Consider the following 57,671-nt stretch of genomic DNA (forward strand, 5'->3'; position numbering starts at 1 on the left):
CAGGAGCTTCCGGCGTTTTGGGAGGAAGCCTTGCCAAAAGTTTTATCGAAGCCGGAGCAAGAGTAGTGGCTTTGGGAAGAAATCAGGAAACACTTGATTCTCGTGTAAAGGAACTTACAGATTCGGGTGGTGATGCATTTGCCGTTGAAGCTAATGTAATGAACATCGAAAGCCTCGAAAATGCATCAAAGAAAATCATAGAAAAGTATCGTAAAATAGACATTTTGCTGAATATTGCCGGAGGAAACATTCCTTCAGCAACATTGTCTCCAGAGCAGTCATTTTTCGATATGAATATTGCAGGATGGGATGAGGTAACCGATCTTAACATAAACGGAACGGTTTATCCAAGCTATGTTTTTGGAAAAGTGATGGCGGAACAGGGCAGCGGAAGTATTGTCAATATTTCCTCAATGGCAGCTTATTCGGCAATTACAAGAGTGGCAGGTTATTCGGCGGCGAAATCAGCAATCACCAATTTTACACAATGGCTGGCTTCTGATTTGGCTCTAAAATTCGGAGATAAAATCCGTGTCAATGCCGTTGCTCCTGGATTTTTCATAGGAGATCAGAACCGTGCCATTTTACTGAATCCTGATGGATCTTTAACAGACAGAAGCAAAAAAGTAATGGCCAAGACACCAATGCAAAGATTCGGAGAGGTGGAAGAACTCAATGGAACAGTACAGTTTCTCTGTTCGGATGCCGCAAGTTTCATTACTGGTGCTTTAATCCCTGTAGATGGTGGTTTCAGTGCTTTCAGCGGGGTTTAAAATTGAATATTATTTTCTTTATATACTGAGCAAGGCCTTAATGATTTTCTCATAATTAAGGTCTTGTTTTTAAAGATTTTTCACAAAAGTCAAAATCAATTTAAATTTAAAAATGACTCATTTCACAAGCAAAATAGAAGTTTTCGGAGAATCATTTTTGCTGGAATCGGCAAAGGCGGAGAATCTCTATTTTGGCTATGCGAAAGAGATGCCGATTATCGATTATCACAACCATCTGGAGCCTCAGGTCATTTCAGATAATCAGAATTTCCGTTCTCCGACAGCGATTTGGCTGGATGGCGACCATTATAAGTGGCGTGCGATGCGAAATTTCGGAATTGATGAGCGATTCATTTCCGGACAGGCAACCCACGAGGAAAAATTCCAAAAATGGGCAGAAACGGTTCCTTACACGCTTCGGAATCCCTTGTTTCACTGGACACATCTGGAGCTCAAAAATTCTTTCTGGATTAAGGAATATTTGTCTGGCAAAAATGCGGCCGAAATTTACAGCTCGATGCAGGATACTTTACAGCAACCCGGATTTACACCACAGAATCTGCTCAAAAATTATAAAGTGGAAGCTCTTTGTACAACAGATGACCCGGCTGACAATCTGGATTATCATAAAGGATTAAAAGCAAGTAACTTTACTACAACGGTTTTACCAAGCTTTCGTCCGGATATTTACATCAACATTATTGATTCCGAATCTTATATTCTCAATATTAAAAAACTTGAAAAAGCTTCAGGAATCAATATTAATTCAGTTTCAGATTTACTAAACGCGCTTGAATCCCGAATCAATTACTTTGATGAGATTGGCGCAAAAGTTTCGGACCACGGCTTCGAATATTTTCCGGACACGACCCGGTGGAATTCGGATTTAGAAAAAGAATTTTCAGAATTTCTAAAAGGTAACCAACTTACATTTTCCAATCCGGATGCGCTTTGCGGATTTCTTTTGAAAGAGCTCTGTAAAATGTATTCTGATAAAGGCTGGGTTCAGCAGTTTCACGTTGGAGCAACCAGAAATAACAATTCCCTGATGCTGAAAAATATCGGAGCAAATACAGGTTTTGATGCAATTGGAGAACAATATTTTGCACAAAGAATGAGCATTCTTTTTGACGAGCTCAATTCCGAAGGTAAGCTTGCAAAAACAATTATTTATAATCTGAATCCGGTTTATAATGAAGTTCTGGCATCTCTTGCAGGCAATTTCAACGAATCAGGAATCAAGTCGAAAGTACAGTTCGGCGCCGCCTGGTGGTTTCTGGACCAGCTGGATGGGATGCAGAAGCAGATGAACACGCTTTCCAATATTGGACTGATAAGCACATTTGTCGGAATGCTGACCGATTCCAGAAGTTTTTTGTCATTCTCGAGACACGAATATTTCAGACGATTGCTTTGTAATATGTTCGGAAACGAGATGGAAAAAGGTCTTATTCCCGATGACGAAAAATGGGTTGGAAAAATCATTCAGGATATCTGTTATTATAACGCGAAAAACTATTTCAATTTTTAAGAATGGCTCAGGAAACTTCAAATAAAATTTTATGTTTCGGCGAATTGCTTTTGCATTTTGCTCCGGATTCTGAAGGAACTTGGCTGAAAAATCAAGCTCTCAAAATTTACGTTGGCGGAGCTGAGTATAATGTTGCTTCTGCACTTTCGAGATGGGGAAATCAGGTTTCTTTATATTCTGCATTGCCGGAAAATTATCTCGGCAATCAGTTGGAATTAAAATTAAATGATGAAAAAATAAAAGTTCTTGCAGAGAAGTCAAATGGCAGGATGGGAACTTTTTACCTTCCTTTTGATGGCGATATGCAGAATGCGAAAGTCATTTACGACCGTTTCCCGTCAGTTTTCACAGAATCGGATTTTTCAGGTTTTTCTGATGACGAAGTCTTTAAGGATGTAACCTGGCTTCATATCAGTACAATTACGCCTGCTTTGAGCGAGAACGCTTTCCGGAAATGTCTTGATTTGATGAAGAAAGCCAATGCCCGAAATATCAAAGTTTCTCTGGATTTGAATTACCGTGCATCGCTTTGGCAGCATCAGAATCCTTACGATAAAATCTCTCAATTAATGCCATTTGTTAAGGTTTTAATGGGAAATATCTGGTCGATTCAGGAATTCTTAAATATCCCAATCGAATACGAATTGAATGGAAATTTTAATGATGAGAACCTTCTAAAACAAGCTGAAAAATCAGCTTCAGAAATTCAGAAACAATATCCTAATGTAGAATTGATTGTCAACACATTCCGATTCACAAAAGGTGATGAGGTCAATTATTTTGCGACTATATATTCTGAAGATAAATTATTCATTTCAGAGCAATATTGTTCGGATAAGATTTTGGAAAGAGTCGGCAGCGGCGATTCCTTTATGGCAGCTTTGATTCACGGAAGCATAAAAGGAAATTCAATCCAAAAAATCCTGGATGATGCTGTAAAAGTGGCTTTCAAAAAACTTTTTGTACAAGGCGATACCATCAACGAAACGATTAATATCGAAAATTTATGAGTTTAAAAATCATACAAAAAATAAAAGACCAGAAAATTGTTCCGTTGTTCTACAACGAATCTTTTGAGGTTTCAAAAAGTACTATAAAAGCGCTTTATGACGGTGGAATCCGAATCATAGAATATACTAACCGTGGCGATCAGGCATTGGAAAATTTTACCAGGCTTAAAGAAATTTCTTCTACAGAATTTCCCGGACTTTTATTAGGAATCGGAACTGTTAAAAATACCGAAGAAATGGACGATTATGCCAATGCAAAAGCTGATTTCATTATTACACCGGTTATTAGCAGGAAGCTTATCAAACATTCGGTAAAGAAAGATGTGCTGCTGATTCCGGGCTGTTTTACGCCGTCTGATGTTAATTTAGCTTTTCAGAGCGAACTTAATTTAGTTAAAATATTTCCGGCTGATGCGTTAGGTAAAAATTATATTAAATCCATCCAACCCGTTTTTCCGGGAATGAATTTTATGCCAACCGGCGGAGTAAATGCTAATGTTGAAGATATCAAAGAATGGCTCAAAGGCGGAGCAATGGGCGTTGGATTGGGCAGTTCCTTGGTAAAATCAGATTTAAACGAAGAACAACTTACCGAAAAGGTGAAAAATTTATTACAACAACTTAATCAAAACTAATGCTGGCTCCTAAAAACCGAAATATCAGATGGTTTATGCTGTCTCTGGTCTTTCTCGCAACGACCATCAATTATCTCGACCGTCAGGTAATGGGCTTGCTAAAACCTGTTCTGGAAAAGGAATTCAGCTGGGACGAGAAGGATTACAGCTACATTGTGATGGCTTTTACGACGACTTATGCTGTCGGTTATCTCGCAATGGGAAGATTCATAGATAGAGTAGGAACTAAAATTGGTTATGCAGTTTCTTTGATAGTCTGGAGTTTAGCGTCTATCGGGCACGGTTTTGTGAAAAGTACAGTCGGATTTTTAATTGCGAGAAGTACTTTGGGAATTAGTGAAGCGGGAAATTTTCCGGCAGCCATAAAATCTGTCGCCGAATGGTTTCCGAAAAAAGAAAGAGCCTTAGCAACCGGAATTTTCAATTCGGGTGCAACAGTTGGAGCCATTTTAGCACCGCTTCTTGTTCCTTTTATTTTAGGGCATTATGGCTGGAGAGAAACTTTTGTCTGGATTGGCGCATTGGGTTTATTATGGATTGTTTTGTGGTGGAGATTTTACAATATTCCGGAAAAAACTAAAAATCTAAGTCAGGAAGAACTTCAATACATCAAAAGTGATCAGGCTGGACAAACGGAAGAACAGTCCAAAGTTCCGCTTTCGGAATTATTAAAATATAAAGTAACCTGGGCTTTTGCCATCGGAAAAATCCTTACCGACCCGATTTGGTATTTCTTTATGTTCTGGCTTCCGGCTTATTTCGCAGACGTTTTTAAAATGGATTTGACGAAACCTTCATTACCATTGATTTTAATCTATGGAGGAACAACAATAGGCAGTATTGGCGGCGGTTATTTGTCTTCTGCTTTAATCAAGAAGGGCTGGGAAATCAGCAGAGCCCGGAATTTTACAATGCTATTGTTTGCATTGCTGGTAGTTCCGGTGATATTTTCAAAATACCTGGATAATATGTGGATGATAACGGTTGTAATTGCATTTGCAACAGCTGCACATCAAGGTTGGGGAGCGAATCTGATGACAAGCGTGGGCGACAAGCTTCCCAATAATTATGTGAGTTCGGTCATTGGTTTTGGCGGAATGCTGGGGTCAGCTGCCGGAATTCTTTTTCCTCTTTTCATCGGAATTATTTTGGATACATTCAAAAAAGCGGGAAATATCAATGGTGGTTACAATATCATATTTTTCATAGCTGGTGTTTCTTACATTGCAGCTTGGGGAATTATTTGGTTGATTAATAGAAATACGACCGTCAATTCTGTCTCAGAAAAGAAAATTTAAAAAAATGAACTTCAAGTTTTCCATATTAACCTTCTGTCTTTTCCTAAGCGGATTTTCCTTTGCTCAAAAAGGAGGAAAGAACAAGCTTTGGTACGACAAACCCGCCAAACAGTGGGTAGAAGCGTTACCGGTTGGAAACGGAAGATTAGCATCGATGGTTTTTGGCGGCCCTTCTCAGGAAAAACTTCAGCTGAACGAAGCGACTTTTTGGTCAGGTGGACCTTCAAGAAACGATAATCCGGATGGACCAAAAGTGTTGGATTCTATCCGATATTATTTATTTAATGGGAATTACAAAAGAGCTCAGATTCTTGCGGATAAAGGATTGACAGCGAAAAGCCTTCACGGTTCGGCCTATCAGAATATTGGTGATTTTACGCTTGATTTTAGTAATGTTAATGATGTTAAAAATTATTACAGGGAATTAGATATTGAAAAAGCAATCACAACCACGACATTTACTTCCAACGGAATTAATTTCAAAAGGGAAGTGTTCGCTTCAATTCCTGATAATGTTATTGTAATTAAATTAAGTTCGGACAAAAAAAATGCACTGAATTTCACAGCCAATTTCAACAGCGAACTCAAAAAAACCAGCAAAGCCATTGATTCAAAAACTTTGCAAATGGACGGATTGTCTTCAACTTTAGACGGCGTTCAACGTCAGGTTAAATTCAATGCCATCGCAAAAATTATCAACAAAAGTGGCAAAACAGAAGTTTCAGAAAACGGGATTTCGGTAAGCAATGCCGATGAAGTTACAATTCTGATTTCCATTGCAACTAACTTTACAGATTACAAAACGTTAAATACAGACGAAGTTTCAAAAAGCAGAAAATACATCGAAGCATCAGAACAGAAAAGTTTCAATACGTTGCTGAAAAATCATCTGGCTTCGTATCAAGAATATTTCAAAAGAGTCGATTTCGACTTAGGAACTTCCGAAGCAGCAAAACAACCAACCGACATTCGGATTAAAAATTTCGCAACCCATTACGACCCGGAATTGATTTCGTTATATTACCAATTCGGGCGCTATCTCCTGATTTCGTCCTCACAACCAGGAGGTCAGCCAGCCAATCTCCAGGGAATCTGGAATAATTCCAACAAACCCGCCTGGGACAGCAAATATACCATCAATATCAACACGGAAATGAATTACTGGCCGGCGGAAAAAACCAACCTTTCCGAGATGCACGAACCGCTGATTCAGATGATAAAAGATTTGAGTGAATCCGGAAAAGAAACTGCGAAAGTAATGTACAACAGTCGTGGCTGGGTTGCCCATCACAATACGGATATCTGGAGAATCACAGGAGTCATAGATTTTGCCAACGCAGGAATGTGGCCGATGGGCGGAGCCTGGCTTTCCCAGCATCTTTGGGAAAAATATCTGTACACCGGCGACAAAAATTATCTTAAATCCATCTATCCGATTCTGAAATCTGCCGCTCAGTTTTACGAAGATTTTTTAATTGAAGAACCAACGCATAAATGGCTGGTCATAAGTCCTTCAATGTCTCCTGAGAATATTCCGGACGGACATCAGGGAAGTGCTTTGGCAGCAGGAAATACGATGGATAATCAGCTGATGTTTGACCTTTTTACGAAGACAAAAAAAGCGGCAGAAATTCTTAATATAGACTCAGATAAAATCCCGGTTTGGAACAATATCATTTCAAAATTACCACCGATGAAAATCGGAAGATATGGTCAATTGCAGGAATGGGCAGAAGACTGGGACAATCCGAAAGATAATCACAGGCACGTTTCGCATCTCTACGGATTGTTTCCGTCCAACCAAATCAATCCTTTTACGACACCTGAATTGTTGGATGCCTCCAAAACCGTTTTACTTCATCGTGGCGACGTTTCCACAGGCTGGAGTATGGGCTGGAAAGTCAATCTTTGGGCAAAATTATTAGACGGAAATCACGCCAACAAATTAATCAGAGACCAATTAACGCTGGTAGAAAAAGACGGCTGGGGCAGCAAAGGCGGAACTTACCCCAATCTTTTCGACGCACATCCGCCGTTTCAGATTGATGGAAATTTTGGCTGCACTTCAGGAATTACCGAAATGCTTTTGCAAACCCAAAACGGTTTCATCGATATTCTTCCCTCACTTCCCGACGAGTGGAAAAACGGAAAAATTTCAGGTCTTAAAACCTATGGCGATTTTGAAATCAGCATCATTTGGGAAAATAATAAAGTGAAGGAAATCACCATAAAATCAAATTTGGGTGGAAACTGCAGAATCAGAATTCCGAACGAAATGGAATTAAAAGGAAATGTAAAATTGAAAAAAGCAGAAGGCAATAATCCGAATCCTTTTTTTGAAACCCCTGAAATTAAGCAACCAATGATTTCCAGTGAAGCTAAATTAAATCCTATAGAAATAAAAAAATCGGTAATGTACGATTTCCCGACTGAAGCAGGAAAAACATACAAACTGAAAATGAAAAGCTGATTAATAGGAACGGGCTTTAGCCCGTTTAACAAATGAATCAAACAATTGGCTTTAGCCAAAATTTAAATGTGAATCAAAGTCCCGAGGGGACGATTTAAACGAGAATAGGATGAAATCCTATAAAATGAACCCGGAGGGTTTAATAACAATAGCCACAGGTGAAACCTGTGGGACAATGTGAAAATAAACCACGAACCCTGAAAGGGTTCAACAAAAAATTAAATAAAAAATTATATATGAAAAAGATAACAATGAAATCCAATTTCCTAAAAAACAAGACCAGCATTTTTGCAGCAGCAGCTTTACTGTCGATGACCGGCATCTCAGCCCAGACATTCACCGATTTTCAATATAAAGGAAACGACAAATTATACAACGACAATCCTCTGAATCCGGACGAATTCTATTCACCGATTCTTCAGGGCTGTTATCCCGATCCAAGCATCACCAAAAAAGGAGATGATTATTATCTGGTAAACTCTTCTTTCTCAATGTTTCCGGGTGTTCCGATTTTTACCTCTAAAGATTTGGTGAATTGGAAGCAGGTTGGGCACGTTCTAGACAGACCTTCACAGCTGAAAGTTGAAAAAGGTGGTGTTTCTCAGGGAATTTATGCACCGGATATCAAATACAACAAGTACAACGACACATTTTATATGATTACAACCCAAATCGCAGGCGGAGTCGGTAATATGGTCGTGAAAACCAAAGATCCATCAAAAGGCTGGAGTGAAGTCCAGAAATTGAATTTTGACGGTATTGATCCTGCCATTTTCTTTGATGATGACGGAAAAGCGTACATCGTTCACAACGACGCTCCACCAAAAGGAACCGAGCAATATCAAGGTCATCGCGTCATCAAAATGTGGGATTACGATTTGGAAAAAGATCAGGTTGTCGCAGGTTCAGACAGGATTATTGTAAACGGCGGCGTTGATCTTTCTCAAAAACCAATTTGGATTGAAGGTCCACATTTATACAAATACAAAGGAAAATATTACCTGATGTGTGCGGAAGGCGGAACCGGAGGCAACCACAGCGAAGTGATTTTTATGGCAGATTCTCCGAAAGGACCATTTGTTCCCGCTAAAAACAATCCAATTCTTACGCAAAGATATTTTCCTAGAGACAGAAAAGAAAAAGTAGATTGGGCAGGTCACGCTGATTTGGTGGAAGGACCGAACGGACAATGGTACGGCGTATTTTTAGCCATTCGCCCGAATGTCAATAATCGTGTCAACAAAGGTCGTGAAACCTTCATTCTTCCGGTTGACTGGAGCGGAACATATCCTGTTTTCCAAAATGGCCTGGTTCCGATGAAACCGAAATTGAAAATGCCACAAGGTGTTCAGAATCAAACCGGACAAACCGGATTCTTCCCGAACGGAAATTTTACCTATAACGATAAATTAACCGATAAAAACCTTGATTTCCGTTGGATTGCAATGCGTGGTCCCCGCGAAAATTTCATTACAGCTACAAAGACGGGTGTTAAAGTAAACCCGATGGAAACGAATATCAAAGCTTTGGCTCCAGTTTCGTCATTATTCCACAGATTACAGCACGAAGATTTTGAAACATCCGTGACACTTGATTTTAAGCCGAAATCAGAAAAAGAATTGGCTGGAATTACGCTCTACCAAAGCGAAACATTCAATTACGTTTTCGGCATTACGAAGAAAGACAAAGACTTCTATATCGTTTTAGAAAGAACCGAAAAAGGAAGTTCGAAACTCATTGCCAGCGAGAAAATTTCATTAGGTAAGACTATCAGATTCCAGGCTGTTGGCGAGAAAGATAACATTAGCTTCAATTATTCTTTGGACGGCAAAAATTTCAAAAATCTTGGCGGTCCGGTTTCAGGAGATATCCTTTCAACGGATGTTGCAGGCGGTTTCACAGGAAGTTTAATCGGTCTTTATAGCACGTCTTCAAACGATATTGTACCGAATTAATTTAATCATTCTAAACCTTCAAGGTTTCAAAAACCTTGAAGGTTTTGTAACGTAAAAGTAGTAATATCAATAGAAAATCAATAGGAACGGGCTTTAGCCCGTTTTCAAAGAAAACAATCAATCGGCTTTAGCCCAAATTTACAATAATATAAGCTTGATTTGATAAGCCAATTTGAAATAAACAGTTAGTATTAGCAATGTCACACTGAGCTTGTCGAAGTGTTTTTTAAGATTACTTAAAATCAACCAAACCAAAATATCAAAACCGTGAAAATTAATAAATCATTTTATATAGTTTCTTTTTTGGGATTTATCGGGCTGAATCACCTTTCAGCCCAGGTAAATCACTCTGAAAAGGCGACAACCCGATTTACCAACCCAATCATTTGGGCAGATGCCCCGGATTTATCAATCACCAGAAACGGCGACGATTTTTACCTGATAAGCACTACAATGCATCTTATGCCAGGCGCTCCGGTAATGCATTCCAAAGATTTGGTCCATTGGGAAATGTCGAGCTATGTTTTTGATACACTAAATGATAATTCAAAATACGATTTGATTGACGGAAGCGTTTACGGGCGCGGACAATGGGCATCGTCCATCCGTTATCACAAAGGAAAATATTACGTTCTGTTCTCTCCGAATGACGAGCCTTTCAAATCCTATTTTTATGTTACCGACAATCCTGAAAAAGGCAATTGGAAGCTTATCACGAGAACCAGGCATTTTCACGACGCGTCTTTACTTTTTGATGATGATGACAGAGTTTACGTTTTTACTTCCAACAAAGTTTTTGAGCTGAGCCCGGATTTTAAAACCATTATCGGGAATCAGGACGGAACGGAAGTTTTTCAAAAAGATGCTTCGGAAACCGGACTTTTGGAAGGTAACCAAATCATTAAAAAAGACGGAAAATATTATATGATGATGATTTCCTGGCCAAGAGGAGGAAAACGTCGTCAGGAAGTCTACAGAGCTGATAAAGTAACTGGACCTTATGAGAAAAAAGTTATTCTTGAAGACAATTTTCTTGGATTTTCATACGCCGGACAAGGTGCTTTAATCGATGATAAAAATGGTAATTGGTATTCGCTGATTTTCCAGGATAGAAATGGTGTAGGCCGTGTCCCGATTTTGCTTCCGGTAAAATGGGAAAACGACTGGCCGGTTTTGGGCGACAACGGAAAAGTGCCTGTGACAGGTGAAGTCCCGCTTTCGCCATTTAAACCAAAAAATCATCTGGTGGAAAGCGACGAATTCTCCGACAAAAAAATGAAAATCCAGTGGCAATGGAATCATAATCCTGTCAACACAGCTTGGTCTTTATCCGACAGAAAAGGCTTTTTAAGGTTAAAAACCAATAGAGTCGTTGCTAATCTGTACCTCGCTCCGAATACGTTGACCCAAAGAATGGAAGGCCCGAAATCCAGTGGTATTGTTGCTCTGGATGTCAAAGAGATGAAAGACGGTGATGTTACAGGATTTAGCGCATTCAATGGCGATTCCGGGATTCTGTCTGTGGTAATGGAAAATGGTAAAAAGTTTATTATCTTTTCAACGAATGAAGTCAGTTTAGATAATAAAACTAAGGCGGTTACAGGTGTTAAAAAAGAAGAAAAAAAGAGAATCCCATTAAACTCGGACAAAGTTTATTTTAAAATTGATGCCGATTTCAACCTTGGAAAAGATTTGGCCGATTTTTATTACAGCACCGACCAAAAGAACTGGACCGAAATGGCGAAAGATTACAAAATGATTTTCGATTACCGGAGATTTTTTATGGGTTCCAAGTTTGCGATTTTCAATTATGCAACGAAAAATCTGGGAGGTTTTGTAGATGTTGATTTTTTTAGATATACAAATTCTTCAACCATAAAATAAATTCTTTAATGAATATTTAATTAAATCTTGCAGGAATAATTTTTTTATCTAAATTAATAAGTGTAAAAAATACAATAAAAATAATGAACAAATCCATCATATTAGCAGTAAGCTTTGTGCTGTCAGGCACTTTTGTTTCGGCACAAACACTTGATAAACAGGCTCCACAAGGTTTTGATGTTGAAAACCCAACGATTTCCCACGGAAAAATTGATACGATTCAATATGCTTCAAAAACGGTTGGAACTACAAGGAAAGCATTGGTTTACGTACCGCCGGGATTCAAAAAAGGGGAAAAATATCCTGTTCTCTATCTTCTTCACGGCATTGGCGGCGATGAAAAAGAATGGTTTAACCAAGGAAAACCTAATGTTATTCTGGACAACCTCTACGCACAGGGAAAGCTGCAACCGATGATTGTCGTTTTGCCGAACGGCCGTGCAATGAAAGATGACAGGGCAACAGGAAATATTATGGCTCCGGATAAAGTAGAAGCTTTCGCAACTTTTGAAAAAGATTTGCTGAATGACCTGATTCCGTTTGTAGAAAAAAAATATCCTGTCAAAAAAGACCGTGAAAACCGGGCTTTAGCGGGTTTGTCGATGGGAGGCGGACAAACACAGAATTTTGCTTTCGGCAACATCGATAAATTTGCGTGGCTGGGCGCATTTTCTTCAGCACCCAACACGAAAGAACCGACTCAGCTTTTACCCAATCCACAGGAAGCATTGAAAATGAAACTTATATTTATTTCCTGCGGCGATGCGGACGGATTGATGCCTTTCAGCAAAAGAACCAGCGATTATCTGAAAAAAAATAAAATCCCGCATATTTTTTACATCGAACCGGGCGGTCACGATTTCAAGGTTTGGAAAAATGATTTATACATCTTTTCACAGCTCTTATTTAAGCCTGTCGATAAAACTAAATTTGATGGATTTACTGTTTTAGGAACACCCGCTGCAACCAATATCAGGAATGCACAATACCCTCAAATTCTTCCCGACGGAAGAGTAATGTTCAAGGTAAAAGCGCCGGAAGCGCAAAAAGTTCAAATCGATTTAGGAAAAAAATATGACCTGAAAAAAGACGCAGATGGCTTCTGGACGGGCACAACCGAGCCTCAAAGCGGAAGTTTCCATTATTATTCTTTGCTGATTGATGGTGTTGCAGTTGCAGACCCGTCCAGCGAAACATTCTACGGGATGGGAAGATATGCCAGCGGAATCGATATTCCTTTTGATGGCGATGATTTCTATGCATTAAAAGATGTTCCGCACGGCGATATCCGCGTCAAAAATTTCTATTCCAAAGTGACCAATTCTTGGAGAAGAGTTTTCATTTACACACCGCCAGGTTACGACCAAAATGCATCCGAAACATTTCCAGCTTTATACATTCTCCACGGTGGTGGCGAAGATGAAAGCGGTTGGGCGAATCAGGGCAAAACCAATCTGATTTTGGATAACCTGATTGCGGAAGGGAAAGCTAAAAAGATGGTTATCATTATGCCGGATGCCAATATCGGACAAGGCGGACTCCGAAATTTTGGCGAGCGTAATCTTCAGATGTTTGAAAAAGAGCTGAAAGAATCCATCATTCCTTTTGCTGAGACTAATTACAGAATTAAGAAAGGTAAAGAAAACCGTGCATTGGCCGGACTTTCTATGGGCGGGATTTATACATTGTATGCCGGAATTCAGAATTCAGATATGTTCTCAAGCTTGGGTGTTTTCAGTTCAGGATATATGTTGCCAATGCTTCAGGACGTTGCCGACAAACAATACAAATTTTTAAATGAAAATAAATCTGCCTTTTCATCCAATGTCAAAAATTTCTGGATTTCAATGGGTGGAAAAGACGATATCGCTTACGAAAACGGTCAGAAAATGCTGAAAGAATTAGACAAAATCGGAATTAAATATTCTTACAGAGATTATCCTGGCGGTCACAGCTGGCCGGTTTGGAGAGACAGTTTGCATCAGTTTGCACAGGAGCTTTTTAAATAAACATTAAATATAAAAATACAGATTTGTCTTATTTGCTTAATAAAAATAAACTTGTTTGTTCTTGAAAAAGCATAAAGTATTCTTAGAATGATTTGCTAAAATTCTTGTCTGATAAAAATAAAATATAATAAAACAGGTCGCTCTTACAGAGCTTTTAATTCTGAAAATATTGTTTTCTATTAACGGTTCGCTCCAAAGGAGCTGTATTTAGTCCCAGCGGGACTTTCTGATAGTAGAAAAAACAAAGTAAAAAAAACAAAGCTCCGGAGGAGCGACCTGTTGATTTATACTATTAATATTTATAAAGAAAATTGATAAATCAGGCTTAATTTCTTAATGTTCTAATCCAAAATCAATCCACCAATGAATTTCAAAAGAATAAAAATCAAAACACTTATTATCACGGTCGTTATTGTATCGGGAAATATCACGGCGCAATCTTATCTGAAGACAGATTCAGGATTGAAGTTTTCTAATGATAATATGAATGTTGAAGTAAAATTGTATGGAGAAAATACGATTAGAATTATTAAATATCCCGTCGGAAAATCATTTGTCAAAAATAGTTTATCGGTCATTAGACAGGAACAGAAAACCAGATTTTCAGTTTCAGAAAACAATCATATTATTTCATTAAAAACAAATGATTTAAATATTTTCATTGATGCTAAAAATGGTAAAATCACTTACAATTCATCCTCAGGAAAAGAACTTTTAAAGGAAATAGGAAGCGATTTCAAACCTTTTAATGATGCCGGAAACCCGACTTATTCAGTGACACAGTCTTTTCAGCTGGAAAAAGAAGAACCCATCTATGGTTTAGGAATTTTACAAAACGGTAAAATGTCACAGCGAAATACGGATGTGAAAATGATTCAGAATAACACCTGGGATTTTGTACCGTTTTTTCAGTCTGTAAAAGGTTATGGCGTTTTTTGGGATAACTATTCTCCGACGCAATTTACTGATAAGCCCGACAAAACAACATTCTCATCGGAAGTTGGGGAGGGTGTTGATTATTATTTTATCTACGGAAAAAATGCGGATGGTGTAGTTGCCGGAATGCGAAATCTTACGGGAAAAGTGCCGATGATACCTTTATGGACTTACGGTTTTTGGCAGAGCAAAGAACGCTATAAAAGTCAGGATGAACTTTTGGAGGTTGTTAAAAAATACCGTGATTTGAAAGTTCCTTTAGACGGAATTATCCAGGATTGGCAATATTGGGGCAACAATTATCAGTGGAATGCGATGGATTTCATCAGCCCTGATTTTCCCGATGCCAAAAAAATGATACAGGACATTCACGATATGAATGCGCATCTTTCCGTTTCCATTTGGTCGTCTTTTGGACCGATGACCAATCAGTACCGTGAAATGGATAAAAAAGGAATGCTGTTTAATTTCGCAACCTGGCCGGAATCTGGCCTTGAAGTTTGGCCTCCCGATATGAATTATCCTTCCGGAGTCCGTGTTTACGATGCCTTCAATCCCGAAGCCAGAAATATTTACTGGAAATATCTCAACAGAGGCGTTTTCAGTCTTGGTGTAGATTCTTGGTGGATGGATTCTACGGAACCGGATCATCTCAGCCAAAAACCGGAAGATTTGGACACCCAAACGTACCTCGGCTCATTCCGGAAAGTGAGAAATGCGTATCCGCTGATGACAGTTGGTGGCGTTTACGACCATCAGCGTGACACTACGAGTGATAAAAGGGTTTTTATTTTGACGCGTTCGGCTTTTGCAGGACAGCAAAGATACGCAGCTAATACGTGGTCGGGAGATGTCAACTCTTCGTGGGAATCTTTGCGCAATCAGGTTCCGGCAGGTTTAAATTTCAGCCTCACAGGAAATCCGAATTTCAACTCTGATATCGGCGGTTTCTTTGCTGGTGTTTATAAAAGAAACGGAGGCGCCAACAATTCGATGTTTCAGGAATTGTATGTTCGCTGGTTGCAATACGGCACTTTCACGCCAATGATGCGTTCCCACGGAACCGATATTCCGAGGGAAATTTATCAGTTTGGACAAAAAGGAGATGTGGTTTATGATATTATCGAGAAATTCATCAGGTTGCGTTACAATATGTTGCCGTATATTTATTCGACTTCGTGGGATGTTTCTAAAAATAATTCAAGTTTTTTGAGGGCACTTTCGATGGATTTTTCATCAGACCAAAAAACCTGGGATATTAACAATGAATATCTTTTTGGTAAATCATTCTTAGTAGTACCAATTCTCAATCCTCAATACACACCTGAAAAATTCATTAAAACCGATGAAAATGAAGGCTGGAATAAAACCGATGCTACCAAAAAAGAAAATTCGCTTTCCAATATAGATTTTACACAAAATAAAACAGTTAAAGTTTACCTTCCCGCAGGTGCAGACTGGTTTGATTTCTGGACGGATGAAAAACACAAAGGCGGTCAGGAAATTGAAAAATCCGTTAACCTTCAAAGCATTCCGTTGTATGTGAAAGCGGGAAGTATCATTCCGTTTGGTCCTTATGTACAATACGCAACCGAGAAAAAATGGGATAATCTTACCATAAAAATTTATCCGGGAGCAGATTCAGACTTTGTTTTATACGAAGATGAATTTGATAATTACAATTACGAAAAAGGAAATTATACCGAAATCCCTTTTCATTGGAATGATAAATCAAAGACCTTAACGATAGATTCCCGAAAAGGAAATTTTAAAGGAATGATTGATAAACGAAACTTTGTAGTAATTCTTCCTGATGGACAGCAGCAATCGTTGAGTTATTCAGGAAAGAAAGTGAATGTCAATTTTAAATAATCTTAAAATATTAATTATGAAATTTTTAAGTTTAATAACGGTTTTAGGATTTTTTCAGATTTCCTTCGCTCAAAATCCGATTATCCAAACCAAGTACACTGCAGACCCTGCACCAATGGTTTATAAGGATACGGTTTATCTTTACACAAGCCACGATGAAGACGATGCCTTCGGATTCAAAATGAAAGACTGGTTACTATACACGTCCACCGATATGGTCAATTGGACAGACCACGGTGTAGTGGCTTCGCTCAAGGATTTTAAATGGGTAAATACCGACAACGGTGCCTGGGCGCCACAGGTTGTTGAAAGAAAAGGAAAATTCTATATGTATTGTCCAATGCCTAACAATATGGGTATTGGGGTATTGGTGGCGGACAGTCCGTATGGTCCTTTCACCGATCCTATCGGCAAGCCTTTGATCAAAAATTCTCTGGATGACATCGATCCCACAGTTTTAATTGATGACGACGGGCAGGCTTATCTGTACTGGGGAAATCCGAATCTTTGGTATGCTAAACTCAACGAAGATATGATATCTCTTGCCGGACCAATTACCAAAGACCCTTCGTTTGCGAAGGTTAAAGACCAGCCAGATCCTTTCAAATATCAGGAGGGACCTTGGGCGTGGAAAAGAAACGGAATTTACTATATGGCTTACGCTTCTAAATGTTGTCCGGAAGGGATTGGTTATGCAATGGCAAAATCGCCTACAGGTCCCTGGAATTATGGAGGCGTGATAATGGATGGCGACCAGAGATCCAGCGGAAATCATCCCGGTATCATAGATTTCAAAGGTAAATCTTATGTTTTCGGATTCAACCATATGCTAAGGATGCAGACGATGAGCAAACATTACGAACGCCGGTCTGTTAGTGTCACAGAAATTACCTACAATGCAGATGGAACCATTCAGAAGCTTCCTTTCTGGACTACGGATGGTGCAAAAAGAGTAGGTACTCTGGACCCTTATAAAAAAGTGGAAGCAGAAACGATGGCTTACAGCGAAGGTCTGAAAACAGAAATGGTAACAGAATGGGAACGCAATCAACCCTATAACAGAGGTAAAAAAATCACAGACCGTGTCATTGTTACCTCTATTAACAATGGTGATTATATTAAAATCCAGGGGGTAGATTTTTCCAAAGGCGTAAAATCTTTGGATGTGAATGTCGCTTCTCTCTATGGCGGAAAAATAGAAGTGCGTTCAGATGCTCTTAATGGGCCATTGCTGGGAGTTGTTAACGTTACAGGAAAAGGTGAGGGCGACTTATATAAAACCATTAATACACCTCTGAAAAGTACAAAGGGAATCCACGATTTATATTTTGTTTTTAAGGGAGAAAAAGACCTTTTCTATTTTGATTGGTGGAAATTTAATTAAATCCAAATTTTTAATAATGTTGAAGACGAAAATACTTTTAATTGCTGTAACATTTTTGCTGTCGGGAAATATTTCCAAGGCGCAGTCAACCGTTTGGTTAGACCAGTTGGATTTAAGCGTAGCAACACAGGGACACGGAAAACCCGGCATCAATACTTCGGTGGACGGAAAACCTTTGACGATTGCCGGCGATGTTTTCAAAAGAGGTTTCGGAACGCACGCTGAAAGTTCTTTGTTGATTAAATTAAACGGCAAAGCAAAAAGCTTTTCCGCAATGGTAGGAATGGATGATGAAATCAAAGGTCAAAATCCCGCTGCCGAATTTGAAATTTATGGCGACAATAAAAAGCTTTGGTCAAGCGGAATAATGAAATTAGGCGACAAAGCAAAACCTGTTTCCGTTTCGCTGGAAGGTGTAAAACAATTAGAATTAGTCGTAACAGATGGCGGAAACGGACCGTATTATGACCACGCCGATTGGGCAGATGCCAAATTTGAAACAGCAGACGGTGCAAAACTGATAACATTTAATCCGATTTCATCAGTACCTTATATTCTGACACCAAAACCTGCGGCAACTCCAAAAATTAATTCAGCAGGCGTTTATGGCGTTCGTCCCGGCTCACCTTTTTTGTTCAGGGTTGCAGCAACAGGTGAAAGGCCAATGACTTTTACGGCAAAAAATCTTCCGAAAGGTTTAACAATAGATTCACAAACCGGAATCATCACCGGAAAAATAGATACGAAAGGAACCTATGAAGTCCTTTTATCAGCTAAAAATGCTAAAGGCTCAGTTTCAAAAAAATTAAAAATCGAAAGCGGCGATAAAATAGCTTTGACACCAACAATGGGATGGAACAGCTGGAACTGTTTCGGACACGAAGTTTCTGCCGATAAAGTAAAACGAGCTGCCGATGCTTTGGTTAAAACAGGATTGGTAAACCACGGCTGGAATTATATCAACATCGATGATTCGTGGCAATTTAACAGAGACGGAAAAGACCCGTCTTTCAAAGGGAAAATGCGTGATGAAAATGGTTATATTCTGACCAATTCCAAATTTCCGGATATGAAGGAATTAACCGATTACTTTCATTCAAAAGGTTTGAAAGCAGGAATCTATTCTTCTCCCGGACCCTGGACCTGTGGTGGTTGTGCAGGAAGCTACGGTTACGAAAAGCAGGATGCCGAAAGCTACGCCAAATGGGGAATCGATTATCTGAAATACGACTGGTGCAGCTACGGAGGCGTGATTGACGGTTTGCCTGATAACGACCCGAATAAAGTTTCTTCACTCAATTTTCAGGGTGGAGGAGATTTGGATAAAGGCGTGAAACCATTTAAACTGATGGGCGATTTATTAAAAAATCAGCCTCGTGATATTGTGTATAATCTTTGTCAATACGGAATGGGCGATGTCTGGAAATGGGGAAATGATGCCGATGCGCAATCCTGGCGAACAACCAATGACATCACCGATACCTGGGCAAGTGTTAAAAATATTGCTTTGGCTCAGGATAAAGCCGCTCCTTATGCAAAACCCGGCAACTGGAATGACCCGGATATGTTGGTAGTAGGCGTTGTAGGTTGGGGAAATCCGCACCAGAGCCGATTGAAACCGGATGAGCAATATTTACATATCAGTCTTTGGAGCATTTTTTCTGCGCCGTTGCTGATTGGCTGTGATCTTGAGAAACTGGATGATTTTACTTTAAATCTTTTAACGAATGATGAAGTTATTGCTGTAAATCAGGATGCTCTGGGAAAACAGGGCGTTTGTCTGCAGACCATTGGCGAATTGAAAATTTATGTAAAAGACCTTGAAGACGGCGGAAAAGCGGTGGCTTTTGCCAATTTTGGAAGGGAAAAAGTGAATATGTCTTACAAAGATTTCAGGCAGCTCGGGATTTCCGATCGTCAAACCGTAAGAGATATCTGGAGACAGAAGGATATTGCCAAAATCAATACATCAAATCAGGCATTATCACTGGATATTCCGGCGCACGGTGTGGCTTATTATAAATTCATTTCATCAAAATAATTTAAATATGATTCAATTTAAATCAAAATATATCGCCCTATCATTTTTGCTGGCAGGAATTTATATTTCTGCCCAAAATCCTGTAATCCAGACTCATTTTACACCGGATCCTGCACCGATGGTGTACAAAAACAAGATGTATGTCTATACCGGAGACGATATTCCCGGCTATGATTTTTATTATATGACGAAATGGAGAGTGTACTCGTCGGATGATATGGTCAACTGGACCGACCACGGTTCTCCGTTGTCACTGGAATCTTTCAGTTGGGCTCGTGACAGAGCTTGGGCGGCACAATGTATTGAACGTAACGGCAAATTCTATTGGTACATCTGCGTTCAGACCGTTGATAACAATATGGCGATTGGCGTTGCGGTATCCGACAGTCCGACAGGTCCTTTTAAAGATGCACTCGGAAAACCATTGGTAACGACGGGAACCTGGGATAATATCGACCCGACGGTTTTTATTGATGATGACGGACAGGCGTATCTTTATTGGGGAAACAGTAAATTATTTTATGTGAAGCTCAACAAAGATATGGTTTCCTATGGTGGAAAAATCACCGAAATTCCGCAGTCGGTGGAAGCTTTTGGAGGATTGAGACGTCCCGGAAGAAGCGATGAGGTTTTGCAGAAACAGGAACAGTTTAAAGATGTTTTTGTGGAAGGACCTTGGTTCTACAAACGCAACAAGCAATATTATGTGATGTACGCCGGAATGACCGACCGAACCGAATGTCTGTCTTATTCCATAAGCGATTCACCGACCGGACCGTGGAAATATCAGGGAAAAATAATGACTGGTCAGCCGACCAACAGTTTTACCAACCACGGCGGAATTATCGATTTTAAAGGGAAATCCTACCTGTTCTATCACACAGGATTATTGCCCGGCGCAGGAAGTTACGGAAGGTCAACATCTATTGAAGAATTCAAATACAATCAGGATGGCAGCATTCCGAAAATTGAAATGACCAAAGAAGGCGTAAATCCCGTTGCAACACTCAATCCCTATAAAAGAAACGAAGCGGAAACAATAGCCTGGTCAGAAAAATGCAGCACTTCCGAAAACAAAAAAACAGGAGTGTATGTTTCTGATACCAGAGTGGGAGGTTATATCAAAGTCCGTTCGGTGGATTTTGAAAAAGGCGCCTCTGAATTTTCAGCGTCAATTGCTGCAGGTGTTGACGGAGGAATTTTAGAAGTGAGATTAGATAAGGTGGACGGAAATAAAATTGCCGAGATTGAAGTTTCGAGAACCGCAGGTTGGGAAGAATTTAAAACCCTGACATCAAAAATTTCAGAATCGGTTTCCGGCGTTCACGATGTATATTTTGTCTTTAAAGGGAAAAACATTACAGCCGGAAGAGTGCTTTTCAATTTCGACCACTGGAGTTTTCAGAAAAAATAAATTAAATTCTTTTGTTAGAATTAATAACGTAAGACTTTTATAAGCGTTAGCGGCTTTGTGAAACTAAAGAAAATATTTATAAAAAAACTTTGCGCACTTAGTGTTCAAAATCAAAAAAGTTAAATATGAAAAAAACGATACTCAATCTCTGTTTAATAGCATATTCGGGAATATTATTTTCTCAGAATCCCATTATTCAGACCAATTATACGGCAGACCCTGCGCCAATGGTGTATAACGACAGGCTTTACGTCTATACCACTCACGATGAGGACGATTCCACGTGGTTTGTGATGAACGACTGGAAAGTTTATTCCACCAACGATATGGTGAACTGGACCGACCACGGAAGTATTCTGAGCTATAAAGATTTCGACTGGGCAAAACGTGATGCCTGGGCAGCGCAATGCGTAGAAAGAAACGGCAAATTTTTTATGTATGTTCCGATGTGGTCCAAAACCAACAATAAAGGAGCAATTGGTGTTGCGGTGGGTGACAGTCCGTTTGGACCATTTCACGACCCGCTTGGAAAGCCATTGGTTCAGAGTGAATGGGGGGATATTGACCCGACGGTTTTTATTGATGACGACGGCCAAGCCTATATGTATTGGGGGAATCCCAAACTTAAAATGGTTAAGCTCAATCAGGATATGATTTCCTATTCCGGCAATATTGTGGAAGTGCCAATGACCGCAGAATCTTTCGGAAAAAGGGACGGAAAAGAAAACCCTGAAAGACCTACAAAATACGAAGAAGGACCTTGGTTGTATAAAAGAAAAAACCTGTATTATCTGTTCTGGCCGGGCGGTCCGCTCCCTGAATTCATTGGATATTCTACCAGCAAAAGTGCACAGGGACCCTGGAAATACGGCGGAATTGTAATGCCAACCGAAGGGAAATCTTTTACCAATCATCCCGGAATTGTTGATTTTAGAGGGAAAACCTATTTCTTTTATCACAACGGTGCTTTGCCGGGAGGAAGTGGTTTCACAAGGTCGGTGAGTGTGGAAGAACTTAATTTTAACAAAGACGGTTCGATTTCGCCCATCAAAATGACCAATGGAATTACCAAAGCCATTGCAACCGTTAATCCTTATGCTTTTAATCAGGCAGAAATGATTGCGTGGTCTGAAAATGTGAAATCTTATCAGAACAAAGAAGCGGGTGTTTTTATCAAAGCTAAAAAAAGTGGCGCTTATACGAGTGTGAAAAATGTGGATTTTGGCAAAAAAGGAGCATCAACATTTTCGGCAAGAGTTGGCACGACACATAACAGCGATGTGACGATGGATGTTCATCTGGACAGTGTAAGCGGACCTATTATCGCCACGGTAAAAGTTCCGTTGACTGGAGGAGATGACCGCTGGGAAACCGTAAAAACTGAACTAAAGGAAAAAATTTCCGGTGTTCACGATGTGTATTTTGTATTTAATGGAAAAGCAACAAAAGATATTATGTTTTTCGATTATTGGACTTTTCTTGAAAATAATTAATTATGTTTAAAATATTATCCTACTTATCAATCCTATTTTTTTTCCTGACCGGCATTTCAGGTTTTGCACAAGTCGCAGAAATTTCAAGTCCGGACGGAAAATTAAAACTGAATATCTTTTCTGAAAACGGAAAGGCTTTGTATAACGTTAGTTTTCTGGGAAAAGTAATGCTGGAAAAATCACCTTTGGGTTTAATCACTAATGAATCTGATTTCTCTAAAAATTTAAAATTCATTGACAGCAAAAAAGATAAGGTTTCCAAAAATTACACGAACGAAAAAATCAAAAAATCACAAGTCAGTTATGCGGCTAATACTCTGACAGTCAATTTTACCAATGCAGATAATTTCAATATCGGAATTGAATTTCAAGTGAGTGATAATAATATAGCTTTTAGGTATGAGATTCAGCCGATGAAAGACCGTTTGAGCGCAGTCGTGCAGTTAGAAATTACGGGTTACAGATTTCAGTCTCAAACCACAACTTTCCTTTCTCCGATGATGAAGCCGATGATGGGTTTTGCCAGAACCGCTCCAAGCTATGAAAGCGGTTACAAAGCTGATGCGGAATTAGGAACAAAAGCGGATTATGGTTACGTTTTTCCATCCTTATTTCACGTTGGAAATGATGGCTGGATTTTATTGTCCGAAACGGGCGTAAACAGCCTCTACTGCGCTTCCCATTTGGATACGACTTCAGAAAAAAATCTTTATCAGGTTGCTTACCCGAATATGGCCGAAAACAATGGTTTTGGAAGCACCGGAGCTGCCATTTCACTTCCGGGAAAAACACCTTGGAGAACCATTACCATTGGCGATTCTCTGAAACCGATTATTGAAACGACGATTCCTTTTGATGTCGTAGAACCGATGTATGAACCTTCACAAAAATACACTTTCGGAAAATCTACCTGGAGCTGGATTTTGTGGCAGGACAACAGTATGAATTACGAAGACCAGAGCCTATTTATCGATTTAGCATCAAAATTGGGTTATGAATACATTTTGATTGATGCGCTTTGGGACAAAAATATCGGAAAAGAACGAATGAAAGACCTCATTCAATATGCCAAATCCAAAAATGTTGAGGTATTGCTTTGGTACAATTCCAACGGTGCTGCGAATGATGCGCCGATGGGACCGAGAAACAAAATGAGCTCATCCATCGAACGAAAAAAAGAAATGAAATGGCTGAAAGATATCGGTGTAAAAGGACTGAAAGTCGATTTCTTCGGTGGCGACAAGCAAGAAACGATGCGCCTTTACGAAGATATTCTTTCCGATGCCAATGATTTTGGATTAAAAATTATTTTCCACGGAGCAACTTTGCCGAGAGGCTGGGAAGTGATGTACCCGAATTATGCAGGAAGCGAGGCCGTTTTAGCTTCGGAAATGCTTTATTTTTCAGAAGACGTCCGCAAACAGGAAGCTTTTTTTGCGACGTTGCATCCGTTCATCAGAAATACGGTCGGAAGTATGGAGTTTGGCGGAACTTTCCTCAACAAATATTTAACAAAATCCAACAAGGATAAAAATAAAAGATACACAACAGATGGTTTCCAGTTGGCAACGGCTGTTCTGTTTCAAAATCCGGTTCAGATGTTTGGTGTAATGCCAAATAGCCTGAGCGACGCACCGAAATTCCAGCTCGATTTTATGAAAGAAGTTCCGACACTTTGGGACGAAACAGTGTTCATCGACGGTTATCCCGGAAAATATTCCGTGATTGCCAGAAGACATCAGAATCAATGGTTTGTTGCAGGGGTGAACGCTGAAAATGCTGTTCAGAAGCTTACTTTAAAACTTCCGATGCTTGCCGGAAAATCGGTTAGATTCATCAATGATGATTCGGAAGGGGAGACTTCTGAAAAAATAATTACTGTTGGCAAAAACGGAGAACTCAAAATAGAAATTCAATCCAAAGGCGGATTTGTAATTCATTAATTTCATTTTAACCCGAAAAAATAAATCTTAATGGAACCCAGAAATTTCAAATTCTCAACGATTTTTAAAATTGTCTTTTTGATGATGTTTTTTAGTCATCAGTTGTCTTTTGGCAAAATAAAACTTCCTGATTTGGTAAGTGACAAGATGGTTTTGCAACGTGATGTCGAGCTTAAAATTTGGGGTTGGGCAGATAATGGTGAAAATATTACCATCAAATTCCGAAACGAAACCTACAATACGTCGCCGGATAAAAACGGGAAATGGTCTGTCCAATTAAAACCACAGAAAGCAGGAGGTCCGTTTGTGATGGAAATTAACGAAATTACGATTCGGGATATTCTCGTGGGAGATGTCTGGCTAGCTTCCGGGCAGTCCAATATGGAAACACCTATTGCAAGGTTAACAGACCGTTTTCCGGAGATTAATGTTTCTGATTTTAATAAAATCCGCTACTTCAAAGTTCCTACACAGGATAATGTTGAATCTGTGCGGGAAAATATAGCATCCGGCGGAAAATGGTTCACAGGGACGGCTTCGGAAGTAATGAATTGGACGGCCTTTGCGTATTTTTATGCGGTAGAAGCATATGAACACACCAAAATTCCGCAGGGAATGCTGGTTTCCAGTTTGGGTGGTTCGGCAATTCAGAGTTGGGTCAGTCAGGAGCATCTTAAGAATTTTCCTGATGATATTATTGATAAACAGGCATTGTCAGCATTCAATTCTTCAAAACTGGACCAGGGAAGAAATCTTTGGAATCAAAAGGATTTTAATGATGGGAATTGGGAAAAGGCAAAAGTTCCCGGAAAATGGAAAGATAATGGAATCCGCGCAAAAGGTACGGTCTGGTTCCGGAAAAACTTTGAACTTCCAGCCTCAATGGACGGAAAATTTGCCCGTCTGTATCTGGGAGTAATGGTGGACAGCGATTCCGTTTTTGTAAATGGAAAATTCGTAGGTTCTACTTCATACACTTATCCACCAAGAAAATATGATATTCCGGGCGGAATTTTAAAACAGGGAAAAAATACGATTGCCATTCAGCTGACTTCCAATTTTGGAAACGGAGAATTTGTAGCCGATAAACCGTATAAAATTGTAGGAGACGGCGTTACCGTTGATTTAACGGGCGAATGGAAATATAACATCGGTAGAGATACGAGCAAAGATGAAGAATATAAATCAAAACTAAAAAACCTGAGAAGCACACCTTCCGGATTGTACAACGGAATGATTTACCCGATTCGGGATTACAAAGTCCGGGGAGCTATCTGGTATCAGGGCGAAAGCAATGCCGGTCAATCCGAAGATTATGCCGGTTTGCTGAAAAATCTTATTGAAAATTGGCGGGAAGTATTTCAATGGAATCAGATGCCGTTTTTATTGGTTCAGCTTCCCAATTTTATGGAAAAAACAAACGACCCGAATGCGCCAAGCGGATGGGCAGGAATTCGTGAGGCTCAGTTTAAAACGTCACAGACTGTTCCGTACACGGCAATGAGTGTCAATTACGATATTGGCGAATGGAATGACATTCACCCTCTCAATAAAAAAGATATGGCAAAACGTCTATTTCTGGCTGCCCGAAAATTGGTGTATGGTGAAAAATTGGTAAGCAGCGGACCTGTTTTCAAGTCTATGAAGGTAGAAAATTCTAATATCATCCTTTCGTTTGACAATGTTGGAAGCGGTTTGCAAAGTAAAAACGGAAACCTGAAACATTTTGCAATTGCCGGAAGCGACAAAAAATTTGTCTGGGCTGATGCAAAAATTAAAGGCAACACAATCATTGTAACCAGCAAGGAAATCAAAAATCCGGTTGCAGTTCGATATGCGTGGAGCAATAATCCCGAAGATGCCAACCTTCAAAATAAAGAAGGTTTGCTGGCGTCGCCATTCAGAACGGATGATTGGTAGTTTTTATAATTTAACCGATAGTGGACTTTTATAAGCGATAGCGGCTTTGTGAGTCTCAAAACAATTCTTTTTTAAAATAAAAACTTTGTGAACTTAGTGTTCAAAATTTCAAAGTCTGACTAAAAATCAGTAAATATTAAAATAAAATACTCATAAAATATTGATTATGAAGACGATTTTTAACTGTTTTTCTCTTTTGATAACGTTGGTTTTTACAACAATTGTAAAAGCTGCCGACCCTTTTATTTCTTTTACTAAAACGGAAAACTCGGTTGTGTTGAAAGAACTCAATTCAGGTTTGATGCTGTTTTCGGATAGTGATTCGGATAAAGGAATTCTTCGTGCGGTTGCGAATCTTCAATCTGATTTTCAAAAAGTAACAGGTGTTCAGCCTACTCTTATTTCCCAAAATTCCGGGGCGGGCGGAATGCTCATCATTATTGGCGAAGCTGGGAAAAGCAAAACCATTGATGCGTTGATTAAAGCTAAAAAAATTGACGGAAATTCAATCAAAGGAAAGAATGAAAAATATATCATTCAAAATATCAGCAATCCGTTTCCCGGCGTTTCCGAAGCGATTGTAATTGCAGGAAGCGACAAACGCGGAACGATTTACGGAATTTACGAAATGTCCCAGCAAATCGGGGTTTCACCTTGGTATTATTGGGCGGATGTTCCGGTTGAGAAAAAAGAAAATATCTATTTTAAAAAAGGAATTTACACAGACGGAGAACCTGCAGTAGAATATCGCGGAATTTTCCTGAATGATGAAGAACCTTCGCTCGGAGGATGGGCAAGAGCGACTTTTGGAGGAATCAATTCTAAATTTTACGAAAAAGTTTTTGAACTGATTCTTCGTATGAAAGGCAACTACATCTGGCCTGCAATGTGGGGAAAGGCGTTTTATGATGATGACGTTTTGAACGGACCTTTAGCCAATGAAATGGGTATCATTATGGGAACTTCGCACCACGAACCGATGGCTCAGGCTCAAACCGATTGGCATCGATACATCAAAAAAAATAATTTGCCGAACGTTTGGGATTATTCAAAAAATGAGAAAGTTTTGCAGGAATTCTGGAAATTGGGGCTCGAAAGAAGTAAAAACTGGGAAAAATTAGTCACCGTCGGAATGCGCGGCGACGGCGATGAAGCGATGGGAGAAGGAACTAATATTTCCTTACTTGAAAAAATCGTAAAAGACCAGCGAAAAATTATTGTAGATGTAACAGGAAAAAAAGCGGAGAAAACGCCTCAGGTTTGGGCTTTATATAAAGAAGTTCAGGATTATTACGACAAAGGAATGCGCGTTCCGGACGATGTTATTCTGTTGTTCTGTGATGATAACTGGGGCAATGTGAGAAAACTTCCGGACCTTTCAAAACCTTTACACAAAGGCGGTTACGGGATGTATTACCACTTCGATTATGTGGGCGGACCGAGAAACTCAAAATGGATTAATATCAGTCCGATTCAGAGAGTTTGGGAACAGATGAATCTTTCTTACGAGCATAAAGTCGATAAGGTTTGGGTCGTAAATGTCGGAGATCTGAAGCCGATGGAATTTCCCATCAGCTTTTTCCTGGAAATGGCCTGGAATCCAAAGCAATTCAATTCGAAAAATCTTTTGAAATACACTGAAAGATGGGCAGCACAGCAATTTGGTGGAAAATATGCCAAAGAAATTGCAAGAATGATCAATCTTTATTCAAAATACAACCGCCGTGTAACGCCTGAAACACTGAACAGCAAAACATTCAGTCTGGAAAATTACCACGAATTTGAAACCGTTTTAAATGATTACAGGGCATTGGCTGTCGATGCATTGCATTTGAAAGAACAGATTCCTGCAGAATATCAGGATGCTTATTATCAGTTGGTTCTTTATCCTATTGATGCTTGCAGCAATTTGTATGAAATGTATTATGCCGTTGCCAAAAACAGAGAATTAGCCGCGAAATTTGATTTAAAAGCAAATTATTACGCTGATAAAGTGAAAGAATGCTTTGAAAGAAATGCTTATTTGGATCATAAATACAACAATGAGATTGCCGGCGGAAAGTGGCAGCATATGATGGATCAGATGAGAATAGGATATAAAACCTGGGCAGACGGAAAAGAAAATATAATGCCTGAAGTAACCTATGTATATGATGACAACGCTGCCAAAGAAAAGGTATTCCGGGAAAAAGACGGCTATGTTTCAATAGAAGCGGAAAATTTTGCAAGAATGAACAATTCAGACCGTATCCATTGGGAAGTGATTCCTGATTTCGGAAAGACAAAATCCGGCGTAACAACCTTTCCGCAAAATATTTATCCGAAATCTGATGAAAATATTTATTTGGAATATGATATAAATTTTGAATCAAAAGGCGAATTTGAAGTTCAGCTGTTATTAGCCCCAACTTTGAATTTCAATCATAATAAAGGATTGCGTTATGAGATTTCCTTTGATGGCGGAACTCCGCAGGTTGTCAATTTCAATGGTCATTACAGAGGAGAGTTAGGAAGATGGCAGTCCGAACATATTATTAAATCTATAACGAAACACCAGATTTCCCAACCTGGAAAACATACGTTACGATTCAGAGTGCTTGAGCCGGGAATCGTGCTTGAAAAAATATTGATCAATACAGGAGGTTTACAGCCTTCTTATCTGGGTGCTCCCGAAAGTGAGATTTCAGGAAAATAATTATTCTTCATTTTTAAAATTTAAAATAAAAAAACCACTCAACGATTTGTCTTTGAGTGGTTTTTCTATTTTACTTTCTTTATGATTTTAATTTTGAAGACTATTTCGGTGAATTTGAAATTGATTTTCGGATTAAATTTAGACTTAAATCAATTAAAAATGATATGATTTTGTATACTATAATAATAAATATTGTTTTTTTTTAATGTATTTATATAAATGCTTATCATAATGTGAGATTACATGGTGATTATGCTTTAAAATTTTCATTTTTAGAATATGCTTTTAAATCTATATTTCAACGTTACATAATCATTAACATAATGATAACATAATCATAATTAATTCAAATTTAAATTATTCTGTTAAATAATAATTTCTAAAAATATTGCGAATTTCAGGGGCTCTAGTATTGTTTTATTGTGTTATTTATTATATTAGTGTTGAAATAACACTTAATTATTTAATTAATATATGGAAGCAAAAATTTACTTTTCCGATAATCCGAGATAGGATTAAACAAAACTAAAAATCAGTTCGAAATTTCTTTTTAACTGTTTTACAAAAATTTTTCATTCTGTACAAAGATGCTCTCCAAAACGGCATCCGGTCATTCTTATGCCTTATCTGAAAAAATAAAAATTCAAAAACTATTGTAAAAATCTTTAAGCTATGAAAAAAACTATTTTAAAATCACTTGGCCAGCTTGCCTTTATCGCGATGGTATTCCTAAGTTTTCTGGCAAATGCCCAAACACCGAAAGTCCGAATAGACAACACGCCACGGCAAAAAATTACTGGTTATGGTGGTTTCGTATGCAGTCCGCAGTTTGCCTATGATCATATGACGCCTGCAGAAATCGAAAAAATGTGGGGAACAAACAGTGAAGCTGGATACAATATTATGCGACTTTATATTCCCACAACCAGAGAGAATTGGAACTTGGCTCTCGCCACTGCACAAAAAGCAAAATCTCTAGGTCTGATTATTTTTGCAAGTCCGTGGTCGCCACCTGCAGAATGGAAAACCAACGGAAATGATGCTGGAACATACAATGGTGTAGAAGGTTTTCTCAAACCTGAGCATTATGGAGATTTTGCAAATTACCTGAATGACTTTGTTATTTATCTAAGAAATAATGGTGTTGAGCTGGAAGGTATCTCTCTGCAAAATGAGCCAGATTATGTAGTAGAATATACAGGATGCACTTGGACAACTACTCAAATGACCAATTTTCTGAAGAATTATTCAGATGTTATTAGTTGTAAGATTATTGCGCCGGAAACTGTGGGATTGTCAAACAACTTTGCTAATGCACTTCTTGCCACAGATGTATTGCCGAAGTTTGAAATCTACGCTGGACATCAATATGGAGGAATAGGTTCTGCATACAAAGGTTTCCTTAATACAAATAAAGAAATCTGGATGACAGAGTTTCTGATCAATTGGAATTCCAATGGCGGCACAAGAAATTTTTCTTGGAACACAGATGCATTTGACTTTGCAAAAAGCATCAATGATGTTATTGTAGGCGGTGGAAATGCCTGGATCCATTATGCTACAAAAAGATATTACGGAATGATGGGAGATGGGCTCTACGGAACGGTAGCTGGCGAAATCACCAAGCGTGGTCATATTCTCTCTCATTATGCAAAATATACAACGGGTTACAAAAGATTGGATGCTATCTGGAGCGACCAAGGCGCAATGCAGGGTTCTGCTTTCATCAATGATTCTGGAGATAAAGTGACATTGATGATTTTAAACTCATCGGCTAATGCCTACACACTGAAGGTGGATTTGCCTTTCTACACGACTTCAGCACAAAAAATTATGACCAATGAAACTTCTAATATGGTTTCCTCTAATCAGACCTTTACAGAAACCTTCCGGCCTACTATTCAGGTCAATCCTTCAAGTGTTATCACTTTTGTTTTTGATAAAAGTAATATCAGAGAAGTTTCCAATATGACGGGTCAGGATATTAATTATACTAAAATTGAAAGCCAATCTGTTACCAATCCTGCTTTTGGTACAGCTTATCAATTGAGTGGCAAAACAGCGACTTTGTATAATTCTACACCTTTGATCAGTTCCAATATGAATGATGCGAACGGCTATGTCAGCCTGGACGACAGATATAATAAATTGGTTTTCCACGTGAATAGTTATACAACAAGCAATCTGCCAACCTCGTCCAACACGACTTTATATTATGTTGACAATGCAGGCGTTGTGAAATCTTATAATTATGGAACAGTTAACTTGCCATCGTCCGGCTCGTCTAATTTCGATTTGACGTTTGATATCTCCAGAGCAGTTCTTACAACTGGCTGCAAAGGAATTATTGGACTTAGAAATGGTAATTTCAGTTCTGTATTGACATTCAATTTTGGTGATGTCTATTTTGCAGTTTCAAATGAAAAAGCGATGAAGTTTGCCGGCGTTTATTCAGATGGAGACAGCAATCTGATGGATGTTTATGAAAATACATATTACACGTCATTGGATTTTACTAGTGTAACAGGGATCAATACTTCAGCTAACTGGAAAAGTAAAATGGCTAATGCCAATAGTATATTTTATGTTAGTAGTGGAGCTGGATTCCGCAAAGATTCTAAAGCAAACAATACAAATGTTGTTTCAGGAACTGTTGCTGCATCATTGGAATTATCCGATCAGGGCGGTGACTTTAATGCACCTTTCGCTTTCACTGCAACAGCCGCATCGTATACAAAAACATTGAATGGATATGCCGTGATTGTATTGCCATTTGAAGCTAATGTTCCGGTTGGTGTACAGGCTTACAATATGTTGCCTTCGTCATCAAAAGTTTTATGTACCAGTGTTCCGAATGGAAAAATTCCGGCTAATACACCAGTGTTGATTAATGGAAACGGAACGTTTACTTTCACAGGATCAGGATCTGTTTCTACACCAAAAGCGATTGTTTCTAATCAGCTCAATGCAGACTATAGCACTGTAAAAGCTTACACAGGAGGTTATGTTCTCAAAACAGTTGGGGGAGTTACAGGATTCTATAAAATAAGTAGTGGAAGCGAGACTGTTCCGGTGTTTAGCGCTTATATTTCTGAAGAAAATGCTTATTCTGCTTCACTTCTGCCATTGGAATTTGAAACACTTGCTGTTCAGGGTATATCTGATTCCAAATTGCAGCTTTATCCAAATCCTGCTAAAAACGAGATCTTTATTAATTGGAAATCTTCCGATGCAGCTTATTCGATTATTGATGCTAAAGGAAGCCTGATCTCACATCAATCGAAACTTGTCAGTGGTAAAAATAGAATTGATATTTCTAAACTTACTTCCGGAGTATATTTTATTGAAATATACGAAGCAGGGAAAAGCATCAGAACGAAATTTATTAAACAATAATTATCATATTTTCAAATCAAATTTTATTAAAGGTCACCGTTTATTCTGGTGACTTTTTTTAATTAATATGAGCAAAAATCCTATTATTCGAATATAAAAAAAATTGGTTAGTAACCAAGCTGTAAATATTATTATTTTAAATTAAGTGTTATTTATACATTTATTAGAAATAGAATCTTATATTTGTTAATAATCAATATCGAATGTCAGTCTTTGAAATCAATCTGATATTTTAAATCAATTATAATGAAAAGAATCCTGTTTTCCTTATCGGTCTTAATCTGCGCAATCTCTTCCGCACAGAATTTCAAATATCCCTTCCAAAACCCCAAACTTCCGGTGGAGCAGAGAATTGAAAACCTTCTCGGATTATTAACGGTTGATGAAAAAATCGGAATGATGATGGATAATTCGAAAGCAGTTCCGAGGTTGGATATTCCCGGTTACGGCTGGTGGAACGAGGCGCTTCACGGCGTCGCAAGAGCGGGAACAGCAACGGTTTTTCCGCAGGCAATCGGAATGGCAGCGACTTGGGACGTTCCGGAACATCTCAAAACTTTTGAAATGATTTCCGATGAAGCCAGAGCAAAATACAATAGATCTTTTGATGAATCCCAAAAAACCGGGCGTTACGAAGGTCTTACCTTCTGGACACCGAATATCAATATTTTCCGCGACCCGAGATGGGGAAGAGGTCAGGAAACTTATGGTGAAGACCCGTATTTGACATCAGTTTTAGGCGTTGCTGCGGTAAAAGGTTTGCAGGGAAACGACCCTAAATATTTCAAAACTCACGCTTGCGCCAAACATTTCGCCGTTCACAGCGGCCCGGAATGGAACCGACATTCTTACAACGCCGAAGTTTCCAAAAGAGATTTGTACGAAACTTATCTTCCGGCTTTCAAAGCATTGGTTCTGGAAGGAAATGTAAGGGAAGTGATGTGCGCTTACAATGCCTTTGACGGTCAGCCTTGCTGTGCTAACAATACTTTATTGACAGAAATTCTTCGCGGAAAATGGAACTACGACGGAATGGTTGTTTCTGATTGCTGGGCTTTGGCAGACTTCTATCAGAAACAATACCACGGAACACATCCTGACGAAAAAAGTACCGCCGCAGATGCTTTGAAACATTCTACAGATCTGGAGTGTGGCGATACATATAATAATTTAAACAAATCTCTCGCAAGCGGTTTAATCACGGAGAAAGACCTCGATATTTCGATGCGAAGAATTCTGAAAGGCTGGTTTGAATTGGGAATGCTGGATCCGAAATCTTCCGTTCACTGGAACTTCATTCCATATTCTGTTGTGGATTCTGAAGAGCATAAAAAACAGGCTTTAAAAATGGCTCAGAAATCTATTGTTCTGATGAAAAATGAGAATAATATTTTGCCTTTAAATAAAAACATCAAAAAAATTGCCGTTGTCGGTCCGAATGCTGATGACGGACTGATGCAGCTGGGAAATTATAACGGAACACCTTCTTCCATCGTAACGATTTTGGACGGAATCAAAACCAAATTTCCAAACGCAGAAATTATTTATGAAAAAGGAACTGAAGTTGCCGATCCATCTTCCAGAACTTCGCTTTACCAAGACTTTTTAAGCCAGAAAAACGGCGAAAAAGGAATGAAAGTAGCATTTTTCAACAATAATGAATTTAAGGAAACTCCCGCCAATGTTTCTGTCAATAAAACAGGAATCAATTACAACAGTTTTGGCGGAACTCAGCTTGCCCCGAATGTCGGAAGAGAAAATACATCGGCTATTATTTCCGGCGTTTTCAAAAGCAATTACTCCGGCGATGTGATTCTTTCACCATCAACATCAGATGTTTACACGCTTTTTGTTGACGGAAAAGAAATCGCCACCAGAAAAGGTCCCGATGCAAGACATCCTTCAGAATTTCCTGTGAAAATGGAAAAAGGGAAAGAGTATAACATAGAATTACGTCACACCCAAAAAGGGAAATATGTAAGCATCACTTTTGACGTGTACAGAAAAGATCCTGTTAATTTTGCTGCCGTAAAGGAAAAAGTGAGAGATGCGGACGTTATTGTCTTCGCAGGCGGACTTTCTCCAAGTCTGGAAGGCGAAGAAATGATGGTGAATGCAGAAGGTTTCAAAGGTGGCGATAAAACGTCTATCGACCTTCCGAAAGTTCAGCGTGAATTGCTGGCTGAACTAAGAAAAACAGGGAAACCTGTCGTTTTTGTCCTTTGTACGGGAAGTTCATTGGGTTTAGCGCAGGATGAAAAAAATTATGATGCTTTGATTAGCGCTTGGTATGGCGGACAATCCGGCGGAACTGCCGTTGCAGACGTTTTGGCGGGAGATTACAATCCGTCCGGAAGATTACCGATTACCTTCTATAAAAATCTGGAACAGCTTGACAATAATTTGTCTAAAACCAGCAAACATCAGGATTTTGAAAACTACGATATGGTCGGAAGAACCTACCGTTATATGACGGAAAAGCCATTATACGCTTTCGGTCACGGGTTGAGTTATTCAAAATTTGTTTACGGAAATGCTAAGCTGGCCAAAAGCACCATTAATTCTAATGAAAATCTGACGATTACAGTTCCAGTTACCAATAATTCGGAAAGAGACGGTGAGGAAGTGATTCAGGTATATGTAAAAAGAAATAATGATTCTTCGGCACCAGTAAAGACTTTGAGAGCTTTTGAAAGGGTTTTAATTAAATCTAAGGAAACAAAAAATATTCAATTAACGATTTCTAAAGATTCATTTACATTTTATGATGAAAAAGTAGATGATTTGGCTCCGAAAGCAGGAGATTACACGATTTTCTACGGGGGAACTTCCGATGAATCCGGATTGAAGAATCTTCAATTACAGGTTAAATAATTTCTGAAATTTAATTAAAATCTTTAAAAATTGATTAAACAGTATAATCTGCAAAATCAAAAAAATCTGCGAGAGTATAAATGTTTTTATCTAACTAAAATTAATTAATGAAAAAATCCAAAATATTCGCAACCGCATTTTCTTTAAGCGTAGCTATCTTTTCGGCACAAAAAGGAAATATCAAAACCCATCTCCTCGATTTAGACGGAACTTCTACCAACATCAAAATCCAGCCAACAATGTACGGGATTTTCTTCGAAGACATCAACTTTGCGGCAGACGGCGGATTATATGCTGAATTAATTAAAAACCGCAGTTTTGAGTTTGATGAACCTTTAACCGGCTGGAAACAACCCAACACAAAAACATTGTCTCCCAATTTAGATTCCGGTTTTTTAACAATTATAACCGACAAATCCAAAACCAATAAAAACTACGCAAGAATTACGGTTTGGAATGATAAAAACTATTCGTTGGAAAACGAAGGTTTCCGAGGAATCGGTCTGCATCAAGGAGAGAAATATGATTTAAGCTTCAATCTGGAAAATGTGTCAGGCAATATTTCTGCCATCAATACAAGCCTGATTGATGAAAACGGAACAGTGATTTCCTCTGTTTCTACAATCATCAAAGGCGGAGGCTGGCAAAAATACAATGCTGTTTTTGTACCTTCTAAAACCGTTGAAAAAGCAAAGCTTCAAATCACTTTTACCGGAAAAGGCGTTGTGAATATGGATATGATTTCACTGTTTCCTCAAGACACCTGGAAAGGCAGAAAAGGAGGTTTGAGAAAAGATTTAGTGCAGAAATTATACGATTTACAGCCGGGATTTTTACGTTTTCCGGGCGGTTGTATTGTCGAAGGAAGAACCTTGGCGGAACGTTATCAATGGAAAAAAACGATTGGTAAAGTAGAAGACCGCGAAAATTTGATTAATAAATGGAACAATGGATTTGCCCACCGTCTTACTCCCGATTATTGGCAGTCTTTCGGACTTGGCTTTTTTGAATATTTCCAATTGGCGGAAGATTTAGGCGCAGAACCACTTCCGATTCTCAGCTGCGGAATGGCTTGCCAGTTCAATACAGCCGAACTTGTAAAAATGGAGGATTTGGATCCTTACGTTCAGGATGCTTTGGATTTGATTGAATTTGCAAACGGCGATTCCAACACGAAATGGGGAAAAATTCGTACAGAAATGGGACATCCGAAAACCTTTAATATGAAATTCATAGGCGTTGGAAATGAACAATGGGGAGCGGATTATATCGAACGTTACAAAGTTTTTGAAAAAGCGATTCACGCCAAATATCCCGATATCAAAATCATTTCCGGAAGCGGACCGTCTCCCGATGGCGAATTTTTCGATTACGGCTGGAAAGAACTTAAAAAACTCAACGCTCAGCTTGTGGATGAACATTACTACAATTCCCCTGAATGGTTCTTAAAAAATGCTGACAGATATGATAAATACGACCGTTTCGGACCAAAAGTTTTTGCCGGAGAATATGCCGCACAATCGGTTGGCGTTGTAAAACCTGACAATAAAAACAATTGGCTTACCGCACTTTCGGAAGCCGCTTTTATGACCGGATTAGAGCGCAATGCAGATGTAGTGACGATGACTTCCTACGCTCCGCTTTTCGCCCACGCAGACGGTTGGCAATGGACGCCGGATTTGATTTGGTTCAATAATTTAAAATCTTATGCCACTCCGAATTATTATGTTCAGAAATTATTCTCCAACAACAAAGGAACGGATTTAATTAAAATCTCCGAAAACGGAAAACCGTTGAAAGGTGAGAATAATCTCTATGCATCGGCAGTTCGTGACCTTAAAAAGGAAGAAACCATTATTAAAATTGTTAATGCTAATTCTGAGGGAACCTCAGTTGAAATCAACCCAAAAAATAGTAAAATGGGCAGTCAATTCACCAAAATTGTACTGACTTCTGCAGGACTTTCCGATGAAAATAATTTCCAATCAGAAACCATTACACCAAAAGAAGAAACACAGGCTATTAAAAAAGGGAAAATTTCTGTTGAAATTCCGGCAAATTCTTTAGTTATTTTGAAAATAAAATAGCTTTAAAATACCATAAATAAAGGAAAAATTAAAATTAAGTGTAAATATTACATTTATTTAAAATAGAATCTTATATTTGTTTTTAGCTCTTAAACAGAAAAACGGAGAATTCTTTAAGGTAAATGAAAACTTAATGAAAAATCTTTGTAGAATGTAATCCATTGCATCAATTATTTTAAAAAGAGCTAAAAACAATAATCAAAATAAATCACTTTCGTTAATGAAAAAATACGTTATCGGCTTAGACTACGGAACAGACTCTGTTCGGGCCGTTTTGATTGATACGGAAAACGGGGCAGAACTGGCAACTTCCGTAAGCTACTATAAAAGATGGAAAGAAGGAAAATTCTGCAAACCGGAAGAAAACCAATTTCGTCAGCATCCGCTCGACCATATCGAAGGCTTGGAAAAAACCATTTCAACCGTTGTCAAAGAAAGTGGCGTTGCGCCCGAAAATATCGCCAGTATTTGTATAGATACGACGGGTTCGTCACCGCTTCCCGTGAATAAGGATGGAATTGCCTTGTCACTTTTGCCTGAATTTTCAGAAAATCCGAATGCAATGATGGTGTTGTGGAAAGACCATACTTCCATTGATGAAGCCGAAGAAATCAATCATCTGGCAAGAAACTGGGGTGGTGAAGATTATACAAAATTTGAAGGCGGAATCTATTCTTCCGAATGGTTTTGGGCAAAAATTCTTCACATCAACAGAGAAGATGAAGCCGTTAAAAATGCCGCATACAGCTGGATGGAACATTGCGATTACCTCACATTTTTACTTTCCGACAACCAGAGTTTAGCGACATTTAAAAGAAGCCGTTGTGCAGCGGGTCACAAAGCAATGTGGCACGAATCGTGGGATGGACTTCCTTCCAAAGAATTTCTCGGTCAGCTGGATTCTTCACTGGCAGAACTTCGTGACAGGCTGTACGATAAAACCTACACGTCCGATGAAGTTGCCGGAAATCTGAACGAAGAATGGGCAACAAAATTGGGCTTAACAACGAATACGGTAATTGCTGTCGGAACTTTCGACGCTCATTCAGGAGCGGTGGGAGCAAAAGTAGAGAAGAATACACTAATCAGAATTATGGGAACGTCAACCTGCGATATTATGGTGGCTCCCAACGAAATCATCGGCGACAAAACAGTTAAAGGAATCTGCGGGCAGGTCGATGGTTCTGTAATTCCTGGGTTGATGGGATTGGAAGCGGGGCAATCCGCATTTGGTGATGTTTTGGCGTGGTACAAAGATATTCTGACTTGGCCGACACACCATATTTTGATGAATTCCAACGTGATTGATGAAAATCAAAAACAGTTGCTGAAAGAAGAAATAGAGAACAATATTATTCGCAATCTCACTTTGGAAGCGGAAAAAATTCCACTTTCGGAGGTTGTTCCGGTTGCATTGGATTGGATTAACGGACGAAGAACACCAGATGCCAATCAGGAACTGAAAATGGCGATCAGCAACCTTTCATTGGGAACAAAAGCACCGCATATTTTCAAAGCGTTGGTGAATGCTATTTGCTTTGGAGCCAAAAAAATCGTCGACCGTTTCGAAGAAGAAGGCATAAAAATCGAAAAAGTGATAGGAATCGGAGGCGTTGCCAGAAAATCACCTTTCATTATGCAGACGTTGGCCAACATTCTTAATATGCCGATTGTTGTTGCAGCTTCAGACCAGGCTCCGGCTTTGGGCGCAGCCATTTATGCGGCCGTTGCCGCAGGAATTTACCCGACTGTTCAGGAAGCCAGCCAAAAAATGGGTTCCGATTTCGAAGCAGAATATTTCCCACAAGTGGAAAAAGTAGAAAAATATACAGAATTTATGAAACAGTATCAGATTCTCGCAGATTTCACAGAAAACAATATCAAATCAAAGAAAAAGTTGACAGCTGACAGTCTATAGTTGATAGAGGTTAAAGCAGAAAAGCTCCGTAGGAGCGCCCTGTTAATAGCAAATATGTAAATATTGTCATCACAAAGAGAGCCTCGTAGAGGCGACCTGTTAAATATTTACATTAAGTGAAAAACCAACAACCATCAACCAAAAACTAACAACCAAAATAATTATGGCAGCTTTATCCGTCTTCCGCTCCCAATCTTTTTTTTGCCAGGGCTTTTTCCAACGCAAAAAAAGGATTTCCGCTCAAGCCGGGCTGCGTGCAATTCGGCGTTTAAAGTTTGAATACGATTATTCAATAGAGGTGGACCTTAGCCCGTCTACAAAAACCGAAAACAAATTCGGCTTTAGCCAAAATTTATAATAGGTTTTGGCTAAAGCCCGACGTAATTGAAAAAGGTAATGCCATACAAGACTATTAGGAAAACTCTTAGTCTTTGCTGAGTGAAACGCCTTTGCGAACTTAAAAACAGTTAGTAGTCAAAAAAAACTTTGCGCACTTTGCGGTAAAAAAAATTAAATAAAATGAGCATCTATAAAGAATTAAAACGAGAATGTTACGAAGCCAATATGCAACTCGATGCATTGAAGCTGGTTGTTTACACATTCGGTAACGTAAGTGCCGTTGACCGTGACAAAGGAATCTTTGCCATCAAACCGAGCGGCGTTCCTTACGAAATACTGAAACCGGAAGACATTGTGATTTTAGATTATGATGCCAATGTCGTTGAAGGAAATTTAAGACCGTCTTCCGATACCAAAACCCACGCTTATCTCTATAAAAATTGGGAAAACATCGGTGGAATCTCCCATACACACGCTATCTATTCCGTAGCTTGGGCACAGGCGCAACTGGATATTCCAATTTTTGGCACGACGCACGCAGACCATTTAACGTCAGATATTCCTTGCGCACCACCAATGCGTGATGATTTAATCGAAGGAAACTACGAATACAACACCGGAATCCAGATTCTCGACTGTTTCAACGAAAAAGATTTGTCTTACGAGAAAGTAGAAATGGTGCTCATCGGAAATCACGGACCGTTCACCTGGGGAAAAAATGCAGAGAAAGCCGTTTACAACAGCAAAGTACTCGAAACCATCGCCGAGATGGCTTATCTCACAAGGCAAATCAACCCGAATGCGCCTCGTTTAAAAGATTCATTAATCAAAAAACATTACGAACGCAAACACGGCAAAAATGCCTATTACGGACAATAATAGAATTAAATAAAGTCTGTCATTCTGAACGAAATGTAATGTAGTGAAAAATCTTTATTATAAACAAAGATTCCTCGTTCCTCGGAATGACAAACACAATATTAAACTATCAACTATCAACCAAAAACAATCAACTAAAAAATATGTTAACACCTCTCAATACGAAAGAAATCTGGTTCATCACCGGAAGCCAGCATTTATATGGCCCTGAAACATTAGCGCAAGTTGCAGAACATTCAGCGAAAATCGTGGAAGCGTTCAATGCTTCGTCGCAGATTCCTGTAAAAGTTATTTTGAAGCCAACCGTAAAAACCACAGAAGAAATCTTTGAAACACTTACAGCTGCCAACTTCGCAAAAGATTGTATCGGAATCGTAACCTGGATGCACACGTTTTCACCCGCAAAAATGTGGATTCGTGGACTGACCGCATTACAAAAACCAATGTTGCATCTTCATACGCAATTCAACCAGGATATTCCTTGGTCTACGATGGATATGGACTTTATGAACCTGAATCAGGCTGCGCACGGCGACAGGGAATTCGGTTTTATGGTAAGCCGTCTGCGCAAAAACAGAAAAGTCGTTGTAGGACATTGGGCGGAAGAAAGAGTTCAGAAACAAATTGGAGAATGGAGTAGAGTTGCCGCAGGTTGGGATGATTGGCAAGGTGCGAAGTTCGCCCGTTTTGGTGATAATATGAGATTTGTAGCCGTTACCGACGGAGATAAAGTAGAAGCGGAAACTAAATTTGGATTTTCCGTCAACACTTGGGGAATCGGGGATTTGGTAAGCGTTGTCAACTCGATTGGTGATGGCGAAATCAAAACCTTAATTGAAGAATATGAAGCTTCATACAAAATGGCAGAATCCCTTCTTTCCGGAGGTTCAAACAGAAAATCTCTGGAAGTTGCCGCAAGAATTGAATTAGGTTTGGAAAAATTCCTAAAAGATGGAAATTTCAAAGGTTTTTCCGATACATTCGAAGATCTTCACGGTTTGGAACAATTGCCCGGAATTGCTGTTCAAAGATTAATGGAAAAGGGTTACGGATTTGCCGGAGAAGGCGATTGGAAAACTGCCGCTTTGGTTCGTGCAATGAAAACAATGGGACAAGGTTTGGATGGCGGAAACGCCTTTATGGAAGATTATACATATCATTTAAATCCTTCCAATCCTTCGATTTTAGGTTCACATATGTTGGAAGTTGATCCTGTTTTAGCGGTTGACAAGCCTTCTTGTGAAATTCATCCGTTAGGAATTGGCGGAAAAGCTGACCCGGTTCGTCTGGTGTTTAATTCGAGAGGAAATATCGATTCTTTAAATGCAGCCTTAATGGATTTCGGAAATCATTTCAGACTGTTAATCAATAAAACAAAAGCATTGGAAATCACCGAAGAATTGCCAAAACTTCCTGTTGCGAGAGTTCTTTGGAAACCACTTCCTGACTTGTACACTGCAGCTGAAGCCTGGATTTTGGCAGGTGGTGCGCATCACACGTGTTATAGTGAGAACATCAGCGTTGAACAATTGGAAGATTTTGCGGAGATTGCAGGTATCGAATCGCTTGTTATTGATGAAGATACAAAAATTCGTGATTTTAAGAACACGCTTCGCTGGAATGAAATATATTATCGTTAAACTTGCAAAACTTCTAAAAAATGAGAAAAACAAGTATCAACCTGATAATTCTTTTTGCTGTTTTATGTATTTTCGGGTGCAATAAAAAAGAAAATCAATCAAAAACTCAACCGGAAACAATGGAAAACATACAGGTTTCAGATTACGGAGTCACTTCAAAAGGTGATTCCATCAAAAAATATACTTTGACCAACAAAAACGGGATGAAACTGGAAGTCATTAACTTCGGCGGAATTATCACTTCACTTACCGCTCCCGACAAGAACGGAAAGTACGAAGATGTCGTTTTAGGATTTACAAAGCCTGAAGATTATTTCAACGGAAATCCATATTATTTCGGAGCATTGATTGGCCGTTACGGAAACAGAATTGCCAATGCCAAATTTACTTTGGAAAGTAAAACCTATGACATTGATAAAAACGACGGGCCAAACAGTCTTCACGGAGGAAAAGAAGGATTCCATACCAAATTCTGGAATATTGAACCTGTAAAAGATGCAAAATTCCCGACTTTGAAACTGACTTACACCAGCGCAGACGGTGAAGAAGGTTATCCGGGAAAATTAACGACAACCGTTTTGTATACTTTGACGGACGACAACGCACTTGAAATTTCTTACGAAGCGGAAACCGATAAACCGACTGTTGTTAATTTAACTCAACATTCGTATTTCAATCTCTCAGGGAATTTTTCAAAAACAATTCTTGACCACGAATTGCAGATTAATGCGGATAAATTTACACCAGTTAATGAAACTCTAATTCCTACAGGTGAGCAAAAAGCGGTGAAGGGAAGTGTATTCGATTTCACAGCTTCAAAAGCAATTGGAAAAGATATCAATGCAGATGACGACCAACTGAAAAAAGGAAAAGGTTACGACCACAACTGGATTCTGAACGGAAGCGGATTGAGAAGCATTGCCAAAGTTTATCATCCTGAATCAGGAAGAGTAATGGAAGTTTTGACCGATGAACCGGGCGTTCAGTTCTATTCCGGAAACTTTTTGGATGGAAAATTTGATACAAAGACTGGCGGAAAAAATGAATTCAGAACAGGCTTTTGTTTAGAAACACAACATTTTCCGGATTCTCCAAACCAGGCTTCTTTCCCTTCTACGGAGTTGAAGCCGGGACAAAAATACCAGTCGAAAACAATTTACAAATTCTCAGTTAAAAAATAAAGTATGGGAAATTTAGCAACTATTGATATCATCATATTTCTGATTTATTTTGTGGTGGTAGCCGGTTACGGAATCTGGATTTATAACAAAAAAAAATCTGCAGCAACAGGCAGTAAAGATTATTTCCTTGCGGAAGGTTCACTCACTTGGTGGGCGATTGGAGCGAGTTTAATTGCTTCCAATATTTCAGCGGAACAGTTCATCGGGATGTCCGGCGAAGGATTTTTCGTGGGTGTAGCGGTGGCAGCTTATGAATGGATTGCAGCATTGGCACTTATCATTATTGCCATTTGGTTCATTCCGATTTATCTTAAAAACAAAATTTATACGATGCCGCAATTCCTGGAAACCCGTTACAACAAATCGGTTTCCCTGATTATGGCGGTGTTCTGGCTGTTTTTATATGTGATTGTCAACCTGACTTCCATTCTTTATTTGGGTGCTTTGGCGATCGATACTTTATTGGGCGGCGGTCATCTTCATATCATTATGATTGGATTGCTTCTAATGGCATTATTAATCGGTCTTGGCGGTATGAAAGTAATCGGTTACACCGACGTAATTCAGGTGGCGGTTTTGATTATTGGTGGTTTTGCGACAGTTTATATGGCGCTTCAGATTGTCGACCAGAGAATCAACGGAGCGGCTGTAGGAAATGCTTTTGCAGGTTTTCAGACCTTGATGAATGAAGCACCGCAACATTTCAAATTAATGCTTGAAAAACCTGTTAAGACAACAACTACTTTAGCAATGCCTGAAAATCTGGATGTTCAGAAATATGTGGTTTTACCGGGATTGGCAATGTATTTTGCAGGACAGTGGATTGTTAATTTAAATTATTGGGGTTGCAACCAGTACATCACGCAAAGAGCTCTGGGAGCTGATTTAAAAACGGCGAGAACCGGGATTTTATTCGCAGGATTCCTTAAATTATTTATGCCGATTATCGTTATGCTTCCGGGAATTGCAGCTTACGTTTTGTATACCAAAGGTCACTTACCTGGCTTTAACGGAGTGAAAGACGGAGCATATTCTGCAATATTAGGATTTTTGCCGGTTGGTCTGAAAGGTCTTGCAGTAGCGGCTTTGACGGCGGCAATTGTTGCTTCTTTGGCAGGGAAAGTAAACAGTATCTCAACGATTTTCACATTAGACATTTATAAAAAATATTTGAAGGCTGATGCAACGGAAATCCAGATGGTAAGAACCGGAAGATGGGCAATTATCATTGCAATGTTTGTGGCTTTGGCATTTACTTGGACAGATGCTTTGGGAATTGGTGGTGAAGGTGGATTTACCTTTATTCAGAAATATACAGGATTTATCAGTCCGGGTGTTTTTGCGATGTTCCTTTTGGGAATGTTCTGGAAAAGAACAACCGGAACTGCAGCGTTGGTAGGCGTAATTTTAGGATTCGTTCTGGCAATTTTCTTCAACAGTTTTGCTGTGGAAATTTTCGGAAAAGAAACCTGGTTATACACAGCTTTCACTTATGAAAAACTGGAAAATGGCGTAGTTCACACCATTACTGAAATTCCGTTCCTGATTAATATGGGCTGGTCATTCTTCTTCACGGTTCTGACGATGGTTGGGATAAGTCTTGCAGGTCCGAAAGTGAACCCGAAAGCATTTGCAATCGATGCATCAATGTTCAAAGTGGACAACAGAACATTGGTTTTAATTGTTGTAACATTACTTTTACTAACTGCACTTTACGTGAGATTTTGGTAAATTTAAGGTATTATAAAAAGGATGTCCTTTGAGGCATCCTTTTTTTATTTTTTATAATTTTGATTGTATTTTGAAAACCTATTTTCTTTTCATCGATACCGAAACTACAGGAATCCCGAAACGATGGAGTCTGCCTTATTCTGAGAAAGATAATTGGCCTTCCGCAGTTCAGGTGGCCTGGGTTATTTATGATGAAAATGCCCAGGAAATTAAACGTGAAAATTTTTATATTTTTAATGAGGATTTGAAAATCAGTTCGAAGTCATTGAAAATCCACGGTATTACCAAAGAATTCTTAAGTAAAAACGGACAGGAAAGAACTTTGGTTTTAGAAAAGCTTTCAACGGATATAAAAGAATTTCAACCCTTGATTACGGGACATTTTACAGAGTTTGATATTCACACACTGAGCGCCGATTTTTACAGGGCAAACCTGGAAAATCCTTTTCTGCAGAGTCATTTCTACTGCACAATGCTTAAAAGTAAAGAGTATGTTGTCAATCCGGAAGCTGATTATTTTAAACTGCCTCAGCTTTACGAGTTTCTTTTTAATGAAAAAATGGAATATCTCCACAATGCGATGATCGATGCAGAAATAACTGCAAAATGTTTTTTTGAAATCCGGAAACGGGGAGAGATTTCAGAGACCGACTTTCAGAATATTCATCGGAAAATCGAATCCGGTTTAAAGTTTTTAACCCATAGAATGAAATAACTATAATGCAGGAAAAAATTATTTCACTTTTAAAAATAACAGAACCCTTTCATCTTTTACCCGAAACCGTTCTTGCAGAAATCTCGGAAACATTCACAAGAACCGAGTTTTCCAAAGATACCTTGGTCTATCGCCAGGAAGTGACGGAAATGAGAGGAGTAGACATTATTGAATCCGGAGAATACGAAACATTTTTTTTCGATGCAGCGGAAAACAAAAGATGTATTTCGATACACCATTCGCCTTATTGTTTTGGGGGGATATCTGTGGTTCTGAACAGAGTACGTGCATTGAAATCGGCGATTGCCAAAAAGGGAACTGTTGTTTATACATTGCCAAAAAAGGAATTCTACGAGTTGTGTAACGCCTACGAAGACTTTTTCCATTATTTTACATCAGATTTTGGCAAAAAAATGCTGGATGAGGAATTTTCTCATTTTGTGAAAACCCCTGCAACGTTTGAAGAAAGTTATTTTGCGGCTGACCAGCTTTACTCAAGAAAAATAAAAGGAATTACTTATAAAAGTATCGTTTCCTGCGAAGAAAATACTCCTGTTTTTGAGGCGGCTCAAATGATGGCCACTCATAAAGTAAGCTGCATCTTTGTGAAAAAATCAGCAAGTGAGGAAATTATCGGCTATGCGACAGATATTACCTTGCGAGATAATGTTATCGCCCACTGCCTGGATTCCAGAATTGCAATTTCTGAGGTGATGGATAATCCCATTGTAAGTATTTCCAGCGACGCCTATCTTTATGAAGCAGTTCTGATGATGTTTAAAACCAAATCAAGATATCTTCTCGTAAAAGATAATGGCGAGTATGTAGGCTTTCTGAGCAGAAACCGTCTGTTGAGCGAACAGGGACAGAGTCCGCTTGTTTTTATACAATCGGTAAAACAGGCTGAAAGTGTAGAAGAACTTAAGAAAAAATGGAAGCAGGTTCCGGATATTATTACTCAATTGTTGGGAAGGGGAGTGCACGGCGAAATTGCCAGCCAGGTCATCACTACAATTGCCGATACCATTACCGGAAAAGTGATTGAAAAAGTTATCAGGCAGATAGGAAAACCTCCTGCAAAATTTGCGTTTATCGTGACCGGGAGCGAAGGTCGGAAAGAACAGACTCTAAGCACAGATCAGGACAACGGAATTATCTATGAAGATAAAGCCAATGAACACCGCGAAATGGTAAGGGAATATTTTCTGGATTTTGCCAAAAAAGTTTCGGATGATCTCAATACGATTGGATTTGAATACTGCAGAGGAAATTTTATGGCAAGCAATCCCAAATGGACCCATTCTCTTTCTCACTGGAAAAGAAATTACAACCAATGGATCGAAGAATCGGTGCCGGAAACCGCAATGAAGCTTTCCACTTTTTTCGATTTCCGTTTTATTTATGGTGAAGAAAGTATTGTGAAAGACCTGAAAAACTATATCAAGGAAAAATTAGCTTCACCCAATCAGCTGTTTTTTGCTCATATTGCCAAAAATGCTTTACAGTACGAACCGCCTTTGACTTTTCTGAAAAGAATTAAAACCCAGACCATCGGGAAATCAGAGGTTTTTGATATCAAAACTGCGATGTCGCCAATTGTTGATTTGCTTCGTGTGTATGCGTTGAAAAATCAGTTGGATATAGAGAATACCGGTGAACGAATGAAAAAGCTGACGGAAATCGGAGTTTTCACGCAACAGCAATACAATGAAATGCATCAGTCTTACTATTATCTGATGGCACTTCGACTAAAAAATCAGGCGAACCAGATCAATATTGATAAAAAGCATCCTGATAATTATATTGAAATCAGTAAACTTACCAAAATAGAGCGTGTCACTTTAATCGAAATCTTCAAAACCATTGCTAATTTCCAGCTGGGAATCAAAGTGAAATTTACAGGAAGTTTTTAAGTTTAAATCTTAAACATAAACCCTTCCGCAATTTTCTTATTGTATTTTTCTTCATCGAAAGTGTAAAGAAAAGACCCTTTTTTAGACGAGCTCATATCTTTTCCTTCCGTTTTCACAAGAATATCCAGCGCATTGATTTTGCTGATGAAATTCCGCTTGTCATACTGTTCGTTGAAGATAGCTTCGTATAAAGTCTGCAGATCTTTCATCGTGAATTTTTCCGGCAGAAGCTCAAAACCGATAGGTCGTGTGGAAGCCCTTCTTCTCAGTCTCAGAACCGCATCTTTCACCATTTCGTTATGGTCGAAAATTAAAGTCGGAAAATCCTGCAGATCAAACCATTTCGCACTGTATTTTTCATTGATCTGAATATTTTTTTCAATATTGATCAGTGCATAATATGATATCGACATAATTCTCGCCGTCGGTTCGCGGTCGATTTGAGTATAGGAATTGAGCTGTTCAAGATAGATATTTTCCAGCCCGGTAAGTGTGTTCAGGACACGCTGTGCCGCTTCATCAGAGGTTTCCTCGTCCCCGATAAAACCACCCATTAATGACCATTCTCCCATTTTCGGTTCAAAATTCCTTTGTACCAGAAGGATTTTAAGATTTTCGCCATCGAACCCGAAAATAATGCAGTCAACAGCTACCAGATGTCGTGGAAAATGAGAATAGTCTTGTGTCATCGATTATAATTTTTATGCAAAGTTAATGCTTTTAGGCTTTGATTTTACAGTTGAAACCATATAAATGTATTTTATACACTTTATTTTACTTTTTATTTTTAAAAAATCCAGATTTCATCATTTACCTTAATATTTTGGGAGCAATTAATAGCTCTGAAGCTTACATTTTATTCACTAAAAACATTAAAAACAGATGAACTCAACGTTAAAAATATGTTAAAATTAAGTTTCTTTTCATTTTAAATTTACCCGAAAACTATAGTTGAGGCTTAGTCTTAAAAATACGATAAGTTATTTATATAAATTACTGATGCCTTCAATCGGTATTCTGTATTCATTTTTATACAAGCGATTTAGCCGTATGGTTCTGATTATCGTGATTTTTAATAATCTTAATTTTTATGATAAGTCCTTGCTGTTTTCAGCTTTTTTCTAAGACTTTAAAATATACTTTTTTTTGATTCCATCGGCTTATTCTGCAAAATTCTTTGTCATATTGATTCTTTCTTTTATTTTTAGAAATGTTGAATAGACATTTATTAATGAATAAAAAATCGCTGATAGTATTTTTAGGTTTAGGTACGCTTGCTTTTGGGCAGGTGAGCAAAACAATCAGTTATTTTCCTCTGAATAAGGTTGCTTTGTCGGAAAGTGTTTTCAGCAAGGCGATGCAGATGGATAAAAACTACATTATGTCGATGGATGCCGACCGTTTACTGGCGCCCTATCTGAAAGAAGCAGGACTTAATCCTAAAAAAACAAATTATCCCAACTGGGAAAACACAGGATTGGATGGTCACATTGGCGGCCATTATATTTCAGCATTAGCGTTGATGTACGCTTCTACAGGCGATGCCAAAGTAAAACAGCGCCTCGATTATATGATTGATGAGCTGGAGCGTTGCCAGAATCTTTCAGGAAACGGCTATCTTTCCGGCGTTCCAAACGGCAAAAAAATCTGGGCAGAAATCTCGGATGGCAATATCCGCGCATCGGCTTTCGGATTGAATGACCGTTGGGTGCCATTATATAATATTCACAAAATATATTCAGGTTTGCGTGATGCCTATTGGTATGCCGACAGCGAAAAGGCAAAGAAAATGCTCATCAAGCTTACTGATTGGATGGCGGATGAAGTTTCCGGACTTTCCGATGAGCAGATTCAGGAGATGCTGAGAAGCGAACACGGCGGACTGAATGAGGTTTTTGCCGATGTTTACGACATTACCAAAAATGAAAAATATCTCAAGCTTGCGCATCGTTTTTCGCATCTGGCCATTTTAAATCCTTTGCTGATTCACGAAGATAAACTGACAGGAATTCACGCCAATACACAAATCCCAAAAGTAATTGGTTTTAAAAGGATTGCCGATTTGGAACATAATAAGGAGTGGGACAGTGCGGCAGATTTTTTCTGGACGAATGTTACGCAAAAACGTTCTGCAATTATCGGTGGAAACAGTGTCAGCGAACATTTCAATCCAACAACCGATTTCAGCGGAATGATTAAAAGCATTGAAGGTCCCGAAACCTGTAATACCTACAATATGCTGAAACTGACCAAAGAACTTTTCGCCACCAATCCAAAGTCGTCTTATCTGGATTATTACGAAAGAGCCTTGTATAATCATATTCTTTCGACGCAAAACCCTGACAAAGGCGGTTTTGTGTATTTTACACCGATGCGCCCTGGTCATTACAGGGTCTATTCACAGCCGGAAACCAGCTTCTGGTGTTGCGTAGGTTCAGGAATGGAAAACCACGCGAAGTATGGCGAAATGATTTATGCACATTTAGATAATGATTTGTATGTGAATTTGTTTATTCCGTCTGTTTTAAAATGGTCAGAGAAGAAGTTGATTCTGAGACAGGAAAATAATTTTCCACAGACACCTTCCACAAAATTAATTTTTGACCTTGCCCCAAAATCCGAAATCAATTTAAAATTAAGAGCTCCGGAATGGACGAATGCTTCACAGATAAGTGTTTCCGTCAATTCAAAAAATATCAATATTTCTGTCGATTCCGAAGGTTATATTAATATCAACAGAAAATGGAAAAAAGGCGATGTCATCGAGATGAAAATGCCGATGCATCTTTCTGCGGAACAGCTTCCGGATAATTCCGATTATTATGCGTTCAGATACGGACCCATCGTTTTGGCAGCCAAATATGGAAAAGAAAATCAGCAGGGATTGTTTGCCGATGACAGCCGTGGCGGACATATTGCGCACGGACCTCAAATTCCGTTGAATGATATTCCGACGATTTTGGGATCTTCGACAACAGTTTTGGATCATTTAAAGCCTGTTAATGAAAAAGATTTAATATTTAGAATTAACGGTCTTTATCCTCATAATAAATTTAACAAAGGATTAGAACTTGTTCCGTTTTATCAGATTCAGGAAGAGCGTTACATCATCTATTTTCCTCAGGCAACTCAGGATAAAATCGAAATCATTCAGCAGAAAAAAGCCCAGGAAGAAGAAGCTGTCCGAAAACTGGATAACATCACCATAGACAAAATTCAGTTAGGCGAGCAACAGCCGGAATCCGACCACTTTTTTGACAGCAAAGATGCTTACGATGGCTATATGGAAGACCGTCATTTCCGCGATGCTAAAGGCTGGTTCAGTTATCAAATGAGAAATAAGGCTAAAAATGCAAAATATCTTTACCTTTTGTATTTCGATGCCAATAACAATCGTACATTGAATGCTGAAATCAACGGAATTAAAACATTTTCCAAAGATTTTGAAGGAAAAATGGGAAGCTCACCACAAACATTGTTAATCCCGGTTCCCGAATCGGAAAAGAATAAAGAGACACTCACCGTAAAATTTATTTCAGGCGAAAAATCTCTGACTCCAAAAATTATTGAAGTGAGATTACTGAACGAATTACCAAAATAAAAACTAATATGTCAAATAATATTTTCACTAAAATTCTGGGCTTATTCCTCTTGATTTGCAGTCTTTGTGTTGAAGCTAAAATCAAGCTTCCTGCATTGGTTTCAGACGGAATGGTTTTACAGCGCAACCAGAAATTAAATATTTGGGGAAAAGCCGATGCCAATGAAAAAGTAGAAGTGAAATTCCTCAATAAAAGTTACAAAACCACTGCGGACCAAAACGGAAACTGGAAAATCGTGCTTCCGGAGCAAAAAGCAGGCGGTCCATACACAATGACCATCAACGAAATTACTCTGAAAGATATTTTGATTGGCGACGTTTGGCTGGCTTCAGGACAATCGAATATGGAATTGCCGATGCAAAGACTGACACCTTTGTATGCTAATGAAATCAAAAACGCAAATAATCAGAATATCAGGTTTTTCACGGTTCCTCAGAAATATAATTTCAAATCGCCACAGACCGAACTGGACGGTGGGAAATGGGAAGCTACAAATCCTCAAACCATTCTGAATTTCTCTGGTGTTGCTTATTTTTTCGCCAAAGATATCAGTGAAAAAGAAAAAGTAGCGGTAGGAATTATTCATTCCAGTTTGGGAGGTTCTCCGATTCAGGCTTGGATGGATGAAAATTCTTTGAAAAAATATCCTGAATATCTGCAAGAAGCCAAAAAATGGCAGAACGATGATTTTATAAAATCTACAGAATCCAATGAACAGGCGCTTAGCAAGGCTTGGTATGCGGAATTAGACCAAAGCGATATTGGACTCAATCAACATTGGGAAAAATTTGATTTGAATGATTCTGATTGGAAAACGATGCAGATTCCCGGTTCTTGGGAAGATAAGGAAGGTTCTTTTGAAGGTTCGGTTTGGTTCAGAAAAGAAATTACTTTAACGAAAAGTCAGGCAGGAAAATCAGCATTTTTAAATCTTGGAAGAATCAAAGATGCTGATGTAACCTACATCAACGGGACAAAAGTCGGAAACGTGACTTACGAATATCCGCCACGTTGGTACGACGTTCCAGCAGGAGTTTTAAAAGAAGGTAAAAACGTCATTGCTGTGAGAGTTTCCAACGGAAGCGGAAAAGGACAGTTCATTGCAGACAAGCCGTATTACCTTGAAGTCGACGGACAAAAAATAGATTTAAAATCCGAATGGAAATATAAAATCGGGGCAAAAGTCGACAGAATGGCTCCCGGACAAACCTTCATACGTTGGAAACCGACTGGTTTGTATAACGCGATGATTAATCCTTTAATTAATTATAATATCACGGGGGCACTTTGGTATCAGGGCGAAAGCAACACCGGAAAACCTAAAGAATATGGCGATTTGCTGACGACAATGATTACAGACTGGAGAAACAAATTCAATAACAAGGAAATGCCGTTTATCACCGTTCAGTTAGCCAATTTTATGGAGTCAAAAGCACAGCCGATAGAAAGCAACTGGGCGGAACTCAGAGACCAGCAACGTAAAGTGTCATTACAAGTTCCGAATGCCGGACTTGCTGTAATCATCGATGTTGGTGAATGGAATGACATTCATCCGCTCGATAAAAAAACAGTAGGAGACAGGCTGGCTTTGCAGGCGATGAAATTGGCTTACGGAAAAAACATCGTTGCAGACGGACCGGTTTATCAGTCGATGAAAGTTGACGGAAATAAAATCGTTCTTACTTTCAAAAAAGAAACCGATGATTTTGCGCCAGTTCCAGAATTGAAAGGTTTTGCCATCAAAAATGCCGAAGGGAAATGGGCTTGGGCAAAAGCAAAAATCGAAGGTAGAACAATTGTGGTTTGGAATGATTCGGTAACAAATCCTATTGCAGTCCGTTACGACTGGGCAGACAATCCCGATGGAAACCTGAAAAACAAAACCGGACTTCCTGCATCACCTTTCACAACGGAATAACTCAAGGCTTAAATACCTAAATTAAAATAAACTTGTTTATTTTAATTTATTTAAACATTAAGGATTTAAGAAATTTAATAATAAGTGAAAATTTAAGAAATTAACAAGTCAATTTTATTTAAGAAAAATTAAGTCTCTTAAATTCTTAATGTTTAAAAAATCTTTCTATCAGTCTATTATCTATTTATCTAAATAAAACAACCATAAACTATATGAACAATCCATCTCAGAAAATATCTGTCGTTGAAAAAATCGGCTACAGTTTGGGAGATTTAGCGGCCAATCTGGTGTTTCAGACTTTGGTGACTTACTTAGCTTACTTTTACACCGATATCTACGGATTAAAACCGGAAGACGCCTCCATCATTACTTTGATTGTCGGGCTCATTGCCGGTTTCGGGTTCAATCCTCTGGTCGGTGCTTTGGCAGACAGAACACGAACCAAGTGGGGGAAATTCCGTCCGTGGATTTTATTTTCTGCCGTTCCGCTCGGTGCAGCAGCACTTTTTGCATTCAGTACACCCAATTTTTCGTATCAGGGAAAAATGGTTTATGCAGCAGCAACTTACACAATTTTATTACTCCTGTATGCGGCTAATAATTTACCTTACGCAGCACTGAGCGGCGTGATTACAGGCGATATGGGCGAGCGAAACAGTATTTCATCTTACCGTTTTGTGGCGGTGATGTTTGCACAGTTTTTCGTTCAGGTATTTATGTTGCCAATAATTTTATCGGCAGGGAAAGGTGACAAAGCAGCCGGAATCGAAATTGTAATGACGTGGTTGGCGATTATCGGAACGATTATGTTGCTCATCACATTTTTCACCACCAAAGAAAGGGTCATTCCAAAACCGGAGCAGGAATCCTCTTTGGGAGCCGATTTAAAAGATTTAAAGAAAAACAAGCCGTGGATCATTATGTTAGTGGTTACAGCTTTGATTTTCATTACTTTGGCAATGAAAGGTGGTTCGTACGTTTATTATTTCAACAATTATGTCGATGAAACTTCTTTGAAAAATTTCATTTCGCCGATTACCGCTTTTTTCAGTTCCATCGGGATGAATTTTTTCGGTGAAGACCCTCGTTCAGCAGGTTTCGGGCTCTTCAATGCCGGCGGAATCATTATGATGATTATCGGGATTACCTTCTCAAAAAGATTTGCCGACAAATACGGGAAAAGAGACGCGTTCATCGCTTCCTTATTCATTTCTACTTTATTTATTGTTGCATTCATCTTTTATCCGCCAAAATCGGTAGGATTAATGTTCCTTTCCCAGATTCTGCACGGCTTTTTCTACGGAATCAGCACCCCATTGCTTTGGGCAATGATTGCCGATGTTGCCGACTATTCCGAGTGGAAAAACAACAGACGTGCCACAGCAATTATTTTCTCTGCAATGATGGTAGGATTAAAAGTTGGTTTAAGCATCGGAAGTTCGTTGGTTTCTTCCATTATCGGGCATTACGGCTACATTTCATCCGAAGGAACCGAAAATGTTATCCAGCCGGAATCCGTTGCAAACGGCGCTCAGATGCTGGTCAGTATTTTTCCGGCCATTCCGTTCTTTGCGGCGTGTGGATTATTAATGTTCTACGAAATCAACAAAAAAATGGAAACCCAAATCGAACAGGAACTCAAAGAAAGAAGGAAAAAAGAAGATTAATGTTGGTTTGATTATTTGGGCAGCTTAATCCGTCTTCCACTCCCGCTTTTTTGTTCCGCTTTGCTCCACAAAAAGAGCTCCGTTCAAGCCGGGCTGCGAGATTCAGCATAAAAACAAATTTTACCATTAAAGACAATATGGGTTATTCTTTAGATTTAGAATTTTAATAAAGAAAATAAAAATAGCAAAAGCTCCGTAGGAGCGAACTGTTAATAGCCAATATATAAGATAAGCCATCAAGCCTCGTAGAGGCGACCTGTTAAAGTTTCAGGATAATTAATAAAAAAATTAACAATGAAAAAAATAGCCGCATTATTAGGAATTTTAGCCTTGACCGTTTCCTGCAAAACAGCAAGTTCGGCATCCTCAAAAGATTCCCTGAAAGATGCCTACAAAAATAAATTCTACATCGGAACCGCAATGAGCCTTCCGCAAATTGACGGTACTGATGTGAAATCGGATGAAATCATCAAAAAGCAATTCAATTCCATTGTTGCGGAAAACTGTATGAAATCAATGTTTATCCAACCTCAGGAAGGAAAATTCTTCTTTGGTGATGCCGATAAATTCGTGGAATTCGGAGAAAAAAATAAAATGTTCATCATCGGTCATACACTGATTTGGCATTCACAATTACCAAGATGGTTTTTCGTGGACAAGGACGGAAAAGATGTTTCGCCCGAAGTTCTGAAACAGAGAATGAAAAGCCATATTTCAACGTTGGTCGGCAGATACAAAGGTCGTGTAAAAGGTTGGGATGTGGTAAACGAAGCGATTATGGAAGACGGAACATACCGCAAAAGCAAATTTTACGAAATTCTCGGCGAAGAATTCATTCCACTCGCTTTCCAATATGCGCAGGAAGCTGACCCGAATGCCGAACTCTATTACAACGATTACAACGAATGGTTTCCGGAAAAAGTAAAAACCGTTACCAAAATTGTTAAAAATCTAAAATCCAGAGGAATTCGCATTGATGGAGTCGGAATGCAAACCCACGTAGGATTAGACAATCCAAAACTGGAAGAATACGAAAAAGCAATCACAGATTACGCAGCGGCCGGAGTAAAAGTCAATGTTACCGAAATGGAAATCAGCGCTCTTCCTTCACCTTGGGGAACTTCTGCCAACGTTTCCGACAAAGTAGAATATGAAGCAAAAATGAATCCTTACACCAAAGGATTACCTGAAAATGTGACGAAAGAGTGGGAAAACCGCTATCTCGATTTCTTCAGACTGTTCCTGAAACATCAGGATAAAATAAGACGAGTGACTTTGTGGGGCGTTACCGACAATCAATCCTGGAAAAACGATTTCCCTGTAAAAGGCAGAACCGATTATCCGCTGCCATTCGACAGAAATTACCAGGCAAAACCAGTTGTAGAGAAATTAATTCAATTAACGAAAGAAAAATAATTATTAAACCACAAAAGTAACAAAAGACTTACTTTACAGTTAAGAGCATCAAAAGAACAAAAAAGCAAAACGTCTACTGCGGCTTCCTTTTTTGAACTTTTGATTAGCTAAAATTTTCAATCATTTCTTTTGTGTCTTTTGTGGTTAAAAAATAAAATCTATTATCTAAATATCTAAACTATAAAAATGAACAAAGCAAAATACCTTTTCCCAAGCGATTATATGGCAGACCCTTCCGTACACGTTTTTGAAGGGAAACTTTACATTTATCCATCACACGACCGTGAAAGTGGCATTGAAGAAAACGACAACGGCGACCATTTCGATATGAACGACTATCACGTTTTCTCCCTTGATGATGTGGAAAATGGCGAAGTTACGGACCACGGCGTTGTCCTTTCGGTGAAGGATATTCCTTGGTCAGGGAGACAGTTATGGGATTGCGATGTAGCTTTCAAAAATGGCAAATATTATATGTATTTCCCTTTGAAAGATAAGAACGATATTTTCAGAATCGGGGTTGCGGTGAGCGATAAACCTTACGGACCATTCGTTCCTGAAAAACATCCGATGATGGGAAGTTACAGCATAGACCCTTGTCTTTTTGAGGATAACGGAAAGCATTATATGTATTTTGGAGGAATCTGGGGCGGACAATTGCAACGTTACAGAAATAACAAAGCATTGGAATCTGCCATCCTTCCTGCCGATAATGAGCCTGCCATTTCATCAAAAGTCGTAGCTTTAAGTAATGATATGCTGGAATTTGGCGAAGAACCGAAAGATGTCGTGATTTTGGACGAAAACGGAAATCCTTTGCTTCACGGTGACAAACACCGTTTTTTTGAAGCATCCTGGATGCATAAATACAATGGAAAATATTACTTTTCTTATTCCACTGGAGACACGCATTTGATTTGTTATGCAACAGGCGATAATCCTTACGGTCCGTTTACTTTTCAGGGCGAAATTTTAACGCCTGTTGTAGGTTGGACCACGCATCACAGCATTGTGGAATTTAAAGGGAAATGGTATCTGTTTTTCCACGATTCTGTTCCAAGCGGCGGAAGAACGTGGTTAAGAAGTATGAAGGTTATTGAAATTGAATACGATAACGACGGTAAAATCAAAA

34 protein-coding genes (2 of these 34 running past the window's edge) are annotated in these 57,671 nt (G+C 38.9%); 33 read left to right on the forward strand and 1 reads right to left on the reverse strand.

Annotation, left to right across the window (positions count from 1 at the left end; translation table 11 throughout):
• From BXY58_RS06985 to BXY58_RS07115, 28 genes are all read left to right on the forward strand, one after another.
• A protein-coding gene (locus BXY58_RS06985; protein WP_120213101.1) for an SDR family oxidoreductase crosses the window boundary here: on the forward strand, positions 1–773 show its 3' portion. It extends 43 nt beyond the left edge of the window; only the last 773 of its 816 coding nucleotides appear in the window; its start codon lies off the left edge, out of view; the stop codon is at positions 771–773.
• A gap of 112 nt (positions 774–885) precedes the next feature.
• On the forward strand, positions 886–2,304 hold the full coding sequence (gene uxaC, locus BXY58_RS06990; protein WP_120213102.1) for a glucuronate isomerase: 1,419 nt from the start codon (positions 886–888) through the stop codon (positions 2,302–2,304).
• Positions 2,305–2,306: 2 nt separating this feature from the next.
• On the forward strand, positions 2,307–3,314 hold the full coding sequence (locus BXY58_RS06995; protein ID WP_120213103.1) for a PfkB family carbohydrate kinase: 1,008 nt from the start codon (positions 2,307–2,309) through the stop codon (positions 3,312–3,314).
• Entirely contained in the window at positions 3,311–3,949 is a 639-nt protein-coding gene (locus BXY58_RS07000) for a bifunctional 4-hydroxy-2-oxoglutarate aldolase/2-dehydro-3-deoxy-phosphogluconate aldolase (RefSeq protein ID WP_120213104.1), read from the forward strand. Before BXY58_RS06995 ends, BXY58_RS07000 begins: the two co-directional genes overlap by 4 nt.
• Entirely contained in the window at positions 3,949–5,247 is a 1,299-nt protein-coding gene (locus tag BXY58_RS07005; protein ID WP_120213105.1) for an MFS transporter, read from the forward strand. Before BXY58_RS07000 ends, BXY58_RS07005 begins: the two co-directional genes overlap by 1 nt.
• Before the next feature lie 4 nt (positions 5,248–5,251).
• Positions 5,252–7,717, forward strand: coding sequence for a glycoside hydrolase family 95 protein (locus BXY58_RS07010; RefSeq protein ID WP_120213106.1), 2,466 nt, complete (start codon positions 5,252–5,254; stop codon positions 7,715–7,717).
• Positions 7,718–7,953: 236 nt separating this feature from the next.
• Positions 7,954–9,672 (forward strand): glycoside hydrolase family 43 protein, encoded by a 1,719-nt coding sequence (locus BXY58_RS07015; RefSeq protein ID WP_120213264.1) that lies wholly within the window; start codon positions 7,954–7,956, stop codon positions 9,670–9,672.
• A 267-nt stretch (positions 9,673–9,939) separates the two neighbouring features.
• Positions 9,940–11,556, forward strand: a complete 1,617-nt coding sequence (locus tag BXY58_RS07020; RefSeq protein WP_120213107.1) for a glycoside hydrolase family 43 protein — start codon at positions 9,940–9,942, stop codon at positions 11,554–11,556.
• 83 nt (positions 11,557–11,639) lie between these two features.
• The gene (locus BXY58_RS07025) at positions 11,640–13,565 is read left to right on the forward strand and encodes an alpha/beta hydrolase-fold protein (RefSeq protein WP_120213109.1); all 1,926 of its coding nucleotides are present in this window, start codon (positions 11,640–11,642) and stop codon (positions 13,563–13,565) included.
• A gap of 363 nt (positions 13,566–13,928) precedes the next feature.
• Positions 13,929–16,373: a glycoside hydrolase family 31 protein gene (locus tag BXY58_RS07030; protein WP_120213111.1), complete on the forward strand. Its 2,445-nt coding sequence runs from the start codon at positions 13,929–13,931 to the stop codon at positions 16,371–16,373.
• Between the two features lie 16 nt (positions 16,374–16,389).
• Positions 16,390–17,757: a glycoside hydrolase family 43 protein gene (locus BXY58_RS07035; protein WP_120213265.1), complete on the forward strand. Its 1,368-nt coding sequence runs from the start codon at positions 16,390–16,392 to the stop codon at positions 17,755–17,757.
• A gap of 16 nt (positions 17,758–17,773) precedes the next feature.
• Positions 17,774–19,798: an NPCBM/NEW2 domain-containing protein gene (locus BXY58_RS07040; RefSeq protein ID WP_120213266.1), complete on the forward strand. Its 2,025-nt coding sequence runs from the start codon at positions 17,774–17,776 to the stop codon at positions 19,796–19,798.
• 7 nt (positions 19,799–19,805) lie between these two features.
• The gene (locus BXY58_RS07045; protein ID WP_120213113.1) at positions 19,806–21,212 is read left to right on the forward strand and encodes a glycoside hydrolase family 43 protein; all 1,407 of its coding nucleotides are present in this window, start codon (positions 19,806–19,808) and stop codon (positions 21,210–21,212) included.
• 125 nt (positions 21,213–21,337) lie between these two features.
• Positions 21,338–22,705 carry a glycoside hydrolase family 43 protein gene (locus BXY58_RS07050; RefSeq protein WP_120213115.1) on the forward strand — a complete coding sequence of 456 codons (1,368 nt, stop codon included), beginning with the start codon at positions 21,338–21,340 and terminating at the stop codon, positions 22,703–22,705.
• Positions 22,706–22,707: 2 nt separating this feature from the next.
• Positions 22,708–24,648 (forward strand): glycoside hydrolase family 97 protein, encoded by a 1,941-nt coding sequence (locus BXY58_RS07055; protein WP_120213116.1) that lies wholly within the window; start codon positions 22,708–22,710, stop codon positions 24,646–24,648.
• A gap of 30 nt (positions 24,649–24,678) precedes the next feature.
• Positions 24,679–26,568, forward strand: coding sequence for a sialate O-acetylesterase (locus BXY58_RS07060; RefSeq protein ID WP_229728386.1), 1,890 nt, complete (start codon positions 24,679–24,681; stop codon positions 26,566–26,568).
• A 166-nt stretch (positions 26,569–26,734) separates the two neighbouring features.
• Positions 26,735–29,263: a glycosyl hydrolase 115 family protein gene (locus tag BXY58_RS07065; protein ID WP_120213118.1), complete on the forward strand. Its 2,529-nt coding sequence runs from the start codon at positions 26,735–26,737 to the stop codon at positions 29,261–29,263.
• Between the two features lie 672 nt (positions 29,264–29,935).
• Positions 29,936–32,659 (forward strand): T9SS type A sorting domain-containing protein, encoded by a 2,724-nt coding sequence (locus BXY58_RS07070; RefSeq protein WP_120213120.1) that lies wholly within the window; start codon positions 29,936–29,938, stop codon positions 32,657–32,659.
• A gap of 246 nt (positions 32,660–32,905) precedes the next feature.
• A complete protein-coding gene (locus BXY58_RS07075; protein ID WP_120213122.1) occupies positions 32,906–35,533 on the forward strand; it encodes a beta-glucosidase in 2,628 nt (875 codons plus the stop codon).
• Positions 35,534–35,640: 107 nt separating this feature from the next.
• Positions 35,641–37,620: an alpha-L-arabinofuranosidase C-terminal domain-containing protein gene (locus tag BXY58_RS07080; protein ID WP_120213123.1), complete on the forward strand. Its 1,980-nt coding sequence runs from the start codon at positions 35,641–35,643 to the stop codon at positions 37,618–37,620.
• 220 nt (positions 37,621–37,840) lie between these two features.
• Complete coding sequence (locus BXY58_RS07085; RefSeq protein ID WP_120213125.1) at positions 37,841–39,538, forward strand: ribulokinase; 1,698 nt, start codon at positions 37,841–37,843, stop codon at positions 39,536–39,538.
• A 163-nt stretch (positions 39,539–39,701) separates the two neighbouring features.
• Positions 39,702–39,896, forward strand: coding sequence for a hypothetical protein (locus tag BXY58_RS16905; protein ID WP_170144206.1), 195 nt, complete (start codon positions 39,702–39,704; stop codon positions 39,894–39,896).
• Between the two features lie 161 nt (positions 39,897–40,057).
• Positions 40,058–40,756 carry an L-ribulose-5-phosphate 4-epimerase gene (locus tag BXY58_RS07090; RefSeq protein ID WP_120213127.1) on the forward strand — a complete coding sequence of 233 codons (699 nt, stop codon included), beginning with the start codon at positions 40,058–40,060 and terminating at the stop codon, positions 40,754–40,756.
• A 143-nt stretch (positions 40,757–40,899) separates the two neighbouring features.
• Positions 40,900–42,396 carry an L-arabinose isomerase gene (gene araA, locus BXY58_RS07095; protein ID WP_120213268.1) on the forward strand — a complete coding sequence of 499 codons (1,497 nt, stop codon included), beginning with the start codon at positions 40,900–40,902 and terminating at the stop codon, positions 42,394–42,396.
• A 20-nt stretch (positions 42,397–42,416) separates the two neighbouring features.
• Complete coding sequence (locus tag BXY58_RS07100) at positions 42,417–43,577, forward strand: aldose epimerase family protein (protein ID WP_120213128.1); 1,161 nt, start codon at positions 42,417–42,419, stop codon at positions 43,575–43,577.
• A gap of 3 nt (positions 43,578–43,580) precedes the next feature.
• Entirely contained in the window at positions 43,581–45,308 is a 1,728-nt protein-coding gene (locus BXY58_RS07105) for a sodium:solute symporter family transporter (RefSeq protein WP_120213129.1), read from the forward strand.
• A gap of 70 nt (positions 45,309–45,378) precedes the next feature.
• On the forward strand, positions 45,379–46,023 hold the full coding sequence (locus BXY58_RS07110) for a 3'-5' exonuclease (protein WP_120213131.1): 645 nt from the start codon (positions 45,379–45,381) through the stop codon (positions 46,021–46,023).
• A 5-nt stretch (positions 46,024–46,028) separates the two neighbouring features.
• Positions 46,029–47,936, forward strand: a complete 1,908-nt coding sequence (locus BXY58_RS07115; RefSeq protein ID WP_120213133.1) for a DUF294 nucleotidyltransferase-like domain-containing protein — start codon at positions 46,029–46,031, stop codon at positions 47,934–47,936.
• Positions 47,937–47,938: 2 nt separating this feature from the next.
• Here the strand turns inward: BXY58_RS07115 and BXY58_RS07120 are convergent, their stop codons facing one another.
• Positions 47,939–48,625 carry an NUDIX hydrolase gene (locus BXY58_RS07120; RefSeq protein ID WP_074235334.1) on the reverse strand — a complete coding sequence of 229 codons (687 nt, stop codon included), beginning with the start codon at positions 48,623–48,625 and terminating at the stop codon, positions 47,939–47,941.
• Between the two features lie 542 nt (positions 48,626–49,167).
• Here BXY58_RS07120 and BXY58_RS07125 point away from each other — a divergent pair.
• The 5 genes from BXY58_RS07125 to BXY58_RS07145 form a co-directional block, all read left to right on the forward strand.
• Positions 49,168–51,537, forward strand: coding sequence for a glycoside hydrolase family 127 protein (locus BXY58_RS07125; protein WP_120213135.1), 2,370 nt, complete (start codon positions 49,168–49,170; stop codon positions 51,535–51,537).
• A gap of 8 nt (positions 51,538–51,545) precedes the next feature.
• Positions 51,546–53,456 carry a sialate O-acetylesterase gene (locus BXY58_RS07130; protein ID WP_120213137.1) on the forward strand — a complete coding sequence of 637 codons (1,911 nt, stop codon included), beginning with the start codon at positions 51,546–51,548 and terminating at the stop codon, positions 53,454–53,456.
• A gap of 212 nt (positions 53,457–53,668) precedes the next feature.
• Complete coding sequence (locus BXY58_RS07135; RefSeq protein WP_120213139.1) at positions 53,669–55,123, forward strand: MFS transporter; 1,455 nt, start codon at positions 53,669–53,671, stop codon at positions 55,121–55,123.
• Between the two features lie 294 nt (positions 55,124–55,417).
• Positions 55,418–56,539: an endo-1,4-beta-xylanase gene (locus BXY58_RS07140; RefSeq protein ID WP_120213140.1), complete on the forward strand. Its 1,122-nt coding sequence runs from the start codon at positions 55,418–55,420 to the stop codon at positions 56,537–56,539.
• A 186-nt stretch (positions 56,540–56,725) separates the two neighbouring features.
• Positions 56,726–57,671 carry the 5' portion of a glycoside hydrolase family 43 protein gene (locus BXY58_RS07145; RefSeq protein ID WP_120213141.1) on the forward strand. It continues 29 nt past the right edge of the window, so the window shows 946 of its 975 coding nt (coding positions 1–946); it begins with the start codon at positions 56,726–56,728; the stop codon falls past the right edge of the window.

The sequence above is a fragment of the Epilithonimonas arachidiradicis genome (genome assembly GCF_003610695.1).
GTDB classification, from domain to species: domain Bacteria; phylum Bacteroidota; class Bacteroidia; order Flavobacteriales; family Weeksellaceae; genus Epilithonimonas; species Epilithonimonas arachidiradicis.

What these genes read in the sequence shown, in the direction of transcription:
- BXY58_RS06995 (WP_120213103.1), top strand. Translation starts at nt 2,307, where the DNA reads ATGGCTCAGGAAACTTCAAATAAAATTTTATGTTTCGGCGAATTGCTT.
- BXY58_RS07120 (WP_074235334.1), bottom strand. Translation starts at nt 48,625, where the DNA reads ATGACACAAGACTATTCTCATTTTCCACGACATCTGGTAGCTGTTGAC.
- uxaC (WP_120213102.1), top strand. Translation starts at nt 886, where the DNA reads ATGACTCATTTCACAAGCAAAATAGAAGTTTTCGGAGAATCATTTTTG.
- BXY58_RS07090 (WP_120213127.1), top strand. Translation starts at nt 40,058, where the DNA reads ATGAGCATCTATAAAGAATTAAAACGAGAATGTTACGAAGCCAATATG.
- BXY58_RS07025 (WP_120213109.1), top strand. Translation starts at nt 11,640, where the DNA reads ATGAACAAATCCATCATATTAGCAGTAAGCTTTGTGCTGTCAGGCACT.
- BXY58_RS07055 (WP_120213116.1), top strand. Translation starts at nt 22,708, where the DNA reads ATGTTTAAAATATTATCCTACTTATCAATCCTATTTTTTTTCCTGACC.
- BXY58_RS07085 (WP_120213125.1), top strand. Translation starts at nt 37,841, where the DNA reads ATGAAAAAATACGTTATCGGCTTAGACTACGGAACAGACTCTGTTCGG.
- BXY58_RS07010 (WP_120213106.1), top strand. Translation starts at nt 5,252, where the DNA reads ATGAACTTCAAGTTTTCCATATTAACCTTCTGTCTTTTCCTAAGCGGA.
- BXY58_RS07140 (WP_120213140.1), top strand. Translation starts at nt 55,418, where the DNA reads ATGAAAAAAATAGCCGCATTATTAGGAATTTTAGCCTTGACCGTTTCC.
- BXY58_RS07105 (WP_120213129.1), top strand. Translation starts at nt 43,581, where the DNA reads ATGGGAAATTTAGCAACTATTGATATCATCATATTTCTGATTTATTTT.
- BXY58_RS07005 (WP_120213105.1), top strand. Translation starts at nt 3,949, where the DNA reads ATGCTGGCTCCTAAAAACCGAAATATCAGATGGTTTATGCTGTCTCTG.
- BXY58_RS07135 (WP_120213139.1), top strand. Translation starts at nt 53,669, where the DNA reads ATGAACAATCCATCTCAGAAAATATCTGTCGTTGAAAAAATCGGCTAC.
- BXY58_RS07060 (WP_229728386.1), top strand. Translation starts at nt 24,679, where the DNA reads ATGGAACCCAGAAATTTCAAATTCTCAACGATTTTTAAAATTGTCTTT.
- araA (WP_120213268.1), top strand. Translation starts at nt 40,900, where the DNA reads ATGTTAACACCTCTCAATACGAAAGAAATCTGGTTCATCACCGGAAGC.
- BXY58_RS07000 (WP_120213104.1), top strand. Translation starts at nt 3,311, where the DNA reads ATGAGTTTAAAAATCATACAAAAAATAAAAGACCAGAAAATTGTTCCG.
- BXY58_RS07035 (WP_120213265.1), top strand. Translation starts at nt 16,390, where the DNA reads ATGAAATTTTTAAGTTTAATAACGGTTTTAGGATTTTTTCAGATTTCC.
- BXY58_RS07115 (WP_120213133.1), top strand. Translation starts at nt 46,029, where the DNA reads ATGCAGGAAAAAATTATTTCACTTTTAAAAATAACAGAACCCTTTCAT.
- BXY58_RS07040 (WP_120213266.1), top strand. Translation starts at nt 17,774, where the DNA reads ATGTTGAAGACGAAAATACTTTTAATTGCTGTAACATTTTTGCTGTCG.
- BXY58_RS07075 (WP_120213122.1), top strand. Translation starts at nt 32,906, where the DNA reads ATGAAAAGAATCCTGTTTTCCTTATCGGTCTTAATCTGCGCAATCTCT.
- BXY58_RS07070 (WP_120213120.1), top strand. Translation starts at nt 29,936, where the DNA reads ATGAAAAAAACTATTTTAAAATCACTTGGCCAGCTTGCCTTTATCGCG.
- BXY58_RS07045 (WP_120213113.1), top strand. Translation starts at nt 19,806, where the DNA reads ATGATTCAATTTAAATCAAAATATATCGCCCTATCATTTTTGCTGGCA.
- BXY58_RS16905 (WP_170144206.1), top strand. Translation starts at nt 39,702, where the DNA reads ATGGCAGCTTTATCCGTCTTCCGCTCCCAATCTTTTTTTTGCCAGGGC.
- BXY58_RS07125 (WP_120213135.1), top strand. Translation starts at nt 49,168, where the DNA reads ATGAATAAAAAATCGCTGATAGTATTTTTAGGTTTAGGTACGCTTGCT.
- BXY58_RS07065 (WP_120213118.1), top strand. Translation starts at nt 26,735, where the DNA reads ATGAAGACGATTTTTAACTGTTTTTCTCTTTTGATAACGTTGGTTTTT.
- BXY58_RS07080 (WP_120213123.1), top strand. Translation starts at nt 35,641, where the DNA reads ATGAAAAAATCCAAAATATTCGCAACCGCATTTTCTTTAAGCGTAGCT.
- BXY58_RS07130 (WP_120213137.1), top strand. Translation starts at nt 51,546, where the DNA reads ATGTCAAATAATATTTTCACTAAAATTCTGGGCTTATTCCTCTTGATT.
- BXY58_RS07050 (WP_120213115.1), top strand. Translation starts at nt 21,338, where the DNA reads ATGAAAAAAACGATACTCAATCTCTGTTTAATAGCATATTCGGGAATA.
- BXY58_RS07015 (WP_120213264.1), top strand. Translation starts at nt 7,954, where the DNA reads ATGAAAAAGATAACAATGAAATCCAATTTCCTAAAAAACAAGACCAGC.
- BXY58_RS07030 (WP_120213111.1), top strand. Translation starts at nt 13,929, where the DNA reads ATGAATTTCAAAAGAATAAAAATCAAAACACTTATTATCACGGTCGTT.
- BXY58_RS07100 (WP_120213128.1), top strand. Translation starts at nt 42,417, where the DNA reads ATGAGAAAAACAAGTATCAACCTGATAATTCTTTTTGCTGTTTTATGT.